Source organism: Nitrospirillum viridazoti CBAmc (assembly GCF_000730165.1).
In the GTDB taxonomy this organism is placed as follows: domain Bacteria; phylum Pseudomonadota; class Alphaproteobacteria; order Azospirillales; family Azospirillaceae; genus Nitrospirillum; species Nitrospirillum viridazoti.
Genome location: NZ_CP022113.1, coordinates 288,357 through 345,436, shown reverse-complemented (window position 1 = coordinate 345,436; position 57,080 = coordinate 288,357). Strand labels below are relative to the sequence as shown.

Sequence of the window (57,080 nt, the reverse complement as noted above, 5' to 3'; positions counted from 1 at the left end):
GGCGGGGCGAACACGGGGTTGGCTACCACCATGCCGGCGTCGGTCATCAGGCCCGCCGGGAAGGGGCGCAGCAGGCCCTGCATCGTCTGGTCCAGGGTGCGGGCATCGGGCCGGCCGAACAGCAGGCCGAAGCCCTCGTCGGAATGCATCACCCGCACCGGCGTGCCGTCGCGGTTCAGCGACAGGGCATGGAAACGCACCGCCCCTCGTCCCAGCGCGGCGGCGGTGTCGGGCACGCCCAGGGCATAGGCGTAGGCCGCCACCTCTGCCTTGGCCCGGCGTTCGGGGATGGTGACGGTGAATAGGGACGGCGCCTTGGCCCGCCACACCACCGCCATACCGGCGGCGCGCGACAACAGGGGGCGGTCGCCCGGGTCCATATAGGGATCCAGCAAGCCGCTTTTCAGCAACGCGGTGCAGGCCTCCAGCGCGGCCGGTACCAGGATGGCGTTGACGTCGTAGGCATAGAGGCCACCGCCCAGACCGTCATTACTGTCGCGCCACTGGCCCACGGGCAAACCGTGCTTCAGCCGGATCATGTTGGAATAGCGCGGCTCGCGCGCGAAGGCGGCGGCGTGCAAGACCACATAGCGCAGGTTCTGTACCAGGTCGCGCCCCACCGGGCCCACCTGGTCGGTACGGCCGTCGCCGCTGGCCAGGAAGGCCGCCGCCCGCGCCCGGCCCTGGGCATCATCCAGCAGCCAGGCCCGCGTCACCGCCGGCAGCATGAAGTCGCCATCCACCATCTTGTAATCGTAGACCGGGTCATCCGAGGCGGTGGCCTCCCGCTTCAGATGGTCCAGGACGGCGAATTCGCCCACATCCTCTTCATGCGCCACCTCGCCGATCAGGGACAGGCGCGCGAAGACGGAGCGCAGGCCCGCCTCCACCGCATCGCCCTGCAGGGCCGGCATCAGCAGCATGAGGGACATCATGGTGTCGCGGCCGAAATAGGTGTCGAAGCGCCAGGAGCCGGCCAGGAACTTCTCGCGGTAGCTCAGGAAGGCCAGGGTGTCCCGGGTCGCCACGTCATTGGCCGCCTGGGCATTCAGCAGGGCGTCGGCCGGCAGGGGGGTCAGCGGCGTCTCTCCCGTCAAGGCCGTGACGCGCAGGCCGATGGTGCCATCGGGATCGGCCTTCAGCCCGGTTTCCGTCGCCTGTCCGTGCACCACCTCCACCGTCAGGCGATAGCCGGCCTTGCCGTCCAGCCGGTCGCGCGCCCAGACGAAGCGGGCGCCATCGCGCATCAGGTCCGGGCTGATGCTGTCGGGCACCGTGTGCAGGGCATCATAGTCGCGCAGGACGCGGACGCTGGACAGCACCGCCTGGCGGATGCCGACCGTGCCCGCCGCCAGGCTGGCCTGGAAGGTGATGCCGTGCAAAGGCCGGCCCTGGCCGTCGCTCTCCGTCACCGGTATGGGCGGGGTGGTCAGGGTCCAATCACCGGCCCCCTGCCCCTGCGGAATGTCCAGCCACAGGCCAGCACCGCTGTTACCGGCGGGAAAGGCCACGATGAGGCGCGGGTCGGCGCCGGAGCGCAGCAACAGGTGGGCCGCCACGTCGCCGTCGCGCACGAAGTGGTTGATGTTGCGCCCTTCAATGCGGCCATAGGACAGCGCGCCGGTATCGGCGAACGCGGCGGGCGCCCCCACCAGGGACAGGGCCAAGGCGATGGGGGCGAACAGGCGGGCGAAACGCGGCATGGCGGGCGGCACCTTCAGGCGGCGGGAACGGCGGCGGAAGGTAGATAGGCCGGGAACCGGGTCCGTCGAGGACGCGCGCCCCGGGAGGAGAGGCCTCGGGCGACATACCCCTTGCAGGCCCCTCAGGCGGAGGAAGGGTTACCCCACCCCCAGAAATCGGCGGGAATCATTACTTTCCCGGCGTTGAAAATGCCCCGGTCGGCGCCCGGTTCGGCCAGGAAATAGGGCCCGTCCAGATCGACCACGTCACACAGTTGCGCCAGGACGAAGCCGGGTGCGGCGGCCAGGACCGATCCCGCCATGTTGCCCACCATGACGCCCAGGCCCAGGCGCCGGGCCTCCGCCGCCATGGCCAGCGCCTCGGTCAGGCCGCCGCACTTGTCCAGCTTGATGTTGACGATGTCAAAGCGGCGGTACTGTTCGCGCAGTTCCTTCAGGTCCAGGATGCTCTCGTCCGCTGCTACGGGCAGGGGCGCGTCCCATCCATCCAGCAACTGTTCGCTGCCCCGGCGCACCGGCTGTTCCAGCAGCGCCACGTCCTGGTCCACCAGCATGGCGGCCAGCGGTTCCAGATCCTTCGCGCCGAAACCCTGGTTGGCGTCGACCGACAGCCAGACGTCCGGCCGGGCGCGGCGCACGGCGCGCACCCGTTCCGTGTCCGCCGCCAGGTCGCCCTCCAGCTTCAGCTTGATGGAGGTGGCGCTGGTGAAGGCCTCCAGCCGGCGCAGGATCTCCGCCGGGTCATCGGCCGGCAGGGTGAAGGTGGTGACCTGCGGCTTCGACTCCGGCACCCCGGCCAGCCGCCACACGGGCGTAGCCTTTTTAAGGGACTCCAACTCCCACAAGGCACAGTCCAGCGCGTTGCGGGCGCCGCCGGGCGGCAGCAGGGACTGCAGGCCCTGGCGGTCCACGCCGGCCTCAAGGGCGTCGCGCACCCGCTCGATCTCCCGCTCCATATGCGGCGGGTCATCGTTCAGATAATAGACGCCCGCCGCCTCGCCCCGGCCGAAGTGGGTGCCGTCACCCACGGTGACGACCGTGGCGGGCATGGCATGCAGCAAATAGCCAGAGATACGGAACGGCTCACGCATGCGCATGGCGTCCCGGCGATAGGTGACGGACAGGCTCACCGACTGACACTCCGAGCGGTTCGGGCGGCATGGAGGAAAAGCAGAATGGCAGCCCCGGCCAGGGGGGCGATGACCAGCGTCAGCGACTGCCCGATGGCCAGGGGGTCGGCGAAGACGTGGTCGGTGACATAGCCGGTCAGGGTGGCGCCGCCACCCAGGCCCAGCATGATGTTGCCAAACGCGATGAAGGAAACGCTGAGGCCGCGCGCCCGGTTGGGCACGATCTCCTGCACCGCCGTGATGCCGATGGTGCCGGCGGCGCTGGAGAACAGGGTCCACAGGGTGACGGCGGCCAGGATCTGGTTCGGGGAGGACGCCAGCGCCACCAAGGCGAAGGGAAAGGCCAGGACGGCGCACAGGGTGGCGACCCAGATGCGGCCGGAAGGGCCGTAGCGCTTGACCGCCACATCGCTGATGACACCGCCTGCCACCGTCGCCACCACGCCGGCGACGACGACCAGGGAACCAAGCGCCAGGCCCACCGCATCCGGCGTCATAGCGTAGCGGCGGCTGAGCAGGGCGGGCGCCCAGGCGATCAGGGCGAAGTCGCCCACCGACATGAAGGCGCAGCAGACGATGACCGGGATCAGCACGGTGCGCACGGCCGCCAGTTGGGCGAAGATCTCGCGCAACGACGTCGCCTCTGTCTCACCGGCCAGCGCCTCGCTGCGGCGGGCAGGCTCGCGGATGGGCAGCAGGGCCAGCAGCAGCGGCAGGCCGGCCAGGCCCAGCAGGACCAGGACGGCGCGCCAGGCGGCCAGGCCGTCCAGCAGGGGGATGCCCTGGAAGCCGCCGGCGGCCGCCAGGCCCAGCACGGCCCCGCCGATGGCGATGGCGACACCGCCACCGATGGTCATGCCCATGACGAAGACGCCGGTGGCCAGGCCCCGGCGTTCAGCCGGGAACATGTCGGCGATCATGGACATGGCGGCGGGGGCCAGCGCTGCCTCCCCCACCCCCACGATCAGGCGGCCCGCGAACAGCACCCAGAAGGATGGGGCGTAGCCGCACAGCAGCGTGCCGATGCTCCACAGCCCCACGCCGGCGCAGATGACGGCGCGGCGCGGCAGCATGTCGGCCAGGCGGCCCAGCGGCAATCCGGCGATGGAGTAAATCAGGGCGAAGGCCACCCCCTGCAGCACCCCCACCTGGGTGTCGCTGATGCCCAGGTCAGCCCGGATGGGATCCACCAGCAGGCTGAGGATCTGCCGGTCCGTGTAGGACAGGACGGCCGCCACGCAGAACAGGGCCACCGCCGACCACGCCGCGACAGGGCGCGGCCACGGTTGAAGGTCCCTGTTCGTTATTTTCCCGCTGGGGATTTCCCCGTTGGAAATTTCGTTGTCGGGGGGTGCGATCTGCATGATGGCATCAGCATCACACAGGCCGGCGGGTGTTTCAATATCGGAAACAGTGTGTCAAACCGTTTCCTCGTCCGTGGCCGGCGACAGCTTCCACGCCTTGGCCGCGGATTGGGCCAGACGCTGGATTCCGGGCCCGGCGCAGACCGACAGCACGCGGCATGTCTCCTCGCTCACCCGCACATAGACGTGGCTCATGCCGCTGTCGAAATAGACCGAATCGCCCGCCTCCAGCCGCAGCGGCGCGTAAAGGTCGGAGTGCAGTTCCATAGCGCCGGACAGGACGTATAGGTATTCCTCGCCCGAATGGCGCACCATGCCGCCCATCTCAGCCACGCTGCGGGCCCGCACCTCGATGATGATGGGGACCATCAGCTTGCCCAGCAGGTCAGCCGCCGGATACTGGTGGGCGTGCACGTCCGAGGTGGCGCCTGGCGACCGGCCGGCGCGGGAAACGCTGCGGCGGCCGCCGGCCGCCGGCGGCTCGGCCTCCGGCCCTGGGCTGCTGACCAGGGTGCCGATGTCCACGCCCAGCCCCTGCGCCAGGCGCAGCAGCTTGTCGTAGGTCATCTCCATCTTGCCGTTCTCAAGCTTGGACAGGGTGGAGAAGGGCATGCCGATGCGGGCTGCCAGGGCGCGCAGCGTCAGTCCCTGCTTGATCCGCGCCGCCCGCAGGGCCAGCGCCGGATGCGCCCGGTCCGGTGCGGATTTGGCCATGCCTTCCCCTCCCTCATTCTCCAAGCCCGGCAGCCCAGCCCCGCGTTCCACGTTTCCCATAGGCGTTTCCGAGCGTTTCATCATCCAAGGTGCACCAGCCGCCTGGAGAAAACCAGCGTCGCGGCACAGAAGCATTCGTGTTGCAGAAACACTGTTGCCAAATCTGAAACACATGCCATCATGGGCCCAACATAACGATCAGGGAGATCGGGAAATGAAGCGGGGAACCAGGGCATTCCTCTGCGCGGGCGTGGCGGCCTTGGCCATCAGCGCCGGCGCGCGGGCGCAACAGGCACCGGACGCGGGGTCGCCAACGGCGGCGCCGGCGGACTCGGCCGACATGCTGGCGGAGATCGTCGTCACGGCGCAGAAACGGACGGAGCGCCTGATCGACGTGCCGCAGTCGGTCTCCGCCGTGTCGGCGGAGGCGCTGCAGCAAGCCCACGCAGACCGGCTGGACGACTTTTTCACCCGGGTGCCTAGCGCGGCCCTGGTGGAAACCCAGGCGGGCCAGGCGCGGCTGATCCTGCGCGGCATCAACACCGGTGGCGTGGGCGCCACCGTGGCGACGTATGTGGACGAAACGCCCTACGGCTCCGCCACCTCCCTGGCCAACGGCGCCATCCTGACCCCCGACCTGGACCCCTCGGACCTGGAGCGGGTGGAGGTGCTGCGCGGCCCCCAAGGCACGCTGTACGGTGCCAATTCCCTGGGCGGCCTGATCAAGTACGTGACGGTGGCGCCCAGCACGGACGCGGTGCACGCGGCTGCGGAGCTGAGCACCGAGGACGTGGCCCATGGCGACACCGGCTGGTCCGGTCGGGCTTCGGTCAACGTGCCGCTGGCCGATACACTGGCCGTGCGGGCCAGCGGCTTCTACCGCCGCGACCCGGGCTTCATCGACGACCAGCATGAGAAAGACATCAATGACGGCCGCACCTACGGCGGCCGCGTCTCCGCCCTGTTCAAGCCCACCGAGGCGCTGAGCCTGCGGGCCTCGGTGGTATTGCAGAACCTGGAAAGCAACGGCACCAACCAGGTCGACGTCGACCCCCTCACCCTGAAACCGGTGCTGGGCGACTACATGCAGGCCCGTGTGGTCGCCCAGCCCAGCGACATGCAGTACCGCGTCTACAACCTGACCGGCAGTTACGACTTCGGTCCGGTGCAGCTGTTGTCCTCCACCAGCTACAGCTCGCTCTATCAGAACGCGTTGGAGGACGCGAGCGGCCTGTATGGCGACGTGTTGACGGGGGCCTTCGGCGTGCCGCTGGGCGCCTCCCAGGTGCAGCAGGTGCAGCAGCGCCGCCTGACGGAGGAAGTGCGCCTGGCTTCCACCGACACCGGCTGGCTGGAATGGACGGTGGGCGGCTTCTACACACGTGAGCGCAACGCCATCAACCAGATCATCGACGGTGTGGACGGCGCCAGCGGCGCCCGCATCGCCGACTTCTCCGGCCTGGCGCTGGCCAACCTGGCTTCGCGGTACGAGGAATATGCCGGCTTCGCCAGCGGCACCGTCCACCTCAACGACCAGTTCGACCTGACCTTCGGCGGCCGCTACAGCCATAACGAACAGGACGCGGTGCAGATCAGCAGCGGCCCCCTGGCCGGCGATTCCGACTACACCGCCCATTCCTCGGACGGGGTGTTCACCTATTCCGTGGCGCCGTCGTTCAAGCCCAATGAGGACACCACGATCTATGTGCGGGTGGCCAAGGGCTATCGTCCCGGTGGCCCCAACGTGCTGCCGCCTGGGGCGCCGGACGCCGTCCCCCACCAGTTCGGCGCCGACACCACCACCAATTATGAGATCGGGGTGAAGTCGGAACTGCTGAACCGCAAGCTGTCGCTGGAACTGACCGGCTTCTACATCGACTGGGACAACATCCAGCTGTTCAGTTCGGTCGACGACTACGGCGTCAACATCAACGGCGGCACCGCCCGCAGCCAGGGTATCGAGGCCTCGGTCACGATGCGGCCGCTGACCGGCCTGACCGTGTCGCTGAACGGCGCCTTCGTCGACGCCACCCTGACCAGCGACGCGCCGCCCCTGGTGGGCGGGCTGAAGGGCGACCGCCTGCCCTACACCGCCCGCTTCTCCTCCACCCTGGCGGTGGAATACCAGCGGCCGCTGAGCGAGACGGTGGACGGCATCGCCGGTTTCAGCTGGCGCTACACCGGCGATCGGCTGTCGGCCTTCGACACCAGCTACGGCCAGCGGCACCTCAGCGCCTACAGCCAGGTGGACGCCCATGCCGGCGTCACCTTCGACGGGTACCGGATCGATGCCTTCGTGCGCAACCTGACCGACAGCCGTGGCATCCTGGATGTGGGCGCGGCCGGGTCGGCCCTGGATGGCAATGTCACCGCGGCCATCGTGCGCCCCCGTTCCTTCGGGGCCACGCTCGGCTATCGTTTCTAAGGCAAGGACAGAACACGATGTGGAAGGTTCGCCTCTTAGCGCTTCTCATGACCGCCCTGGCCCTGCCGGCCGCGGCGCAGTCGCCCGCCGATCTCAAGCCGACCCCACCCGCCCAGGTGCCGGCGGCCAGCGAGGCGCCGGCCTCGGCCCCGGCGCCCGCGTCCACGCTGACCAAGGCGGACGTGGACACCTGGCTGGACGGTTACATGCCCTACGCCCTGCAGACCGGCGACATCGCCGGCGCGGTGGTGGTGGTGGTGAAGGACGGCCAGGTGCTGACCCAGCGCGGCTTCGGCTATGCCGACGTGAAGGAGAAGAAGCCGGTGGACCCCGCCGGCACCCTGTTCCGCCCCGGCTCCATCTCCAAGCTGTTCACCTGGACGGCGGTGATGCAGCAGGTGCAGGCCGGCAAGCTGGACCTGGACCGGGACGTCAACGACTACCTGGACTACAAGATTCCGCCGGCCTTCGGCAAACCCATCACGCTGCGCCACATCATGACGCACACCCCCGGGTTCGAGGAGACGGCCAAGTACCTGCTGCTCAACGACCCCAAGCTGGCCAAGCCGCTGGGTGAGGCCATGAAGCGCTGGGTGCCCACGCGCATCTACGCCCCGGGACAAATCCCGGCCTATTCCAACTACGGCGCCTCGATGGCGGGCTATATCGTGGAGCGGGTGTCGGGCGAGCCCTTCGCCCAATACATCCAGAACCACATCTTCACGCCCCTGGGCATGCAGCATTCCACCTTCGTCCAGCCGCTGCCGGCCAACCTGGCCGCAGGGATGTCCAAGGGTTATGAGCAGGCGTCCAAAGACCCGCAGCCGTTCGAGATCATCGACATGTCGCCGGCGGGCGCCCTGTCCGCCACCGGGGCCGACATGGCGCAGTTCATGATCGCGCACCTGGCCCATGGCGGGCCGCTGCTGGACAAGGCGACGGCCGAGCAGATGTACGCCAACGCCAACACCCCCTACCCCGGCCTGCCCGCCATGGGGCTGGGCTTCTATCATGAGGACCGCAACGGCCACCGCATCGTCGGCCACGGTGGCGACACCGACGTCTTCCATTCCGACCTGCACCTGTTCATCGACGATGGCGTCGGCCTCTACATGTCCTTCAACAGCGCGGGGCGCGAGGCTGCCGCCCATGTGCTGCGCGAGCATGTCTTCGTCGACTTCGCGGACCGCTATTTCCCCCAGCCCAAGCCCGAGCTGCCCACGGCCCCCACCGCCAAGGAGCATGCCCAGGTCATGGCCGGGCACTATGTCAGCAGCCGCGGTTCCGAAACCAACTTCATGCGCCTGTTCAGCCTGCTGGGCGAGGCCCAGATCGTGGCGAACGATGACGACACCATCACCGTCTCCGCCCTGCTGGACGCCGCCCGGGTGCCGAAGCGCTGGCGCGAGATCGGCCCCTGGCTGTGGCAGGACGCCGAGGGCAAGGAGCGCCTGGCGGCCGTGGTGAAGGAGGGCAAGGTGGTCATGTTCTCCATCGGCGCCTACGCCCCCATCATCGAGTTCGTGCCGGCGCCGGGCTCGCTGAACGCCGGCTGGATCACGCCGGTGATGGCGGTGGCCCTGGGCGTGCTGGCCCTGACCGCCCTGTCCTGGCCCGTCGTCGCCCTGGTGCGCCGCCGCTACCGCTACAACCCCGGCATCACCGGCCGGGCGCTGATCCTGCACCGCGCCACGCGGGCCGCGGCCTGGCTGGTCCTGGTCTTCGTCCTGGGCTGGGGGATCATGCTGTCGGTCATCAACCACGGCGTGGACGCCCTGGACGGCCGGCTGGACATCTGGATGCGCCTGATGCAGCTGGTGTTGCTGGCCACCATCGCCGGCACCGTAGCCGCCGCCTGGAACGCCTACGACATCGCCACCCGGGGCGGCCGCCGGCCCTGGGCTACCGCCTGGGCGGTGCTGGTGGCTCTGTCGTTGGTCTTCTTCGTCTGGGCTGCCATCAACGTCAAGCTGCTGACGGCCACGCTAAACTTCTGAGTTCGTCAGGGCACTGAAGGCCGGCCGGGATCATGGTCCCGGCCGGCTTCTTTTTTCAAGGCGGGCGGCAATGGACGATCAATCGTCCTGGTTCGGGGAGTCCTGGCCTGGGTCGATCCAGACGTCCCCTGGCTCCAGCGCGCGAAAGCGGTGGGCCGCCACGCCTTCCAACGCCAGCGCCTGGGCCAGTTCCTGCGGCGGGGCCAGCCGTTCCTCATCCGATAGGGGAAAGGTGCCCCAATGCACGGCCAGCCCCTGGCGGGCGCCGCAGTCGGCCAGGATGCGCACGGCCTCCGCCGGATCGCAGTGCTGCTGCTTCATGAACCAGCGGGGGGCGTAGGCGCCGATGGGCAGGATGGCGACGGCGGGCTCGCCATGGTGCTGTCTCACCTGGCGAAAGATAGCGCCGTCGCCATAGCCGGTGTCCCCTGCCACATAGACCGGGCCCGCCGGCGTGCGCAGCACAAAGCCGCACCACAGCGCCATGCGCCGGTCGCCCAGCCGGCGCGCCGACCAGTGATAGGCGGGATGGAAGCAGGCGGTGACGGCGGGGCCCAGCGCGACCGTATCGCCCCAATCGCCCGTCTCCACCGGCAGGGCCCCCACCTCGCGCGCCACCACACGATCATTGCCCAGGGGTGCTACGATGCGGGGACGGTGGGTGGCCCACAGCCGCCGCAGGGTGCCCACGTCCAGATGGTCGTAATGGTTGTGGGTCAGTAGCACCGCATCGATAGGCGGCAGATCCTCGAAGGCGACACCCGGCCGGTTGACGCGGCGCGGCCCCAGCCATTGGAAGGGGCTGACCCGTTCCGACCAGACCGGATCCACCAGCAGGTTCAGCCCCGCCACCTGGATCAGCACGCTGGCGTGGCCGATCATGGTGACCGCCAGGCCATGCACACGCGCCGCCGGGCGCACCTGCCGCCCCGCCGCCGCCGTAGGCCACACCGGCCGCTTCCCGCCCCAGCGCCAGCGCAGAATCTCCCCCAGGCTGCGGTCGGTCGGGGCTTGGCCGGGATTGAAAAAGCGGACACCGTCGAAATGGTCCGTCACAGGACCGGCGTAATAGGGATTCCCAGGCATTCGGCGTCCGCATTGTTGCGTGGCAAGAACCTTCCCTTGTATCGGCACGGGGCGGCGCCGTTTCAAGGCGGCACCCCTTCATTATTGTGCCATGTCAACGACATCCCCGGCCGGTGACGCCCACAGTCTCGCGACCCACCCTAATTGGATGTCACCCCCGTGAGTCTCGACCCGACCGATCCGCCCCCCTTGTCGCCCGTACTGCTGGCCGGGCTGGCGGCGCGTGTCCTGCCGCCCCTGCCGCTGTTGGGCCGCCCGCTGGCCGGACCCGTGGCCGCGCGCCTGTCGCAGATGGCCTTCGACCGCCTGCGGCGGCGCCATGAACCGGTGTTCCAGCGCCTGGCGGTGCTGGGGGAGCGGGCCTTCCTGGTCGATCCCAGCGACCTGCCGGTGCGCTTCCTGCTGCGGCCGGCAGGCACGCGGCCCGGCCTGTGGCCCATCGCCGATGGCAGCACTCTACCCCCAGCGGCCGCCACGCTGCGGGCGCCCCTGGCGGCGCTGCTGGCCTTGCTGGAGGGTCGTGTCGACGGCGACTCCCTGTTCTTCAGCCGGCAGCTGATGATCGAGGGCGACATGGAGGCGGTGCTGATCCTGCGCAATGCCGTGGACGGCGCGGACATCGCGCTGGAGCGCGATCTGGCGGCCCGCCTGCCCCGGCGCGTCCTCACTATGGCGCGGCGTTGGTACGGCGATGTCGACGGCCTACTGCATCTGATGGCGCGTGCCGCGCATCAACCCGTCGCCCTGGCGGTGGCGGAGGTTCAGCCATGACGGCCTCTCCCCTCTCCCTCGTCTGCCCCGCCGGAACGCCGGCGGCATTGGACGCGGCGGTGGAGGCTGGCGCCGATGCCGTCTATTGCGGTTTCGCCGACGCCACCAACGCCCGCAACTTCCCCGGCCTGAATTTCAGCCCGGTGGAGATGCGCGCCGCCGTCGCCCGCACCCACAAGGCCGGCCGGTCGCTCTACATCGCCATCAACACCTTCCCCCGGGCGGGGGAAGAGGCCGCCTGGCACCGCGCCGTGGACAACGCGGCCGAGGCCGGGGCCGACGCGGTCATCTTGGCCGACCTGGGCTTGCTGGCCTACGCGCAGGCCACGCACCCCTCCCTCCGCCTGCACTTGTCCGTCCAGGCCGCCGCCTCCACGCCCGAGGCCATCCGCTATCTGGCCCAGACCTTCGGCGTGCAGCGCGTGGTGCTGCCCCGCGTGCTGACCCTGGCGGAGGTGACGGAACTGACGGCGGCGGTGGCGCCGGTGGAAACGGAGGTGTTCGCCTTCGGCGGCATGTGCGTGATGGCGGAGGGGCGCTGCCAGCTGTCCAGCTATGTCACCGGCCAGTCGCCCAACACCCACGGCGTCTGTTCACCCGCCGGCGCGGTGCAGTTCCGACGCGAGCCCGGTGGCGACGTCACCGCCCGGCTGGGGAATGTCACCATCGACCGCCACCCGGCGGGCGCGCCCGCCGGCTATCCCACCTTGTGCAAGGGCCGGTTCCGCGCCAACGCCACCACCGGCTACCTGTTCGAGGAACCGACGTCGCTGAACGCCGCCGACCATATTCCCGGCCTGATCAAGGCCGGGGTGCGGGCGTTGAAGATCGAGGGGCGGCAGCGGGGCCGCGCCTATGTCGCCCGTGTGGTGGGCGAGTTCCGCCGCGCCATCGACGCGGCCGTGGCCGGCGGCTTCACCGTGCCGGATTTGGCCAGCGAAATGGAAGGCGGCCGCGCCACCGCCGGCGCCTACGACCGGCGCTGGCGCTGAGCGGGGAGGATGATCATGAGCGTCGAACGTCCCAAGCTGACCCTGGGCCCCTTGCACTTCCACTGGCCGGCTGCACGGCGGCGCGACTTCTACGCTCGCATTGCCGATGAGGCGCCGGTCGACACCGTCGTCCTGGGTGAGGTGGTCTGCTCCAAGCGCGCCCCCTTCTTCGACAGCCATATCCCTGAGGTGGCGGAACGCCTGCGGCGGGCCGGCAAGGAAGTGGTGCTGGGCAGCCTGGCGCTGGTCATGCAGGCGCGGGAACGCCAGGGCGTCATGGATCTGGCCGCTAGCGAAGACTTCCTGGTGGAAGCCAACGACCTGACCGCCGTGGCAGCCTGCGCCGGTCGACCGCATGCCATCGGCCCGCTGGTGGCCGTCTACAATCCCAGCACCCTGGAACTGATGGCCCGCCAGGGCGCCACCCGGGTGTGTCTGCCGGGGGAGCTGACGGCCGACGCCATCGGGGCGTTGGCGGGGGCCGCCATGGCGACGGGCACCCAGCTTGAGGTGCAAGCCTTCGGCCGCCTGCCGCTGGCCATCTCTGCCCGCTGCTACCACGCCCGCGCCCACGGCCTGCACAAGGACGGCTGCCGCTACGTGTGTGAGAAGCACCCCGACGGCATGGACCTGGACACCCTGGACGGCGCCCCCTTTCTGGCGGTGAATGGGGTGCAGACCCTGTCGGGCAGCTATCTGGACCTGCTGGGCGACCTACACCGCCTGCGGTCGCTGGGGGTGGATCGCTTCCGCCTGTCGCCCCAAGACTGCGACATGGTGGCCGTGGCCGAGACCTTCCACGCCGTGCTGGATGGCACTCTTCCGGTGACCCCGGCCCGCGACCGCCTGCGCGACCTCTGCCCCGGCCGGCGCTTCAGCAATGGCTTCCTGCGCGGGGTGGAAGGCATGGCCTACCGGGCGGCGGTGATTTAGGACGGGACTGCGATTGTGTTCTTAACCGGCTTGTGGATTTGGTTGAACCGATTGAGCCGTGGTTTCTTTGGCGTCCTCAATTGTTCAACCAGAGAGATTTCTTACCAGCCGCCCACCGCTTCGGGATGCCCTTGCTGAAGCCGGGGGACGCATTGCAAAGGATCAGAGCATGACCAAGATTTCAACCTATCCGCTACGGCTGCCTGCATCTGTGAAAGCGGAGGTGGAACGCTTGGCGGCCGAGGACGGCACCAGCCTAAACCAGTTTGTCGCGACCGCCGTGGCGGAAAAGTTGGCGGCCCTGCGAACGGCGGCCTTTTTCACCGAACGGCGTGGACAGGGTGACCGCGCCGCGTTCAGGGCCCTAATGACGCGTGGCGGAGGTGAACCCCCGCGACCGGGCGACGAGCTTCCTGGGAAGGAATAAGTCCAGGTCTCTACCAACGCGGAGGCTGAAGAACCGTCACGGCTGCCCCAGCGCCGCCGTCCCCGCCTGGTCCGTCCCGTTCTGCCGACTGTCGGTGTGGGGGCTGGAGACGGTTTCCGGGTTGGGATGATGCATATCGGTGGGGAAGCCATCCGGTAAGGTGCGGCGGTCGGCGCCCAGGGCCTTGCGCATCTTGGTCACCGTGTCGACATCCACCGGCGCCGCCGCGTTGCCCCAGCTGTTGCGGACATAGGTGGCCACGGCGGCGATCTGTTCGTCCCTGAGTTTCCAGTTGAAGGCCGGCATGGACGTCGGTGTCGGCCGCGCGTCGGTCGGCAGGCTGCGGCTGCCCACCAGCAAGACACGGATGAGCGTGCCGGGGTTGGGTTGCTGCAGGTTCGGGCTGCCGGGCAGGCGGGGGAACATGGCCATGGAGCCCGCGCCGTCCATACGGTGGCAGGCGGCGCAGGTGTCGATATAGACGGCCTCCCCCGCCTTCATGACGGCGGGGTCCGGCTTTTCAGGGCTGTCGTCGGCCCGCGCCGGCCGGTCGCGCAGATAGGCGATGATGGCGCGCACGTCGTCGTCGGTCATGCGCGACGTGGAATAGGCGACCACTTCCCCCATGTCAGCGGCGGCATTGGCATGGACGTTGCGGCCGGTCTTCAGGTACTGGAACAGCTCCTCGTCGCTCCACCCCCCGATGCCGGTGCGCTTGTTGGGGGTGATGTCCGGCGCGTACCAGCCGTTGCCGATATCCCCACCGTGATAGTCGCGGCTGGTGCGCGGGGCGCCGAAGAGGTTCTTGGGCGTATGGCAGGCGGCGCAGTGGCCCGGCCCCTCCACCAGGTAGGCGCCGCGGTTCCAGGCCGCGGACTTGGCGGGATCGGGCTTGTACTCCCCCACATCCAAGAACAGAAGGTTCCAGCCCATCATCAGGGCGCGGATGTTGAACGGAAACGGCAGATCATTGCGCGGCGACCGGTTGGGCGATGGCGGCAGGCTGCGCAGATAGGCGAACAGCGCGTCGGAATCAGCCCGGCCGATGCGGGTGTAATAGTTGTAGGGGAAGGCCGGGTAAAGATGGCCATCCGGCGCCTTGCCCTCATGCAGGGCGCGGTAGAAGTCGTCCGCTGACCAACGCCCGATGCCGGCATCCTTGTCCGGCGTGATGTTGGCGGAATAGATGGTGCCGAAGGGTGTCACCAGGGGGCGTCCGCCGGCGAATGGCAGGCCGCCTGGCACGGTGTGGCAGCCGACGCAATCACCCTGAACCGCCACGTAATACCCTTTCGCCACATCCGGATCTTTCACTGGCGGATAGGGGCCGGACGTGGCGGACGGCGGCTGGCCGTTGGCAATACCGCTGAGGCCAATGGCCACCAGCGACAGGGTGGCCACCAGGATGCCCAGGCTCAGCAGCCCGGTCACAAGCGCGCGCTGCAGGGGGGCCCTCACGTGTGCACCAGGGGCCCGGGGGATTTCAGGTACTGTTCGCGCACCGCCTTCAGCGACCAGTAGGCCAGCGCCGCCACCGTACCGGTGGGGTTGTAGCCTGGGTTCTGGGGAAAGGCGCTGGCCCCCATGACGAACAGGTTGCTGACGTCCCAGCTTTGCAGATAGCGGTTGACCATGCTGGTCTTGGGATCGGCGCCCATGATGGCACCGCCGGTGTTGTGGGTGGTCTGGTAGGGCACCACGTCCCAGGAGCCGTCGCGATACACCACCTTGATCTCGCGCGGGCCCATGGCGCGAGCGACGTCGGCCGCGCGGTCGGTGATGTAGTGGGCCATCTTCTGTTCATTGTCGGTGTAGTCGAAGGTCATGCGCAGCAGCGGCCGGCCGTAGACGTCCCGGTATGTCGGGTCCAGGTCCAGGTAGTTGCCGCGATGGCTCATCACCCCGCCGTGGGTGGAGATGGTGGTGGTCTTGAGGTAGTTGGCGGCCACCGCTTTCTTCCAGGCCCCGCCCCAGGTGGGTGTGCCCTCCGGCACCGGGTGGGTTTCGATGGGCCGGGCGCCGGTCTGCAGCACCCCGAAATAACCCCCGCCCAGGAAACCCAGGCCGCCATGGTCGAAATTATCGCCGTTGAAGTCGTCGATGTGCATGCCGTGGGCGCCCGCCCCGATGAAGGGGTTCAGGATCTTGTCATCGAAGAAGGCGTTCACGAAGGAGGTGCGCTGGTAGGCGTAGTTACGTCCCACCACGCCCTGCCCGGTCCGCGGGTCATACGGCGTGCCGATGCCCGACAGCAGCAGCAGGCGGACATTGTTGAGGGCGTAGGTGCCCAGGAAGATCAGGTCGGCCGGCTGTTCGAACTCCCGCCCCTGGGCGTCGACATAGGTGACGCTGACCGCCCGCTTGCCCGTGCTGTCCCGGTTGATCATCAGCGCCTCCGCCTCCGTGCGCAGGGTGAAGTTGGGCTTGCGCATGAGCACGGGCAGGATGGTCGTCTGCGCCGTGGCCTTGGAATAGTTGCCGCAGCCGAACTTCTCGCAGAAACCGCAATAGGTGCAGGGCCCCAATTGCACGCCCAAAGGGTTGGTATAGGCCTCCGACAGGTTGGAGGACGGCTGCGGGAAAGGGTGGTAGCCGAGCTTGGCGGCGGCCTCCGCGAACAGCGTGGGGGCATAGGCCTGGCGCATGGCGGGGGTGGGATAGGCCCGCTTGCGGGCACCTTCGAACGGGTTGCCGCCCGCCTGGATTTGGCCGTTCAGGTTGCCCGCCGTGCCCGAGGTGCCGCAGAGGTACTCGAAGCGGTCGTAGTGCGGTTCCAGGTCGTCATAGGTGACGCCGAAGTCCTGGATGGTCATGTCGGCGGGAATGGCCTTGGCGCCATAGCGCCGCGTGACATGGCTGCGCACCTCGAGGTCGCTGGGCAGGAAGCGCCATGTCTGCCCGTTCCAGTGTACGCCGGAACCCCCCACCCCCGTCCCCGGCAGGAACGACCCCATCACGCGCATGGGCAGCGCCGTCTGGCTGGTGTTGTTGCGGATGGTCAGCGTGTTGTGCGCCAGGTTCTCGAACAACGCGTGCCGCCACATGTAGCGCAGCTCATCCTGGGCGAAGGTGGGGGCGAAGTCGGTGGGCGTGTCCCGCCACTTGCCCCGCTCCAGCGCCAGGACATTCAGGCCGGCGTCGGTCAATTCCTGGGCCACGATGGCGCCGGTCCAGCCGAACCCCACCACCAGCACGTCAACGGAGGGCAATTTCTCAGACATGGGTCCTGGTTCCCACTTCCTTGGGCTGGCCGTCCTCGTCGCGCGGGGTCCAGCCGGGGCGGCCGGTGATACCGACGGGCGGCAGGGGATAGGGTTGGTTGTGACGCTCCACGAAGGGCCCATGGTCGTAGCGGGCGCCGGGAAAGCCGATCAGGCGCCAGCCGATCATGTCCTTGTTACCGCCGTAGACAGGGTCGCTGAAAAAGCCCTCGATGGTGTTCTGCAGCAGCAGGGTGAAGAACACCTTGGTGTCCACGCCCTCGATGGTCAGCTCGTTCGATTCCAGGCCCTTCAGCACCGCGTCCTGCTGGTCGGGCGGCAGCTTGGCGAAGGACGCGCCGCCGTGCTGTTTGGCCACCACGTCGTCGATGGCACGGATGGCGGAGCGGTACACCTCCGCCGGGGTCATGCGGCTTTGATAGCCCTGGGTCTTCAACGGCGGTGCCCAGGGTCCCTGCATGTACCAGCGGCTGGCATGGCCGTATTCGCCATCCAGCTGGCGATCGATGAACAGTGGCACGGCCGCCTCGATGGCCCCACCACCCAATTCATCGGCGGGGATCAGGCGCCCCACCGCCGCCTCGACAAAGGCGGCCTCCGCCGCCGTGAAATAGATGTAGCCAGCCCGGCGATCGGCCGAAAACGGCGCATCCGCCGCCCCTTCCTGCCACGGCATGTCGCCCCGGATGTCCGGACCTGCGGCACCGCCCCGGGCGGATTGCTCCGGCGCGCCGGGTGCGGCCAACGGCAGGGCGCCGGCGGCACCGGCGGCCAGGCCGACGCCCAACAGGCCGCGCCGGCTGAGTTTGGTCTCCATAAACCCTCTCCACCATTTGGCTGGCACCATCACGTCGGGGCGCACGGCCGTCCCGCAGCCGGTCCGCAAGCCAATGCGCCAGCCCGGCATTGGTTCCCGCCGAAATGCGGGCAGGACGGAACAGGGCGGATGAGGCAGCGGTTCCCTCAATTCAAGACGGGCGGAAAACGCCCTTCGATCAGTAACCAAGGAGGAACCCCCATGGCTTCTTTCACGCCGCCGCCCCACCCCTCCCCCGAACCGCCTCGCCCGCGGCCCCGCACCAAGCTGGAGCAGCTGGCGGAGGGCGCCTATCACGGCACGGGCGAGGCCCCGCCCCCACGCAAGCAGGCCCAGCGCCCGTCGGGCACGAAGCTGACCGACCTGCTGACCAGCGCGCCCGTGGCCTATACCGCCTTTGGCGTGGTGCTGGGCTTCATCTTCGGCAGCCGCCGGCGCTGAATACGAAAGCCCCGCGGGAAGGATGTCCCTCCCGCGGGGCCTTCTTGGCTTCGGATGCCAGGCGTCGTTAGCTCTTGGCGTAATGGAACGCCGGCTGGTTCTTCAGCGCGTCCTTGTTGCCGCCGGGCAGCTCGATCTTGTCATCGGTGATCTGCAGGGCGCTGTAAGGGATGGCCACCAGACGGTCGCCCACACCCAGGAAACCGCCCACGGACAGGATGGCGTAGGGCACGCTGTCCCTGGGCGAGATGATCAGGTCGTCGACCGTGCCGACGGTATCGTTCTGGTCGTTCACCACCTTGGCGCCCACGATCTTGGACGAGCGGTGGCCGGTGGCCACGGTGGCCACGTCCACCTTGGTGGTGGCGATGCGCTGGGTGGTGCCCTGCGCCAGGGTCGGGGCGGCGGGCAGGACAACGGCGGTGCCCAGCGCCGACACACCCAAGGCGGCAGCCAGGAACAGATTGGCGCGTTTCATGGTAACTCCTCCAGTTGGGGCGGGCCGCTTTCCCAGAAGGCGCAGGGCGCCTGGGCGGGCCGCCCGGTTGTTGCAAGGCGGTTTTTGCTAACCGCTTGAACAACAATCGAAAGCGCCCGTGGTTCCCGATAGGGATCGTCCGCCCCATAAATGCCCCAGGCGTTAACGGCCCAGCATTGATGCGGCGTCAGGCCGCGGCCCGGTTCAGCCGCGTCTTGGCCAGCATGGTCAGCCACTCGTCCGTGGCCTTTTCCTCATCCAGGCTGAGGCGCAGCAGTTCGGCGCTGTCCGCCCGGCCCAGCATCTGGGCCCAAGCGACCAGGGTGCCATACCGCGCGATTTCGTAATGCTCGACCGATTGGGCAGCGGCGACCAAGGCGGCATCCAGGACACCCTTGTCCGCCACCTCCCCCACCACGTCGTCGGTCTCGTCGATGATGCCGTCGATGGAGGGACACTTCGCGGTCTCCGGTACCGCGCCATGCATCTGGAACACCTGTTCCAGCCTGGCAATCTGCTCCTGGGTTTCACGCGCGTGCGTCTCGAAACCGTGCCGCAGCTCAAGGTCTGCCGCGCGCGCGGCCATCTTGGGCAGTGCTCTCGCGATGCGACGCTCGGCGTAGTAAATGTCCTTCAACTGGTACACGAACAAATCGTGCAGCGTTTCGATGTCCTTGGTGAACATGCCCATGGCCGTATCCTCCGCATGCGGGCGGGATTCCCCGTCCACCGCCTTGAACACGGATCTGCACGTTTTTGTTCCGAAAGTTCATGTCTGCTGCAACTGAAGCAGCGTGTCCAGGCGCATGGGAATGTCGCGCAGACGCCGGCCCGTGGCATGGTAGATGGCGCTGGCGATGGCGGAGGAGGTACCGACATTGCCCAGTTCACCCAGGCCCTTCACGCCGGCTGGATTCACCTCGGTATCGGTTTCCGGCACCAGGATGACCTCCACCCCCTCCACATCCGCGTTCACGGGCAACAGGTAATCCTGCAGGTCCCGATTGACGGTGCGGGCATGGCGTGGATCGATTTCCGTCATCTCATGCAGCGCGGCGCCCAGACCCCAGATCATGCCGCCCATCAGCTGGCTGCGGGCGGTGCGCGGGTTCATGATGCGGCCAGCGGCGAAGGCGCCCACCATGCGCGGCACCCGGATCTCGCCCGTGCGGGCGTGCACCCGCACCTCCACGAACTCCGCCCCGAAGGCGTACATCAGCACCGGGCCCTTGGCCCCGCCCATGATGCCGGGATTGCCCTGCCGCAGCTGTTCAACCGCCCCGGGGGCCGAGCCTTCGGGCGCGAACTCGGCATATTCCTCCAGCTGTGTCGTGCCCAGCTTCTGAAGCAGGGCGCTCAGCGGTGCTGACCGGCCGCTGTCCAGCACGGCCATGCCATCGCGCAGGGTGAAGCTTTCCGGCGTGGCCGGAGGGCCGCTGTTGACGGTCGCGGCCCGGTAGAGCTTGTCGCGAATGGCGCCGCAGGCCTTCAGCACGGCGGAGCAGACGCTGGCCGTGCTGACCGACCCGCCGGCGACCGGGCCCGCCGGCAGGGCGCTGTCGCCCATTTCCACCGTCACGTCCTCGACGCTCAGGCCCAGCGCCTGCGCGGCGGTCTGGGCGGCGACAGTCCGCACGCCCGTGCCGATTTCGTGCGCCGACGTCTGCAGCAGGGCCTTGCCGTCGGCCGTCAGGCGCACCCGCGCGGCGCAGGGTGCCACCTGGGTTGGATAGACGGCGGTGGCGCAACCCAGGCCCACCAGCCAATCGCCCTCCCGCATCGCGCCCGTCTTCCACACGCCGGCATCCAGGCGGCGCTGCCAGCCGAAGGCGGCGGCGGCCTCATCATAACACCGCATCAGTGACCGGCTGGTGTAGCGCTTGCCGCTGACCGGGTCGGCCTGGGTATCGTTGACGCGCCGGAATTCCACCGGGTCCAGTCCCAGCTTCTCCGCCATCTCGTCCATGGCGCACTCCAGCCCGAAGACATAGGGCGTCTCCGGCGGGGAACGCATATAGCCCGGCGTGTTGCGGTCGGCCTTCACCAGTTGCACCTTGGTGTGCACGGCGCCATAGGCATACAGGCGCGCCGTGGTCTCGGTACCGCCCACGACATAGTCGTCGGGGCGTGACGTCAGCTCCCACCCCTCATGGCTGAAGGCGCGGATCTTGCCGTCGCGGCCGGCGCCCATGCGGATGCGCTGCCGCGTCTCGGCCCGGAAGGTAGCGGTGGTGTAGCCCTGGGCACGGGCGCAGACGCACCGCACCGGCCGCTTCACCAGCTTGGCGGCCAGGGCCACGGCGGCGGTGCGTGGCGTCATGGGACCCTTGGAGCCAAAGGCGCCGCCGATATATTCGCTGACCACGCGGATGTTGGCCGCGTCCATGTCCAGCTGCTTGGCCAGTTGCGCCCGCCATCCCGCCACGAACTGGCTGGGCTCGTACACCGTCAGCTGGCCATCGTTCCATTCCGCCGTGGTCGAGAACAATTCCATGGGGTTGTGATGCTGGGCGGCGGTGTTGTAGGTCGCGTCCAGCACCACCGGCGCCGCCTTGAACGCCGTGTCGAAATCGCCGGCCTTGGGGTCCTCGGGGTACATCGGGCTGGCGCCGGCGCCATCCACGATTTCCACACCGCTGGCGTCGAAGCCGGCGCTGGGCGTGTCGTGATCGTAGGTGATGGCCACCAGATCAGCCGCCTCTCGCGCGACCTCCGGCGTCTCGGCCACGACGATGGCCACCGTCTGGCCGTCGTGCCAAATCCGCTCTTCATTCAGCGGCTGGATGGACGTGCTGCCGCCGGTGCCGAACTTGGGCGCGGTCAGTTGGCCTTGGGCCTGGTCTCGCGTCAGCACCAGCAGCACACCGGGAACTGAGGCCGCCGCCGTGGTGTCCAGGCTGCGGATGCGGCCGCGCGCGATGGTGCTGGTCACCATCACCCCGTGGGCCAGGTTGTGCAGGGGGGTATCGGCCGGATAGCGGGCCTGGCCCGTCACCTTCAGCCGGCCATCGATGCGGGCGACGGGTGCGCCCATGTTTTCAGGAGATGGGTTTCCAGGGAACGGCTGCCCTGGGGGCGGCGGCACGGCGTCAGGCATGGGTCACCCCGTTTCGCGTGGTCGGCGGTGGCGGTTGAAGCGCGCCGGCCTGCAGCAACGCCTGCACCAGCACCTCCTGGCCGAGGGGCACCTTGAAGGCGTTGTGCGCACGGGTGCGGGCGCCGGCGAAAGCGGCAACGGCGGCGGCGCGGGCGGTGGTCTGGTCCAGGGGTTTGCCCACCAAAGCGACCTCCGCCGCCTCCGCCCGCCAGGGCACGGTGGCGACACCGCCCAGCGCGATGCGCGCCTGTTTCACGCGATCACCTTCCAGGTCCAGCGCCACGGCCGCCGAGGCCAAGGCGAAGGCGAAGGAGCGCCGGTCGCGCACCTTGACGTAGCGCGACCGCCAAGACCAGGGGCTGGCAGGCACCACCAAAGCGGTAATCAGCTCATCCGGGGCCAGCGTCGTTTCAAGATAGGGTGTGGCGCCCGGCTGGCGGTGGACCTTGGCCACCGGCATCAGGCGAACGCCGCCCGGGCCCGTCAGCTCCACCTGGGCATCCAGGACCAGCAGGGCCTGGGCCATGTCGCCCGGATATGTCGCGATGCAGGCGTCGCTGGTGCCCAGCACGGCGTGCTGGCGGTTCAGGCCGTCCAGCGCGGCGCAGCCGGACCCGGGCCGGCGCTTGTTGCAGGGCCAGGACGCCTCGCGGAAATACTCACAGCGGGTGCGTTGCAGAAGGTTGCCGCCCAGGCTGGCCATGGTGCGGATCTGCCGGCTGGCGGCCAGGGCCAAGCTGTCGGCCAGCACGGGATAGTGGGCGCGGATGCCAGGGTGATCCTCCGCCTCCGCCATGCGGACCAGGGCCCCGAGGCGCAGGCCCTGATGATCCAGGGTGATACGGCCCAGCGCCGCCGTCTCCCGGTTCAGGCCATTGATGTCCACCACGCGCTTGGGTGACACGACACCCAGGCGCATGTAATCGACCAGGTTGGTCCCGCCGGCGATGACGGTGGCGTCGGAAACGGCGCGCAGGGCCTCGGCCACGCTGCCGGCGCGATCGAACAGGAAAGGCTGCATGTCGCTACGCCCCCATCTCGGTCTTCGCCTGGCGGATGGCGGCGACGATGTTGGGATAGGCGGCGCAGCGGCAGATGTTGCCGCTCATGTATTCCCGTATCTGGTCGTCATCGCCGGCATGCCCCTCCTTGACGCAGGCGACGGCCGACAGGATCTGCCCCGGCGTGCAATACCCGCACTGGAAGGCGTCATGGTCGATGAAGGCCTGTTGCATGGGGTGCAGGGTGTGGGGGTCCGGCGCCAGGCCCTCGATGGTGGTCACCTGGCGCCCCTGGGCCATGACCGCCAGCCGCAGGCAAGACAGTTCCCGCCGGCCGTCGACCAGCACGGTGCAGGCGCCACACTGGCCGTGATCACAGCCCTTCTTGGTGCCCGTCAGGCCCAGCCGGTCCCGCAGCGTGTCGAGCAGGCTGGCACGGGCGTCCAGGCTCAACTGGTGGTCCTGGCCGTTGATCGTGAGGGTGACGGTGTGGGGCACACGGGGGTCACTGGATTTGGCCGCCTCAGCCGCCGGCGCGGCCGCCGCGTCCCCGGTGCCCGGCAGGGTGGTGGCGCCCCCCGCCGCGGCCCCCCCGACGGCGGCCAGGAAATGGCGGCGGTTCACGGCAGCGGATTGGGAACGGTCAGGCATGGCGCGGCATCCCGGCTCGGGTGGGAGGGCTCGGATGGGGAACGGCGTGGGCGCGACTTGGTTCCGCGGCATCCTCGGGTTCCGCGGCATCGATGCCATGGGTCTCCTAGTGCCGCGTCCATTGGGTCGTGGAGGTCGCGTCGGCACCGGCCGGCAGGGTGGTGGCGCTCAGGGCGACGACGCGATTGGGCAGACCCATCAAGCCAGCAAGCTTGGTGCGCGCCCGGTTCACGCGGCTTTTGATGGTGCCCAGGGCGCAGCCGCAGATCTCCGCCGCCTCTTCATAGCTGACGCCGGCACCGCCCACCAGGATCAGCGCCTCGCGCTGGTCCTCCGGCAGGGCGGCTAGGGCCACCTTCAGCTCACGCCCGGTAATGCCCCATTCCTGCGCCGGCTCCATCATCATGCGGCCGGTGTGAAAGCCGTCCGGATCGGCCACCTCGCGTTGGCGGCGCTTGGCGATGGAATAGTGGCGGTTACGCAGGATGGTGAACAGCCAGGCCCGCAGGTTCGTGCCGGGCGTGAACTGGTCGGCATGCGACCAGGCGCGCACCACGCAGTCCTGGACCAGGTCGTCGGTATCGGCAGCGTTGCTGGTCAGCGACCGGGCGAAGGCGCGCAGCGCGGGCAACAGGCGCAACACCTCGTCACGAAATTCCGGTTCCCGCTTGTCCGTGTTCAGCGCACCCACTGGCAGGTCGGTCGATAGTAAATCAGATGGCATAATCTGCCCCGTATCAAGATTCTCTCAAGGAAAACGGGATCCTCGAGAATCGGATGGATGAGGTCTTCGGGTTGATTTGAGATTTTCGCGGCGCTTTCTGCGGCACGCGTTGAAAGCATAGACCCATAAAACTGAGTCGTGGTCGGATTTTCCGGGAGGGGTCGGACGTCTCTATTGTGCCATGAACACGTATATGTCGTAGGCGGAAGCGCCTATACCAAACGAATTCATTATGGCATGCGCCCTAGCGCGAAAACGTGCGTCGAAAGTTTCCAGGGGCCAGGAAACTTTCACGCCGGTCGGCAGGTTCGGAAACCAGATTGCCAGATAGAGAGGAGCGACGCAGATCATGCCGGCACACAGCAGCGCCCCCGCCGACCTCATCACCGAACAGCTACCCTGCCTGCGCCGCTATGCCCGGGCATTGACTGGCAGCGCCATCAGCGGCGACGCCTACGTCCGCATGGTGTTGGAAACGCTGGTGCAGGATGGTGTGGATATCCTGGGGCCGGACGCCGACCGCAGCACGCTGTTCCGTCTGTTCCACCGCATCTATGCCGGCGGCCATCTGGAATTGGGGGACGAGGGCCCCGTGCCCGAAACCATGGGCCCAGGCGCCCTGTTGCGCACCCTGCCATGCGAACGACGCGAGGCCTTGCTGCTGACGGCGGTGGAAGGCTTCACAGCCGGTGAGACCGCCTGGATTCTGGGCCTGCCGCTGGACGAGGTGGAACACCAGATCAAGCTGGCCCGCAAGGCCTTCCGTGACGGCCTGCGGTCGGGCGTGCTGATGCTGGAGGACGACATGACCATACGGCTTCCTCAGGCGGGCAATATGCCGTCGCATGCCCACGCTTCCCTCCGTCATCCCGCCGACGCCCCTCCCGCCGGCTGGGGCGCCGGCTTGCAATAAAACACGCTTCAGGGGGTGACTGGCCGCAGGCGGCTCCATTAAGCTGGCTGCACCGGCGGCGTAGCCTTTGATCACGAAAGTTGTTCCAGCTGTCGGGGGACATGCGGGCGCCAGGGCGCGCCGGCCCAAACAAGGCCCGATCACCGGGGCCGCATCCAGGGGATCCGTCATGACCAAGCAGCCGAAGGCCCCGAACGGCAAGCGATCGCTGCTGACGGCCAGCACCCGTCCGATGCCGCCCGGCCCGCAGACCGTGCTTGACCGGGGACTGCGCGAGATGTTCGAGGATGAGGCGGCGGAGCCCGTGCCCCAACATCTGTTGGACCTGGTGGACAAGCTGCATCAGAAAAACCGCAAGCACTGAGGCGGCGGCCAGGCCAGGCCGCGTTTCGCGCCTTGACTCATTTATAACCGATCAGCTATGAATTGATTCATAACTGATCGGTTATGATTCTATGCCCCAAAACCCCGACCTCCTGTTCCGGACACTGGCCGACCCGACCCGCCGGGGAATTTTTGAGCAATTGTGCCGCCGGGGGGAACAGACCGTGGCGGCGTTGACGGCACATGCCGGCGTTTCCCAACCCGCCGTCTCCAAGCATCTGGCCGCTCTGAAACAGGCCGGCCTGGTGCGTGACCGGCCGGAAGGCCGCCAAACCCATTACAGCGCGCAACCCAAGGCCCTGGCCCCGCTGGCCGACTGGACCCAGCAGATGGCCAGCTTCTGGGACGGCCGCTTCGACGCCCTGGAAGATTTGCTGAAAAGGATGGATCAATGACCGCCCCTGCGACCGCCCCCCAAACACGTTCCGTCGTCATCGAGCGCGAGGTGCCTTATCCGCCGGAGAAAATCTGGCGTGCCCTGACCCAGCCGCACCTGCTGGCGGAATGGCTGATGAAGAACGATTTCCAGGCCGCGGTGGGCCACCGCTTCGACTTCCGGGGCGACTGGGGTTCCGTGGAGTGCATGGTGCTGGAGGTCGAGCCGCACCGGACCCTGTCCTACAGCTGGGTGGCCATGGGGCTGGACAGCGTCGTCACCTGGACACTGACGCCGTCGGCCACGGGCACCCGCCTGCGCATGGAACAGGCCGGTTTCCGTCCGGACCAAGAACAGGCCTATCGCGGCGCCCAGTACGGCTGGACCCAGTTCCTGGCCAAGCTGGAGCAAATCCTGGCCGGTATCCCCGTCTGAAATCCAAGCCCGACAGGAACAAGGGAGGTTTTTCCAATGAACTGGGCCAAAAGCATCCGTCAGCTTCACCGCTGGCTTTCCATCGCCTTCACCGGCGGTGTCATCACCTATATGGCGGTCATGGGCGGGGGCCAGCAACCGGCCGCCTGGGTCGGGTTGCTGGCCCTGGTCCCGCTGATCCTGCTGCTGGCCTCCGGCCTCTACCTGTTCGCGCTGCCCTATGTCGGCCGGGGCCGCGCGGATGTGCAGCGCGTGAGCGGCTAGGCGCCTCACGCGGGCACCGGCGCGACGTTCCGCTGGGGGAAACGATGGCGGCGCATGGCCTCGACGAACAGGGTCAACGTGTCCTCCAGTGTCTCGCCGGTGATGACCCCCTCTTCCTTCAGCGCGGTGGGCAGGTTGGCGGCTGCCAGCACCTGTTCGCCCGTGCCGATGGCGGCGATGGGCTTGCCATGCAGGAAGGCCTCGTTGAGGAAATGGCGGATCAGGCCGCTGGCCTGTAGGGCGCTGGTGTCCGCCCCACCCGGCACCATCACCGCGTCATAAACCACCGACGGGGCGTTGGGCGCGGCGCGCGTGACAGGCACCAGGACGCCGTCGCCGCCCTGCACCGTGCCGGCGGTGGGAGCCACCACCTCCACGATCGCCTCCTCATCCATCAGCGTCTCCTGGATGATGGTCAGCTGTTCGGCGCTGACGCCCTTGTCCACCAGCACCGCCACCTTGCGGCCGCGGATGTCTTCCGCCACCCGGTCCATGCTGAGCGCCGGTGAGCGGCCGACCCTAAGACCGGCGTCAGGAAGATCGGCGTTGGGCCGGCCCGCTGCCGCCGGATGCACCCGGGCCTCCGGCAACGGAATGCCTGTCCGGGCGGCCACGCCCTGCGCCAATTCCAGCGCGATGTTGCTCAGGATCGCATCCATCACCCGCTGGCGCACCACCACGTCGGTGCACTGGTTCAGCTCGAAGGAGAAGGCGGCGACGATGTGGTCCTTCTCCCAACCCGCCATGCTGTTCCAGAACAAGGTGGCCTGGCTGAAATGGTCCCCGAAGCTGTCGCTGCGCACGCGGATCTTCGCGCCGTCCACCTTCTCAGCATAGCTGCGGAAGGCATCGGCGGCCTCGGGTGAATGCATGGGGCAGCCGTGGGCCAGGCCGTTGGGGAAATAGGCCACGCGGCCCCGGTTGATCTGCCGGCGGCCCATGCCGTCGCGCTGGTTGTTGTCCACCCGCTGCAGCGGCCGGTTGATGGGCAGCTCGGCGAAGTTCGGGCCCACGCGGCGCAGCTGGGTATCAAGATAGGAGAACAGGCGCCCCTGCAGCAGCGGATCATTGGTGAAGTCGATGCCGGGCACGACGTGGCCGACGTGAAAGGCCACCTGTTCGGTTTCGGCGAAGAAGTTGCCGGGGTTGGCCGTCAGGGTCATCAGGCCCACCCGGCGCACCGGCACCATCTCTTCCGGGATGATCTTGGTGGGGTCCAGGATGTCGACGCCGTATTTGAACTCGTCCTCCTCCTCGATGACCTGCAGGCCCAGTTCCCATTGCGGGAAATCGCCGCGCTCGATGGCGTCGAACAAGTCGCGGCGGTGGAAGTCGGGATCCTTGCCAGCGGTCTTCTGCGCCTCGTCCCACACCTGGCTGAAAATGCCCTTCAGCGGCTTCCAATGGAACTTGACGAAACGCGCCTTCCCCTCGGCATTCACCAGGCGGAAGGTGTGGACGCCGAATCCTTCCATGGTGGCGTAGCTGCGGGGGATCGCCCGGTCGCTCATCACCCACATCAGCATGTGGGCGGACTCCGGGGTCAGCGACACGAAATCCCAGAAGGTATCATGCGCCGACTGGGCCTGCGGGATCTCGTTATGCGGCTCCGGCTTCACCGCATGGATCAGGTCGGGGAACTTGACGGCGTCCTGGATGAAGAAGACGGGCATGTTGTTGCCCACCAGATCCCAGACGCCTTCCTCCGTATAGAACTTGACGGCGAAGCCGCGCACGTCGCGGACCGTGTCGGCCGACCCGCGCGACCCCGCCACGGTGGAAAAGCGCACGAACACCGGCGTCTCCTTGGCCGGGTCCTGGAAGGGCGCGGCGGTGGTGAGGTCGGTCAGCGGCTCATACACCTGGAAGATGCCGTGGGCGGCGGCACCCCGGGCGTGCACCACCCGCTCCGGGATGCGTTCGTGGTCGAAGTGGGTGATCTTCTCCCGCAGATGGAAATCTTCCATCAGCGTCGGCCCCCGGGGCCCGGCGCGCAACGAATTCTGGTCGTCGCTGACCTTCAGACCCTGGTTGGTGGTCAGCGCCGACCCCGCCTCCTGGCTATCCGAGGCCAGGTCCCGCTGCTTGGCCGTGTCACCGCCGACGAAGGGCACGCTGGGCATCGCGGGCTTGGCCGCCGGCTGGGCCAGCGCATCCGGGATGGGGCTGGGCGTGGGCGGCACCGGGCGCACGGGCGTGTCGTCGTAACGGGTGTCGGACATGGGCTTCCTCTTCGGCAGGCTGGCTTTGGGGGGACGGCTTTGGCGGGAGGGCGTCCACGGCTCCAACCGCCCGGCTCAGCTCAAGTTCCCCGCGTCCCGGCGCTTTTCCGCCCGGCGCAGCACGGTCAGCACCGCGGCCTCCGCCGGGGACAGCCCCGCCGGCCCATCCTGGCGCAGGCGCAACCGGAAACGGCCCGCCAGGTAATCGTCCATGATCACCGGGTGGACATAGCATTGGCGGCAGACGGTGACGGTGTTGCCCAAGCGGGCCGCCACCTGTTTCAACGCGGCGGTGACCATGCGCCGGCCATGGGTGGGGCTGGTGGGCGGCGGGCTGTCGTTCAACGCCAGGGCCATCATGACCGTGCCGGCCCAGGTACGGAAATCCTTGGCCGTCACCCCGTCCTCACGCTTGGCCCCCTTCCCCTCTGCCGCCTCGCGCAGATAGGCGTTCACGTCGGCGGAACTGACTTCCCGCCGGTTACCGTCACCGTCCAGATATTGGAAAAGGGGCTGGCCGGGCAGTTCCTGGCAGGCCTTCACGATCCGGGCCACCCGCCGGTCGGTCACCTTCAGCCGCCAAAGCTTGCCGCTCTTGCCCTTGAAGTCGAAGCGCAGGGACGACTTCTCCACGCTGACGTGGGCGGCGCGCAGGGTGGTCAGGCCGTAGCTCTGGTTGTCGCGGGCGTAATCGGCGTTGCCCACGCGGATCAGCGTCGTGCCCAGCAGGTGAACGATGGTGGCCAGCACCTTGTCGCGGGGCAAGCCGGGCAAGGCCAGATCCCTGGCTACCCGGTCGCGGATTTGCGGCAGGCGGCGGGCGAAATCGATCAGGTGGTGGAACTTGGCCCCTTCCCGCGCCTGGCGGAAAGCGGGGTGGTACATGTACTGCTTGCGCCCTTTGGCGTCGCGGCCGGTAACCTGGAGGTGGCCATGGGCATCGGCGCAGATCCATACATCCGTCCAGGCCGGCGGGATGACCAGGGCCCTGATGCGGGCCCGCAACACGGGGTCGCGCACCGTGGCGCCGTCCGGCAGGCAATAGCGAAAGCCCGATCCGGACTTTCGCCGCCGGATGCCGGGATCGCTGTCGCTGACATAGACCAGGCCCGCCTCATCGCTCATTCGGCGGCCTCAGGCGCCTTCCTGCGGCGCTGGCTGAGATATAGTCCCTGGCCCACGACGGCCGTGGCCAGGATCAGGGCGTTGGTGGTGACGAACACCCAATTGCCCAGCAGCCAGGAATAGGTGACGAAGCCGATGGAGGTGGCGATCTGCCCCGTGAACAGCCAGGGCGACACCCCCTTGGTCGAGCGCTCGCGCCATTGCGTCCAAATCTGGCAGGCCAGGGTCAGGAACAGCAGCAACGCCGCCAGCCAGCCGATGAGGTCCGCGAAGCCGGGCGCGATCATCCGTTGTAGGCCCCCGCGCCGACCTTCACCCCCAGCACGCGGCAGGCTGCGGCGCCCAGATCCTGCTCCAGCTCAAAATAGCGGGCCCAGGGATCAACGCGGCGCATCAGGGCCGGGGCATCGGCGGTGGTGTGGAAGTCCGCCCGTTCCACCTTGGCCAATTCCTCCCAGCTGACCGGGCAGGCGATGGGGGTGCCACCGCCACCGCGCGCGGGCTTGGCCCGGGTCGAGTAGGGGGCGACGGCCGAGGAACCCCGCGTATTGCAGAAATGATCGATGAAAATGCGACCCTGGCGCCGGGCCTTGTTCATAGTGGCGACGTAGGCGTCGGGATTCGCCTCCACCAGTTGTTCCGCCACGGCCTTGGCGAAGGCGGCCACCACCGGCCACTGGCGACGACCACCGGCAGCGCCGGGACCCAGCGGGGCCACGACATGCACGCCCTTGCCGCCCGTCAGCAGGGGGAAGCTGGCAAGGTCCAGCGCCGCCAGCACATCGCGCATGGCCACCGCCGCCGCCTTGACCTTGGCGAAGGGAAGACCGGCGTCGGGGTCCAGGTCGAACACCAGCCGGTCGGGCGATTCAAGCTTGCGCACCGGGCTGCCCCACAGGTGCAGTTCCAGCACGCCCATCTGGGCCGCCGCCCGCAGCCCCGCCGCGTCCGTCAGGTAGAAATAGTCGATCTGCCTGCCGTCCTTCTCCTTCACCGCCTTGCGCCGCCATGGCGAGGGCGTGCCGGCCCCCGCATGGCGTTGGAAGAAGCAGGCCTGTTCCGTCCCTTCTGGACAGCGCAGCAGGCTCAACAGCCGGCCAGCAGCATAGGGCAGCATGCGCGGCGCCACCGTTTCCAGATAGTCGGCCAAGCCCTGCTTGGTCAGGCCGGAGACGGGGTCCAACACCCGTTCCGGATGGGTCAGAGCGACACCGCCCATGGGCGATCCCCCTTCCTTCACCGCTTGCCCCACGGGTTGCCCCACCGCTTGCCCCACATGTTCCGCCCTTTCCAGCACCACGGCCCCGGCTGGCTTGTCGGCGCGCAGGCCCATGAAACGGCCCTGGCGCACCAGCCGGTCGCCGGTAAACCCCGCAAAGGCGATTTCCGCCACCAGCTCAGGCTTCACCCAGCGCGCCTCCCGGGCGATGGCGGGGGGCACGCTGTCCACCGCCACCGTCGGGGCCTTGCGCGCCAGCGCATGCAGCCTCGCCTCCAACCCTGCCTGGGTGTCGGCGTCGAAGCCGCTACCCACCCGGCCGGCATAGCGCAGGGCGCCATCCTCGCGCAGGCCCAGCAGCAGGGAGGCGAAGGCCCGCCCGTGGGTGGAGGGCGACCAGCCGACGATGACAAACTCCTGACGGTTGCCGCACTTCACCTTCAGCCAGTCGTGGCACCGCCCTGGTTGGTATGGCCCGTTGGCCCGCTTCGCGATGATGCCCTCGAATCCCTGTTCGCACAGGGTGGCCAACAGGCCGGCGCCGCCGCCCATCACATGGTCGGTGTAAAAGACCGGGCCGGTTTTGCCCGCCTCCCCCAACAGGGCGGCCAGCCGCGCCTTGCGCGCCACCAGCGGCCGGGGTCCCCAGTCGCGCCCAGCCTCCGCCAGCAGGTCGAAGACGTAGTAGCTGAGGGCAGCCTGGTCGTCCTTCATGGCGCGCTGCAGGGTGCTGAAGTTGCTGAGCCCGCGAGAATCCAGGGCCACGATCTCGCCATCCAGCAACACCGGCGGCAGGTCAAGAGCCACCAGGGCCCGTACGATGGTGGGGAAACGATCGGTCCAATCCAGGCCGGAGCGGGTGTGGATGCGTACCTCCTGGCCTGACACCGCCACCACGGCGCGATAGCCGTCGAACTTGGCCTCGAACAGCCAGTCCGGTCCCTCCGGCGGGCTGTCGACCAAGGTGGCCAGCGCCGGCTCGACGAAAGCGGGGGGCGGAATGTGCGCGCGAGACGGCGGCGTCTTGGCCGGTGCGTCGGACGGCGCCTCGGGCAGATGGTCCAGCACCTCGTCATCGGTGGTGTCGCGGCCCACGGTATCCATCCATCAATGGGTCAGCCGACCGACCAGGGCGCGGGCATCGTCGGGCGCCCGCAGCTTGTCGGTGTTGTCGAAATAGAGGTAGACGTCGCGCGGCGCCGGCTGCGGATCGCGGGGCGGCTCGATATAGTCGTCGCGCCCATAATCGCCGGCGTCCAGCGGCCGTCCCCCGGCCCAGGCGGCCACCCGCCGCGCCCAGCGGTCCAGTTCGTCGGTGCCATAACCGCTACGGTACAGTTCGCTGGAACCGTGCAGGCGGCAGTAGACGAAGTCCGACGTCAAATCCATCAGGCGCGGCCATTCGACCGTGTCGGCGCAGACCAGCGCCACGCCGTGCTGGCGCAGCAGGTCGGTGAAGGCCGGAGCGCGAAAACTCTCGTGGCGGATTTCCACGGCGTGACGCAAACGGCGGTGGGGGCCGGGCCGCATCCAGGCGTGGGCCTTGAGGTTGTCGTCGTGGCGGTGGGCCAGGTCGGCCGCATGTTCGGTGTCGTGGGGCAACAGCGCCAGGAAGTCGCCCAACAGTTGCGCATCGAATTTGAAGCTGGGCGGGAATTGCCACAGCAGGGGGCCCAGCTTATTCCCCAGCCGCAACAGGCCGGAGGCCAGGAAGTTGGCCAGCGGCGCCACGGGATCCTTCAACCGGCGGATATGGGTGATGTAGCGCGGCGCCTTCACCGCGAAGACGAAGCCGTCCGGCGTCTCCTCATTCCACCGGGCGAACACGTCCGGCGTCTGCAGCCCATAAAAGGTGCCGTTGATCTCGATGCTGCGGAAGACGCCGCTGGCATATTCCAGCGCGCGGCGCTGGGGCAGGCCTTCCGGATAAAAGGCCCCACGCCAGGGGGCGTAGGTCCAGCCGGAGATGCCGATGCGGACGTCCGCCTGGGGCGCCATGATGCCGCCGGTCCTTCCTTACCACCACTTGCCCAACCACCAGGCCAGCGCGAAGGCCACGATCACCAAGGCCAGGCTGACCAGCAGGACGGCCAACACCGGCCGGCCCAGGGTGGCCCCCCGCGCCTCCCGCGCGGTCAGGACGACATGGTCTTTCTTGCGTTCCATCTTCGGGCCCTCGCTCGCTCAGGTCACAGCCAAAGCAACCGCCGGATGCCGCGCAGGGTTCCGTGGCGGGCGGGAAAGGGGGCGGTGGCAGGCGCCAGCGGTGCCGCCGTTGTAGACACCATTGATTTCCGCGGGGGCCGCGATATGTCACTGGCTGAGGTCCGGCAAGGAAGAAGGAGCGGGCGTGACGCTACTGAGATCAGTGCTGCGCATGGGCACGGCAGCCTGCCACGCCACCCTGGACAGGCAATTCGCCGCGCTGGATGTCGGCCACCTGCCGGATTACATCCATCTGCTGAAAGCCCAGCACCCAGCGTTGCGCGCCGTTGAATTGAGCCTGGAGGCGGCAGGGGTGGAGCTGATCCTGCCCGACTGGCAACAGCGCCGCCGCCGCCACGCGCTGGAGGCGGATCTGGCGGCGCTGAATGCCAACAACCGCCTATCAGCCGTGCTGGTGGAAGCACCACTCATCCGCAGCCGGGCCCAGGCCCTGGGTCATCTGTATGTGCTGGAAGGGTCACGGCTGGGCGCCGAGGTGCTGTTGCGCCGGGCGCTGGCCTCAGGGGATCCCCTCATTTCCCAGGCCACCCGCTTCCTGGCGCATGGCCGGGGCCGCCCCTTCTGGCGCGGCTTCGTGGCCCTGCTCAACAAGGAAGCCGCCGACAGCACTTTCCGAGCCGAGGCTGTGGCGGCCGCGGTGGCCTCCTTCGGCCTATTCCAAAAGGCGGCCGAACAGGTCTTGGGCCACTATCAGGCTAGCCACGGCCGTGGGCAGGTGTCAGAAAAATGAGCCGCGGCCCCATATTCGCCTTAAATTTCCGGCAAATGGCTGGTTCACGGTTCCTTGGACAAATGGGTCTGCCCCGTGGTCACGTCACATAGCCCAGGAAACACCGATATCGCCCCGGACGTGCCGTCCGTGCCCCACGACCTGCTGGACCAGTGCGCGCGGGAACCCATCCGCATTCCCGGCGGCATCCAGCCTCACGGCGCGGTGGCGGTGTTGCGGCCAGAGGATCTGGTTGTGATCCAGGCCAGCGCGAACCTGGGCGCCATCCTGGACCGCCCTGTCGCCTTCGACGGCAGCCAGACGCTGGGTGACCTGGTGGGCCCGCGCACCGCGTTGGAGAATGACGTCCGCCTCTGGGCCGGCGGCACGGATACCGCCTTTCTGGAGCAGTACCAGATCGACGGACGTACCTTCCATGTCAGCGGCCAGCGCACTTCCCAAGGCCTGATCCTGGAATTCGAGTCATTCGACGAGGCCGAGCGCGGGCGCAGCGCCAGCCTCTACCAGCTGCTGCGCGACTTCCTGGACAATTCCGATGGGCTGAAGACCGTGGCGGATCTCAGCGCCGGCGTTGCGGCAGAGGTGCAGACCCTGACCGGCTTCAACCGCGTCCTGATCTATCGCTTTGATGAGGACTGGAACGGCACCGTCATCGCAGAAAAGGGGGACGGCACCCTGCCCTCCTACCTCGATCTGCGCTTCCCCGCCTCCGACATCCCGGCCCAGGCGCGGGAATTGTATCGCACGAACCGCCTGCGCCTGATCCCGACCGCCACGTACACGCCCGCGCCGCTGATACCCGCCCTGTGTCCCACCGACGGGGCGCCGCTGGACATGAGTTTCGTGGCGTTGCGCAGCGTCTCGCCCGTGCACCTGGAATATATGCGCAACATGGGCACCGCGGCCTCGCTGTCCATCTCCATCGTCATCGACGGGCAGTTGTGGGGCCTGATCTCGTGCCATCATGCCCAGCCGCGCTACGTCGGCCCCCAGATCCGCGCCGCCTGTGACTTCCTGGGCCGCATCGTGGCGCAGCAGATCGCCGCCCGCGAGCGCGCGGCCGAGATCGACGAACGGCTGCAGCTGAAAAACATAGAGACGGAACTGGTGGCCCATCTGGCGCGGGCGCCCGGCTTCCAGGCGGGCTTGGTCGACTGCGCCAGCCAGTGGCTGGCCCTCACCAACAGCGCCGGGGCGGCCGTCGTCACCAACGGTATCGTCCTGGCCGCCGGCAAGGCGCCGCCCATCGACAGCATCCTGGCCCTGGTCGAATGGCTGCGGACCCGCAACGTCGACCAAATCTACGCCACCCGCTCCCTGAGCGCAGACTGGCCGCCGGGCAAGAACATCGCCGGTGTCGCCAGCGGCGTCATCGCCGTTCCCATCTCGCGCCTCCATGCCAGCTTCATCCTATGGTTCCGGCCGGAAGTGGTGCAGACCGTACGCTGGGGTGGCGATCCCCGCGCGGCCAAGGCCACGGACACCGCGGGCCGCCTGCACCCGCGCCTGTCGTTCGAAGCCTGGAAGCAGGAGGTGCGCGAGCGTGCCCAGCCCTGGCGGTCGGCCGAACTGCTGAGCGCCGCCGACTTCCGCGGCGCCATCATCAACTTCGTCCTGCAACGAGCGGAGGAACGCGCCCAGCTGACGGAGGAACTGCAGCGCTCGAACAAAGAGCTGGAGGCCTTCTCCTACTCCATCTCCCATGACCTGCGGGCGCCTTTCCGCCACATCGCGGGCTATGCCGAACTGCTGGGCGAGGAGGAGCCTGATCTGAAAGCCCTGTCGCGCCACTACTTGGACGGCATCATCGCCGCGGCCCTGTCGGCCGGTGAGCTGGTGGATGACCTACTGCACTTCTCGCAACTGGGCCGCACCAATCTGAAGATGTCCCGCATCGACATGACCAAGGTGATGGCGGAAATCCGTCGGAGCCTGGCCATCACCGAAGGACAGCGACCGGTGGAATGGGAAATCGGCGTCCTGCCCCCCGCCTGGGGCGACACCACCCTGGTGCGCCAGGCCCTGTTCAACCTGGTGGACAACGCCTTGAAATACAGCCGGGACGCCACCCCGCCCCGCATCAAGGTCTGGGGCCAGGACCGGCCCGACGAGGTGCTGTACTGCGTGGAGGACAACGGCGTCGGCTTCGACATGAACTATGCCGGCAAGCTGTTCCAGGTGTTCCAGCGCCTGCACCGGCAAGAGGATTTCGAGGGCACGGGCATCGGCCTGGCATTGACGAAACGCATCATCGACCGGCACGGCGGCACGCTGGAAGCCAAAGGTGCCGTCGGCCAGGGCGCCGCCTTCAGCTTCACCCTACCTAAGCGACAGACAGGAGGAAACCGTGGCCACGCTTAGACCCATCCTTCTCGTCGAGGACAATCCCGCCGACGTGGAACTGACCCTGGCAGCCCTGAGGAAAACCCAGCTGGCCAACGAAATCGTGGTCGTCCGCGACGGTGTGGAAGCGCTGGAGTACATTTTCAGCGAGGGCCAATTCGCGAACCGTGAGCCGGGCGCCCCAGCCGTCGTGCTGCTGGACCTGAAGCTGCCCAAGGTGGATGGGCTGGAAGTGCTGGAAAAGGTGAAATCCCACCCCCGGCATCGCGCCACCCCCATCGTCATGCTGACGTCCTCCCGCGAGGAGAGCGACGTGGTGCGCAGCTATCACTACGGGGTCAACTCCTTCGTGGTGAAGCCGGTGGACTTCAAGGCCTTTTTCGAGGCCATCCGCGACCTAGGTATCTTTTGGGCGGTGCTGAACGAGCCCGTGCCTGGAGATTTTTAGTGTCGCCACCCGCGGAAAAGCCTGTCGCCCTGCTGTTGGTGGAGGACAGCGACATCGATGCGGAACTGATCGCCCACCAGTTCCGCAAGATCGATCAGCCCTTGATCCTGACGCGCGTGGCCGTGCGGGCGGAATATGAGGCCGCGCTGGCCGGGGGCGATTTCGACATCATCCTGTCCGATTATTCCCTGCCCGGCTTCAACGGCCTGGCAGCGCTGGAACTGGCCCGCGCCCGCGACCCGGCCGTGCCCTTCATCTTCATCTCCGGCGTCATTGGTGAGGAGTTCGCGACCGAAGCGCTGCGCGCCGGCGCCACCGACTATGTGACCAAGCGCAACCTGGCCCGCATTCCCATGGTGGTGACCCGCGCCCTGCGCGAAGCGGAAGACCGCCGCCAGGCGCGGCGATCGGCCCAGGCGCTGCGGGAAAGCGAGCAGCGCTTCCGGTCCATGGCGGACAACACGCCGGCCCTGATCTGGTCGTCCGACGCCGAAGGCCGCATCATCTTCGCCAACCGCCGCTTTGAAACGGAATTCGGGATTCCGCCGGCGCGCATGGAAGCGGAGGGTTGGGCCGCCCTAATCCATGAAGACGACTGGCCCACGCTGAGCGCCGTACGCCGGGCGCTGTTCGTCGGGCGCACCCCCTTCCTGGACGACATGCGCGTGCGCAAGGCGACGGGCGAGGTGCGCTGGCTGCGGTGTGAAAGCAGCCCACGTTTCGACGACGCCGGCACCTTCCTGGGCTTTCTGGGCTGCGCCATCGACATCACCGAGACCAAGCTGGCCCGCGACGCGCTGGAGGCGGAGGTGGTGGCGCGCACGGAGGAGCTGCGCGTCAAGGAAGAGGCGTTGCGCCAATCACACAAGATGGAGGCCATCGGCCAGCTGACCGGTGGCATCGCCCATGATTTCAACAACATGCTGGCCGGTATCGTCGGTGCCGCCGACCTGATCCAGACGCGGGTGCGCGACGCCCGTTTCGACAGCATCGGCCGCTATGTCGACAACATACTGTCCTCCGCGCACCGGGCGGCCGGCCTGACCCACCGCTTGCTGGCCTTTGCCCGGCGCCAGACGCTGGATCTGAAGCCCGCCGACATCAACCAGCTGGTGAGCTCGCTGGACGACCTGTTGCGCCGGACCCTGGGCCAGGGCATCGACCTGCAGATCTCCCTGGCACCCGAGGTGTGGCCGGCCATCACGGACGCCAACCAGTTCGAGAGCGCCATCCTGAACCTGGCTATCAACGCCCGCGACGCCATGACGGCGGGCGGGCGACTCACCATCCAGACCAGCAACGTCACCATCGGCGACGGGGACGAGCGTGCGTCCGCCGACCTGCAGCCCGGCGACTATGTCCTGACCTGCGTCACCGACACCGGCACCGGCATGCCACCGGAGGTGCTGGAGAAGGCGTTCGACCCCTTCTTCACCACCAAGCCCATCGGCCACGGCACGGGCCTGGGCCTCTCCATGATCTATGGTTTCGCCCGCCAGGTCGGGGGGCATGTCACGCTGGCGTCCACCCCGGGCAAGGGAACCACCATCTGCCTGTACATGCCCCGCGACCGTAGCGCTTCAGCCACGGCGGAGGCGCCCAAGCCCACCCCGCATGAGACCCCGCCCAAGGGACGGGGCACCGTGCTGGTGGTGGAAGACGAGCTGGTGGTGCGCATGGTGGTGGTCGACATCCTGGAGGAGCATGGCTATGGCGTCATCGAGGCCGAAACGGCGGCCGACGCCCTGCCCCACCTGGAAGGGAGCGGCGCCATCGATCTGCTGCTGACCGACGTCGGCCTGCCCGGCATGAACGGACGCGCGCTGGCGCACGAAGCCCGCCGCCTGAGGCCCGGCCTCAAGATCCTGTTCGCCACCGGCTATGCCGAGGGCGCCAGCCAGCGCTCGGCCTTCGTCGGCGAGGGCATGGACTATATCGCCAAGCCCTTCGATCTGGACGAGCTGGGGCGGAAGATCCGGGCGCTGACGGAGGCGTGATCTATCGGTCGGACTTCCCACGTCACCTGTGCTTCGGCCACATTCCCAACGCCGGTATCGCTGAGGTGAACCCCGGTTCAGAGATCGTGACGCTTTATTACTATATTCCGACTGGTTAGCTGTCTGGTGGCTGGCAAGTCATCACCGGGGGCCAATGTTATGTGAGTGTGCCCTTCCCGGGGCCCCTTTTTGCTTCCGGACTTTCGATCGAGGGTGGCCGCCAGTGGATACGTCAGCAAGGAGCGCCCCATGAAACCATCACGCGCCGTCGCCATCACCGCTCTTATCATGATTGCGGCGCCCGCGTTGGGCGCTCAGGCCCTGGAGACACCCCTGGCCAAGTCCGCCGAAGCTACCCGCCAGGACGGCGGCGCCACACCTATCGGAGAAGCCGCGGCCATGATGAGCAGGCGCCTGCCCTACACCTATCTGGCGGATTACGGCGTGGTGTGCGATGGCGCCAAGGACAACGCCGCCGCCATCGCCGCGGCCATCGCCGCTCGGCCGGGAACAGCGATGATCTGGCCGGCCGGCCATTGCCGGTGGAGCGGAACGATCAAGCTCAAGGGCACCGGCACACAATGGATCGGCCAAGGCCGAATGATCACCTTCCTGGAACCCACGTCGGAAACGGGGGACGAGGTTTTTGTCGGTGATGACGCCAAGCCCGGATCGGTGGTCAGCACGTACACCTACGTCTTCCGGGATTTCACCATTTTTCCCGCGGTAACCAAGACCAGCGGCTACACCTTCCACTTAAAGAACGCCATGGATGTATTCTTCCTGAACGTGGATACCAACAACGACCTGCTGGCCGCTTATGGTGGCGGCAATCGGCACTACAGCGGCATCTTCGCCGACTACTCTGGCGGCCTGCATCTGGAGAACGTCCAGGTACGTGCGCAACAGGATGGCCTGCGGCTGGCCCATAGCGTCGATACGCTGATCCACCTGACCAATCTGCGATTCAACCACATAGCCTTGCATTTCACGGGTGGAGCTGAGGGCTTCACCTGTTCCCAGTCCACCATGTCGGAAAGCTTCCACGACTTCTACGTGGACAACAGCGACGACCCAAACACCCCCAACAAAGGAGCCACGTTCGGAGAAGGCTGCTTCTTCGACACCAGCAAGTCCGACAACATCGTCATCAACACGCCGTTGGGGGGCCTGACCCAGTGGCAATGGGTGGGATCAAGCATCGCCACCCAAGGCGGCAACGGCGTGCATGTCGTCTCCGCCCCCAACAGTTCAGCATTGGTCTTCACCAACACCTTCATCGGCAGCACCTCATCCGGCACCCATTCCGGCATTCGCACAGAGGATCCCAGCACACAGATTATCCTAAATGGGCATTCGACCCTCACCGCCAACACCGCCTACGGCATAGAACAGGCTTATCCCCGTATCTTGCCGAACCCCGTCATCATCTCTAATGACGTGTTGTGGGCCATAGGGCCGGGCCACGGCAACCAGATCGCAAACACCAACTTCCCCTACAACAAGGTGATGACCCTGGTGGGAAAAAGCGTGGACGGCGGTACGGTGACCCTGACCACGGACGGCTCCGGCGCCGCGAAGCCGACCAACATGATTTGGCTGCCGGACAACGCCGCCTTGTCCTATGACGTCCAAATGAACTGCCGATCGGCAACGACGCCCGATTATGCCTATTGGCGTTTCGGCGGCTACGCCACCCGGGCCGACGGTCCGTCGACCTTCGCCATTCGCTACACGACGAAAAAAGAGGCGGACAGCGGACCGGCCGGACAATTGTCCGCCAGCGACGCCGGAAAAAAGTGGCGTCTGGGCATCGGCAACGACACCAAGAATGGGGGTATCGCCTTCAGCTTCGCAGGCTCCCGGAACCTAACCGTCTCTTGCATGGCTTTGGTCACGACAATAGAGAATTAGGGTTCTTACTTAAATCCAGTCATCAGAAAGACTCTAAGCTTTTGGCTTGTCGTGTGATCGGTTCAGGTGGCATCACCTGAACCGATCACACGCAATTATCATCACGTAAGAAATGAGCAGTAGATAAGGTGACGAGTGCGGAAATTGCAGACCCGTTCCGAAGCAGCGACTTGCCTTCTCGATCGATCTGCCTTCTCTTTGCTAAGTCTTACCCAGCATAACTTCAATTGAGGCCCGGATGTTCACCCTGTACCGGCTGGAGAATGGCACCCTGACGCGGCGCGACCCCGCCGCCGATTGCCTGGCCGACGACCTGTGGATCGACATGATCGCCCCCACCAAGGAGGAGGAAGCGGCGGTCGAAGCGGCGCTGGGGGTGGAGATCCCCACCCGGGAAGAGATGCGGGAGATCGAGACCAGCGCCCAGGTGTACAAATCCGGCGACGCCCTGGTCATGACCGTGCGGGTGCTGACCCGCCAAGCGCCCCTGGGCCCGGCCCTGGCCGACGCTACCTTCATCCTGACGCCCCAGCATCTGGTGACGGTGCGGTATCTGGACAGCACGCCCTTCCGCACCTTCTCCACCCGGGTGGACCAGGGCAACGACGTACCCACCGACCCAGAAGCCATCCTGCTGGGTATCCTGACCGCCATCGTCGGTCGGGTCGCCGATGTGCTGGAGGAAGTGAAGGACGGGCTGGACACCCTGTCCCGCTCCGTCTTCAGCCAGGGCGGGGAACAATCACCCAGCATCGTCGACGCCGACCTGCAGAACGCGCTGAAGCGCATCGGCCGCAGCGGCGACCTGGCATCCCGCGTGCGGGAGAGTCTGCACAGTCTGGCCCGCACCGTGTCCTTCCTTAAGGCGGCGGAGAAGGCCACGCCCATCGCCCCGGAAATCAAGCTGATCCTGAACACGCTGAACGGCGACATCCAGTCCTTGCTGGACTACAACCTCTACCTGGCGCAGACGACGCAATTCCTGCTGGATTCTACCCTGGGCCTGATCAACATCCAGCAGAACGCCATCATCAAGATCTTCAGCGTGGCGGCCGTCATCTTCCTGCCGCCAACGCTGATCGCCTCCATCTACGGCATGAACTTCAAGCACATGCCGGAACTGAACCTGGTGTTCGGCTACCCCGGCGCGCTGTGCTTGATGGTTGTCTCCGCCATCCTGCCCTACTGGTATTTCCGCCGCCGGGGCTGGCTGTGAGAATCAGCCGGCCTTAATGGGCGTTTCCGGCACAGGTGTGGGCACCGGCCGCCCTTCGGCCCAGGCGACCAGATTGTCCACCACCAGTTGGCCCATCGCCTGACGGGTATGGGTGGTGGCGGATCCGACGTGGGGCAGCAGAACCACATTGTCCAGGTCCAGCAGGGCCTGGGGCACGGCCGGTTCCTGGGCGAACACGTCCAGGCCGGCGCCCAGGATGGTGCCATCCCGCAGGGCGGCGACCAGCGCCTGCTCGTCCACCACCGTGCCCCGGGCGATGTTGACGAGGATGCCATCGGGGCCCAGGGCTTTCAGCACCGCCGCGTCCACCAGGTTGCGCGTCTCCGAGCCGCCCGGGGTCACCACCACCAGGACGTCCACAGCCCGGGCGAGATCGACAGGCGTCGCATGGTAGGGCAGGTCGACATCCGCCTGCCGGTGACGGCCGTGATAGTGCACCGGCACGCCGCAAGCGGCAAAACGCCGGGCAATGGCCTTGCCGATGCGGCCCAGGCCCAGGACGCCGGCCGTGCGGCCGCGCAGAGAAGGTGTTAAGGGGAAGGGCTTTTCCAGCCAGTGGCCGGCACGCAGATAACGTTCGGCCTGGGGCAGGCGCCGAACCGCCATCAACGTCAGAGCCAATGCAGTATCCGCCACCTCCTCCGTCAGCACATCGGGCGTGTTGGTGACCGTGATGCCGTGGGTTCCGGCCCATTGGGCGTCGATGCTGTCGTAACCCACGCCGAAGCCGGAGACACATTCCAGCCTGGGAAGCCGTCTCATCAGGTCGGCGGTGATGGCCGCCCCGCCAGCGGCGGCGATGGCGCGGACGCTGGGGGCGACCTCCGCCAGGAGGGCATCGGCATCCGCCGCCAGCCAGAGCTTGTGCACATGGAAGGCCTGGTCCAGCCGCTCCATGATGAAGGGCATCATGGGGGCGGGCATGAGCAGGTCGATATCGAAGCGAGGTGCCATTCTGCCAAGGTCCTCTTGCCGTTCCGGGGACGGGCCCCCAATTTGCTGGGGTGGGTTGCGGCCAGCATAAGCCGCCTCTCGGGCGCTTGTCTGCCGTTGCCTGCCACCGCAGACCAGCCAAGAACCGCCGACAGGCATGGCCGTGTGATGGCGGAGGGGTGTAGGGTGATGCGGGCGGAGCCGGTGACGGTCGACCCAGCAGCCTGTGACGCCGCTCTTTGCCATTGGCGCGGACATGGGTTATGATTTGAGAATGATTTGCATCTACGGCGCTTAGCCTCCCCGGCGTTGGGGTGGAAGTGGCCGGGGGACTAATGATGTCGTTGATGGATGCCATTGCCGGAACGATGGACCACACGCCGGAATTCGGCCCCGGCGAGCATTTGCTGGTTTGGGCCTTGCGCCGCATGGTCAAGGGTAAGGACTACGGCCCCCTGGTGGGACAGGAGTTCGCCGACACCTGTGGCGAGGACGGGCGCGAGGTGCTGGCCACCCTGCACACTTTCCTGCTGGCCCTGATTCACACCTGCCGTCGGGAATTGTCCATTGGCCATCCCGGCTGCCCCAGCCTGACGGCAGATGAACGGCAAGTGTTGCAGCTGGTCGCGGCCGCCCAGAATGGCAAGGAGGCGCAGTTCGACGCTCAGCTCCGTTGGCTGGCCACGGATGATGACCGCCCCGCCCTGGCAATGACGGCGCGGGCCTTGGCCTTCGCCTTAGGGCACAACCACCTGACCCTGACGCCGCCAGCCTCGCAATTGCCGACCACCTGCGAGCGGGAAGCCTTGAGCGCCTGAGTCCGTCCTATCCCTGAACGACTGCGCCGTCCTTCGGATCATTGGCATCCGCCTGACGCCGATGGCAGAGTGTTCTGCTGTCGCGACACAGGGTCCTGCGACGGGTATTGAATCTTCCGGGGGCCTGGATGGCGGGGACGGAGGCATGCGCATACTGACCAAGGTGGCTTACGCCGCCCCGACTGTGGGGTTGGCGGCCTTAGGCTTGCCGCTGCTGATTTATCTTCCCGACTATTACGGAACCGTGGTCGGGCTTCCCCTGGGACTCGTCGGCACGGCCTTTCTGGTGGCGCGTTTGGCCGACATTGCCGTTGACCCTGTTGTGGGGATCCTGACGGACAGGACACGCTGCCGCTTCGGCCGGTTCCGCCTGTGGCTGGCGATTGGCACGCCCCTATTGATGCTGTCGGTCCAGTATCTGTACATGCCGCCACCCGACGCCGGCTTCCTCCACTTGGCGCTGGGCTTGGCCGGAACCTACACCGCGTGGTCGCTATGTTTCGTCTCCCATCTGGGTTGGGGCGGCACACTGTCGGGGGACTACGACGAACGGAACAGCGTCTTCGCCTGGTGGCAAACACTTTTTCTGGTTGGGGGACTGGTTGTCACCGCCCTGCCCCTGTTGCCCGCCTTGCGCTCGGCACCGCAGCAGGTTCTGCCCGCCATGGGCTGGTTCGTGCTGCTGAGCCTGCCTTTGGGGGTCGGCGCGGCCCTGATTCTGGTGCCGGAGCACGCGGGAAGCCGCCGACGGACACCGGGGCGACGTGATTATCTCAGTCTGCTTGGCCAAGCCGGCGTCATCCGCCTGCTCGCCGCCGATTTCCTCTCCAGTGCGGCCATCTACGCCGGTGGCGCCATGTTCTTTTTCTATTATGGAACCTTCCATGGTCTGGATCGGGTGCAGACGGCAACGTTGCTGTTCGCGGTCAAGGTGGGCGCCATGCTGGGAACGTACGTCTGGAGCCGGATGGGCAGCCGACTGGAAAAGCACCGCGCCATGACGCTTGCCTTCGGCGGCTTGGCCTTAATGTACCTGGTCGTGCATCTGGTTCCGTGGACCACTCTGCCCACAGGCATGGTCATCCTGGGGGGCTTCGGCCTCTTCCTCTCCGCCGATCCTATCCTTGTGCGTTCCATGATGGCGGATTTGGCTGACGAACGCCGCCTGGCCACCGGCGCAGACCAGATGGGTACCCTGGCCTCCCTACTCTCCGTTTCCGACAAGCTGGCCGCGGCCGTGGGGCCGGCGCTGGCGTTGACCGCTTTAAGCGCGGCAGGCTTTGACGCTCGGGCCGCAAGCGTGCCGCAAACACCCCAGGCCCTCTTGGTGCTGGCCATTGCCGCCATCTGGGTACCCATGGCGGCGCATATGACATCGGCATTCCTGGTCTGGCTGCACCCACTGACCGCCGCTCGCCAACAGTCGGTTCAGTCCGAACTGGCCGTACTTGAGTGAAAGGTGGATGCCCATGCTAAAAGGCGGTCAACTGCCACGCGGCGCACAAGCACGTCGACGTTGCGGCGACGATAGTCCGATGCGACACTACGATATGATCGGTTCTACGTTACAGATAGTGCGCGTCTGTTTTACTCTTGGTGGATGATCCGCCTGTTTGTTTATCGATGCCGAGGATATGGCTTTGAGTGATCCGATCTCATTAATCGTCAGAAGTCTTGAATCCATTATCGATGGAAATGGCCTGTCCTCCCTTGAAGGAGCTGGAATCAAACACTTCGACCAGTTATCTCCCAGGGGAAGCTATTCACGGCGTCCTATGGCGCTAGTAGACGATTTTCATATTAACGCCGAAGTTCGGGGCATTTTTGATCATTACAGAAATATTTCTGAACAATTCTACCCACAGATAAATGCAACGACGTTAGTGGATGCTTATGTTGCCGGGCAAGGAACGGTGGTCACGCGCAACGGCTTGCTTATCGAAGAAAGCGCCATTGAATATCTGGCCCACCGACAGGTCCCCGATGGCTTCTGTCACGGTCAGGCGGATCAAACTTTTGCATTCGCGCACCCCCCGAGTACGCCAGTGGAGGCACCCTGCATTCTAGTAAAGCGGCCCTGGTATCGGAATTACGGCCACTGGCTTGTAGATAATGCTACAATTCTTGCGTATTTCGCACAGCAGATCGAAACTAAACAGTTAACCATCATGGTCGGCGCAAATGAAAGTGAAATCCAAAGAAATATTGTCCAGGAGACCATAAGAAAAATTTGCCCGGGCGCCAGCGTCATCGAGATGCCAGACAATGTCACATGGCGATTCTCCAATCTCCTTTATGTCACCCCTCTGCATCGCCCTCCCATGATCAAGTGGCCCCCGGCCATGACCAAGCTTAAGGATGCCTTTGTCGAAAGCCGAGTTCAAATGAACCACGGTGAGCGTTTGTATCTTTCACGGGCAGATGTGAAGACGCGCACTTTGGCCAATGAGGATGCCCTCAAGGACCTGTTTGATCAATTTGGCTTCAGAACGGTCTTCACCAGCGGAATGTCGCTGGCTGAACAGGCACAACTGTTCAGTTCCGCTGAAGTCATCATGGGCGTCAAGGGCGCGGCATTGGCCAATCTTGTGTTCTGCCAACCCGAAGCGACCGCGATTTGCCTATCTCCCGGCGACTTCATTGACCCTTTTTTCTGGGATGTGGCTGGGCAGATAGGAATGACCTACGCCGAGATCTTTGGCCGAGTTGTTACAAACCACCCTGTAGGCCGCAATGACTTCGTGATCGAACCAGAGCGCCTGGAGAGGGCACTGACCACGTTGTTGGGATAGCGTGGCAGGCGGTGGTCAAGCAGTGGTTCACTCGGGTAAGGCAACCCGTGAACTATCGCCAAGACCTTGGAGCAACGGCGCGCTTCGCATGGTCGATCTGGGCTGTTGCCGGATTGGATAACACCGGCGCAAGGCGCTGATTCAGCCTCACGCGCGCATGAAGATCGCACCCAGGCATTGCGACCTGGAGGCCACCAGCTCTATGTCCCCCCACGGCCAAGTAGAGGGCATGACCATGGCCGACCGCATCGTCGCCCTGAACGGCGGCGCCACCCAACAGAGGGCACGCCGGCGGTCAGCCTGCGTTACCCTGTATACGCTTCGCTATACGCGTGGTGGACTGGTCGGGCACCAATTGCACTAGCGCGACGCGGCCGCCGTTCCGCTGCACGAAATCGCCGCCCACGACTTGGTCGATAGTGTAGTCCGCCCCCTTGATCAAAACCTGGGGCTGGACCTGCTGAATCAGCTCCAGCGGCGTATCCTTTTCGAACAGCACCACGGCATCGACGGAAGCCAGCGCCGCAAGGACGATGGCCCGGGACCGCTCCTCTTGAATAGGACGCTGCGGGCCCTTCAACCGTCGTACGGACGCGTCTGAATTCAGGCCCACGATCAGCCTGTCGCATTCGCGCCGCGCGGCCGCCAACAGTTGCACATGTCCAGGATGGACCAGATCGAAGCAGCCGTTGGTGAAACCGACCTTAAGGCCCAACCGCTTCCACAAGGCGATGCGTTCCTGCAATTCCGAAAGCGTCAGCACCTTGTCGGAATTGGCCCGGTCGTCCTGCTCGGCCAGGGCATGCAAGATTTCTGCGGGCGTGACGACGGCCGTTCCTAGCTTCGCCACTACCAAACTGGCCGCCACGTTGGCCAGTTGTACGGCGTCCGACAGATTGGTGCCTGTGGCCAGACAGGCTGCCATGACCGCGACCACCGTGTCGCCAGCCCCCGACACGTCGAAGACCTCCTTGGCCTCAGCCTGGACGTTGACGGACAGGCCGTCGCCGCAAACCAAGGTCATGCCCTCCTCGCTGCGGGTGACCAGCAAGGATTGGATATCATGGTCACGCATCAGCCCTTCGGCTGCCGCGACGATATCCTCCGTCGTCGCGGGCCGGTACCCCACGGCAATCGCCAGCTCCGCGCGGTTCGGAGTGACCAGGGTGGCCCCGCGATACAGGGCGTAGTCGGCGCTCTTGGGATCGACGATCACCGGCTTGCTTGCATTCCGGGCCATGTCAATCAGGCGACGCAACACCGGCGGCGTCAGGACACCCTTGGCATAGTCGGACAGGATGACGGCGGAAACGGTATCGATGTGGTCAGCAGCGGCGGCCAGTAGCCGCTCATGGACCTCCTCGGCCACCGGCGCCTCGCTGTCCCAGTCCGAGCGCAGCAGATGGTGACCATCCGCCACAAACCGGCTTTTCTCAGACGTGACACGCGCCGGATCCACCTGCAGTATGGAGGTTATCTGCCCATCCTCAGCCACCAGCCGCTTGACGTGGCGGCCGGCGTCGTCGTTACCCAGCACGCCAGCCAGGACGACATGCCCCCCCAACGCGGTGATGTTGCGGACGACGTTGCCAGCGCCTCCGAGCATGACCTCTTGATGCGCGTTGCGCAACACGGGGACCGGCGCCTCCGGCGAGATACGCGCCACCTTGCCGCGGACAAACCGGTCGAGCATGACATCGCCAACGACCATAACACGAGCACCGCCAAGGCACTCCACCGAGGATGTCAGTCCGGCGTGACGTTGCATGATGATCCAATTCAGGAACATAAGGGCGGCAAGCAATATCGCGATCCGGCAACCTCATCAACGGTTTTGCACACGGCATACGCAAACCTCCACGGCGGGTCACACCACTCACCAAGGCTTGGCGTCCCTGGATCGGGTCTGTATTAATGGGGGAATGATCGCGGCCGGCGCCCATGGCCGTCACAGTCCATTCCTTAATTCGCGAGAAGTTGAAAGCCATGATCGTTGTTACGGGTGGGGCCGGATTCATTGGTTCCAATTTGGTCGCCGGCCTGGAAGCTAGGGGTATCGGCCCGATTGTCGTGGTCGACCGGCTCCGCCAAGGGGGAAAGTGGCTCAACTTGGCCAAGCGCGGCCTGCACGATATGATCACCCCCGAGCAGCTTCCGGAATTCCTGGAACGTCATGAGGACGACATCAGCGCCATCTTCCATATGGGCGCGATTTCCGCGACGACCGAAACGGACGCGGACCGTATCTTCGAGAACAACTTCCGCCTGACCCTTGACCTGTGGTCATGGTGCGCCAGCCGTGGCGTCCGGCTGATTTACGCGTCTTCGGCGGCGACTTACGGGGACGGCACGCAAGGTTTCGAAGACGACTTTACTGCTAAGGGCCTGGCGGCCCTACGGCCGCTGAACCCATATGGCTGGTCCAAGCATCTGTTCGATCGCCGGGCGCGGGCGGCGTTGGACCGGGGGGAAGTGACGCCGCCACAGTTCGCCGGACTGAAGTTCTTCAACGTATATGGCCCCAACGAGTATCATAAGGGGGACATGCGTTCGGTTCCCGCCAAGCTCTATCCCCAAATCATGGCTGGAGAAGCCGCCCGGCTGTTCGCATCCGACCGTCCAGATTATCCCGATGGCGGCCAAGTGCGCGACTTCATCTGGGTGGGCGACGTCGTCAACGTTATGCTTTGGTTATATGACACCCCGAGTGTCAGCGGCGTGTTCAACCTCGGTACCGGCCGTGCCCGCAGTTGGAACGATCTAGTGACCTCACTCTTCACCGCAGCCGGGTTGCCCCCTCGTATCGACTACATACCCATGCCGGCCCATCTCAAAGGCAAATATCAATACTACACACAGGCGTCGATGGGGCGGCTGCGCGCGGCCGGCTATTCAGCCCCTTTCACGGAACTCGAGGATGGCATTTGCCGTTACGTCCAGGCTTATTTGGCGACGCCCACCCCCTACGTTTAAGAGGCTGTTTGGGAAATCGTTGGTATGGCTTGCGGTGGTGGTGGCGGCGTGATTCAAGCTGTTGATGTGGACGAAGCAGAGCCGTAGTCGGATGACCGAAATCGCCAAGAAGACGAAGCGCTATCCGTCTGACCTGACGGACGAGGAGTGGGAACGGATGGCGCCGCTGATGCCGAAGCCGGGCCGCCGCTGGCTGCGCGAGGTTGACTTTCGGGAGGTGATCAATGCAGTTTGCTATCTTGTCCGATCGGGCTGCGGACGGCGGATGCTGCCGACCAATTTCGGGCCCTGGCAAACGGTCTACGGTTGGTTCCGCGAATTGGCGCGCCGGTTTCTGTTCCAGACCATTCACGATATCGCGCTAATGGTTGATGGAGAGCGGGCAGGTCGGGAGGCGAGCCCCACGGCCGGGGTGATTGACAGCCAATCGGTCAAAGCACCGCACGCGGAAACAAGGGGTTACGACGCGGGGAAGAAAGTCGTCGGTCGCAAGCGGCATATCGCCGTCGATACCGATGGGCGACTGCTGATGGTCAAACTGACGCCAGCCGATATCTCCGACGTGCCGGCGCCCAGGCGATCCTGGAAGCGATCCGCAAACGCTGGCCTTGGATAAAACACCTATTCGCCGATGGTGCCTACGATCGCTTGAAGCTCATGAATAAAGCCGCCTACCTGGATTTCGTCGTCGAGGTCATACGCCGTTGCGATGATCAGAAAGGCTTCCAGGTGCTGCCCCGACGCTGGGTCGTCGAGCGCACCTTCGGCTGGATGATCCGCTGGCGACGTCTCGTTCGTGATTATGAAAAGCGAACCGATGTCTCTCAGGCCATGATCTACGTCGCCATGGGCGGCAATCTGCTAAGACGAAACGCCAATCCGTGATTTCTAAAACGGACTCTAAGCGCCCTGTGAAACGCGCGCCGTTGGTATTGGAATATACACCCTTGATTGCTTCGCCGGTATTTGAAACGATGTTAGATATAAATCCTAATATTCTTGACTTCATTGCAAAAATGCAAATTTTTATAATAATAATCTTTGGCTGCACTCCACTTCCTTGTGCATTCGCCTATTAGAGCTTGCGGTGAATTGATCGCGGGGTTTATAAGGTGCGACAATATGACCGGAGCCGTGGGGCAAGCCCTAAGTCCGCTTGCTTAACCCTGAGGTCGCCGAATCGTGCCGTGCAAATCCCCTGCGGATTTTTTTTGATGGGAATAGGTGTTAATGCTGAACGGTTGTGTTGATCGGGTTACCCGATCGCTGGTTTCCGGGTGGGCGACGGACACCGATTTCCCCGATCAACCGATCGAGGTGGTCATCAAATTGAATGGATACGATTTGGGGACCGCCATCGCCAACCGTGAACGTGACGACTTGAAGGGCCGGGAGGGTTTTGGCGGTGCTGGCCAACATGGCTTCATTTATCGCTTCGACTATCCGATCCCCCTGAATCTCATCGCGGAAATTACAGTCGAGTTCCTAGCAAGTCGGGCCGTTTTACCGCCTGGCCCACTCAAGATCGCAGCGGTGGCTGAACCCAAGTCGCGTCGGGGGGCCGGCACAAACCTGCCCAGCCCGGCCCCCGTGCTCATGACCACCATGGGACGCTCAGGCGGCACCATGGTGATGGAAAAGATGGGCGCCAACCCAGACATCATCTTGGCTGACGTCTATCCTTATGAGACCCGAATACTTGGTTATTATGCGGCGGCTTACCGCGCTCTGATTTCACCGGCAGACCATGCCAACTCCTGGCACCCGGACGATTTGGTGAACTCCAGCCTACGGCTGGGTTTCAACCCCTATTTCCATGCGGAGCAGGAGTGGCGGTACGATACACCGGAGTTCATGTACGAGTTCTTCGAGGTGGCGGCTCCGCGTCATCTTGCCCGGGCATTCCGCAAACTGGTTTCCGACTATTATGAACGCCGCGCGGCTATTGCCGGAAAAAAGAAGCCCCACTACTTCATCGAAAAATGCGGGGTGGACGATCCGGTGCGCTATGTCAGCCGGACCCTTTTCCCCGACACACGGGAATTGGTCCTGCTGCGCCATCCGCGGGATGTGATCTGTTCGCAAATGTCCTTCTGGGGCAATGACTTCCATGCGTCGCTGATGGGCATGGCCACGGCCGCCGAGGCCATGATGCTCATCAAGCAATCCAACCGTCAGGACACATTGTTCGTGCGGTATGAGGATATCATCGATACTCCCGGCACCTGCGGCGACGCGATCGCCGGTTTCCTGGGATTGGCTTCCCCCATCAATTTCACGTCGGAAGGCCGCGAAGCGATCCGGGCAGTCCATGCGACCACCAAATCAGCGACAGCCTCCAAAGAACGGTGGAGGCAGGATCTCAGCGAAGCGCAGAAGTCGGAATGTAAACGCGTCCTTGGAAAATATGAGGAGTTTTTCGGTTACAGTAGTTCCTGACGCCCCCTATCCGCTGACCGATTTACCCACCACTCCCGATTCTTTTTCCGCGAAAGCTCCATGACCAAGATTCCCCCATCGATTGTCGCCGTTGAGGAAGCTCTCAATTCCATTCACGTCAATGGCCGGATCCGGGTTTCCATTAGCCAGGAACAATTGCGTTTGCTTCTGGGTCAATTGCTGGATTTCGTCATGGTTGATGAAGCCTGGTACTTGAACCAGTATCCGCAGGCCAGGGAAAGTGTGGCGCGGGGTGAGTACCCATCCGCCAAAGAGCACTTTCATGCCGACGGATATTTTAAAGGATACCTGCCATACCCGGTGGCGGTGGATGAGGAGTGGTACAAAAGCCAGTATCGTGACATCCAGATGGCGGTGGAGGCTGGAAACCTAGCCTCTCTCCAGCAACATTTCGCGAGCCACGGTTACAGGGAAGGTCGCTTCCCCAACAGCACCGTCGCGGCCAGGCTCTCGGCTCTCCTGAAAGGCCCCGCACAGCAGACTTCGGGCAAAATCAATATCGCCCTTATATCGTCGCCGTCCGTGGAGTCGCCTGCGCCAGCCACCACGCGCCCGGCCCGAAAAGCGACAGGGGAATAGTTTTCGCCCGAACTGGATCATCGAAGCGGTACCGAAACGATAGCCACGCCGCCACCGACAGCGTGGCACTGTCAGTCACTATCGTACCATCAGTCCAATCCAAATATCCGAGCCCGCAAGCCGGTGCAATGCAACTCCGCCTCAGCGTGGCGCTGCACCGACAGGCCCAACTCCTTGGCCGTCCGGTAACTGCAGGCCGGACACGAACACGCTCCCACAGGCAGGAGAAGCTGATAGGCTTGAGATAAAACACCCAAAAATATCCCGATCCCAAGCAGTATATACCCTATCAATGCTTGGTTCAGGATCGTGCACGCCAAAGCAGAAACGACGAAGACCGCAGAAAGAAACATGGCCGGACGCCATTTTTTTTCGAAATTATGCAGAATCCTCATCATTCACCTAGCCGAGAGCCTTTGTATCACACGATGCCCAGCAGCGACGGCACCGCGAATGGAATAAAGAACTATCCGTGTTTCACCTCGGCATGGTGAAATTCCCGAATCATCGGCAGCAAGACATCTATCGCCGCCTCGGTCTGAACGGTAACAAGACTGGCCGTCTGGTCGGTATCCAAGCGCGGAAGACGGCGGATGAAGGTCCTCACGGCCGGCATCCCTGAATCAATGTCCTGCGCCAGTATTTCCCCTGCCACCTTGGCCATCGCATAGTCCGTCATTCCTGCGGGACGTTCCGCCACCGCAACTGAAGAAGGATAGAACACCGAAAGGGGTGATTTCACCTTATTGAAATGATCACAAATATTATAGAAAGAATTTACATAATAATTGAAGAATTCCGCATGCGCGTCGACCGAGTGAATCGCCGATCCGGTACGAAAAATCTTGGGCGTGGCGAAGTAATACACGTGGGTCGGAACAAGCGTCAGCGCACCCAACTGCGCATCGACGTCTCCCCTGACGTCGTAATGAAGAACGTCGCATGATGCCCCGGCGGGGACCAGTTCACTTTGAACCCGCTCGGCATCGGTCTTGCCGACCGCGTAGGTCAGAATGACCTTGCCTCCACCCGCCGCGACAATCTTGGCCGTCAGTTCACCCAAACCCCGGGAACCGCCGATGATCAACGCGACCGCACCGGTGAATTCGTCCGGCCGCACCAGGGCGGCAACCGCATTCAACGAGGGTTGAACGGTGGGCGGATGCCGGCAGCTGGACTTGACCATGCCGGCGATGGCGGAGGAATCAACCGTGCAACTGACCAGACGGAAACGTTCGTCCACGGTGGTGTTCTTGAAGCGAACGCCGGCCTGAGGGGTTTGCGCGCCGATGTCCTTGAAGGAGATCGTGAGTTGCTGGAAGATCGAATGCAATCCAGGCGATACCTGCCCGACCAACCGGGACAGGGTCGCCAGGCCCCCTACGGCAACGGCCCCAATGTTCCCGGACAAATGAGGATACGCAGCCTCATAAGCATCAGGACCAGCCGCTTCGACAATACTGCCCGACAACCCGATCAGCTGTTCAAGGCTATGCTCCCGGACAGCAATATCGCCAGATTCCACTATCTGAGTATTGTCTACGTCCAATAGCACATATTGAGATACCGGCGCCTTCTTCAGCAGGATGATGGTCGCCACGCTGCCATCGACCGCCAGTTCCATGCGCAACGATGTGGCCGTGCTGGCGACGAGGCGCAGTTGCACAGGGCTATTCAGACCGATGAAACGCTCAAACTTTACCGTGAGACTATTGAATCCGCCGAGGGGTTGGATGGCGCTCAGCGTCTCCAGCGCCCACAACACCCCATGGACGCCATGTATCGCCTGCGCCCCCGCCTGCGTGCGCCGGGCAGCGATCGCGTCCATGTGCATGGGGTTCCAATCGCCCGATAGCGCGGCAAACCAGCGCTGGTCGTCGTCATTGAAGATACGTCGACCAATGACGTCAGCACCCGTCATACCCCGTACCCCGTTCAGCCCTTGGCGGAATTTTTTTCCCGAACAACCCGGACCAGGTCGCCAACGTTCCGGAGGGTGTCAAGCTCACGGGTGTGGAATTTGAAGCCGAACTGAGACTCAACAGCGATAATGATTTCAATCTGTTTGAAGGAATCCCAGCCGGCGACATCCTTCGCCGACAGTTCCGGCGTGAGGACGATGTCGTCACGCATGAACACATCCTCGAATATGGGCGCCAGCGCGGTGTAAATCGCTTCGTCTTGCATCGTCTACTCCGAAACCATGGTGATCGCCGTCGGCCTCAGCGAGAAGCCCTCGATGTCCAGCTCACTGCGGCTACCTAGTTCATCGCTGTGAACGACGGTGAAGCCCAGGTTCTGATAGTGCTCCCTTACCATGCCGTTCTTAGCGGTGGCAATGTACTCGCCCACCAGACGGCGCGCGCCCAGGGCGCGGGCGCGTTCGGCGATCACGTTCAAGGTGGTGACCTCCACCTGGCGCCCCAGCACCCGGCAGCTCATCAGCCAGGTGTCGATGATGAAATCAGTCTCCTCAAGGCGGCCGATGACAATGCCGATGATGCCGTTGTCACCGAACCGGTCGGTGAGACGGAGTTGCAACCCAACGGCATTGCCATCTTCCATGACGCCCTGCACCTGGGCGTCCGTGTAACGGCGGGTGGTCAGATTGAACTGGTTCGTCTTGTTGATCAGTTGCACGATGCGCTGCAGGCCGATCCGGTCGAAATCGCGGCTGATCAGGCGCATTTCGAGGCCGGCCAGATACGACGCCATGTCCGTGGCCTGCGACCGGAACGATTCGCGCTGCTGATTGCCCGCGTACTGGGTGGTGCGGGCTAGGTCGTCCTCGGTCACCGCCAGCCCTTCGAAATAGCCGGCGGCCGCCAGTATCCTAGGGAAGAAGGTCGGGTCATCCGAGACCTCGGGTACCGCCACCATGGGCAGTTCCTGCCGCACGAGGTTGCGTTCGAACGGGTTATCGTCAACGAACACGATGCTGTCGATGCCGATGTTGAGTTCCTTGGCGATGTGCCTCAGGTTCGTGGCCTTGTCCGTCCAGTTCGCGACGAAGCAGGAGATGTCCTGCGATCGCAGGATCATGTCGGGATGACGCTCGAACGGCTCCCTCGCGTTCTTCTCATCGTTCTTGGAGCACACGGCGAGGATGACACCCCGGCGCGAAAGATCACGGGCATACGCCTGGAAAGCGACGTAAGCCTCCCCCAAGGCGCTGCCCTGGCCCAGGGTGATGCCCTCAAGCCCATCGTCACCGATGACACCGCCCCAAAGGGTATTATCCAGATCCAGGGCCAGGCACTTGAACGAGCGGCCTTGCTTGGCCGCCACCAGACGCGCGACCAGGTCTCCGTACAATGGGGCGGCGGTAAGCGCCACCTCCTGCTTCGAGCGATGCCAGAGAGCCTCACTGTGCCAGGCACCCAGCCCATGCTCGGCGACGTGGGCATCCACGGCCAGGATTTCCACGCCCTCCTCATCCGCGATGGCGCGCAGACGATCATTCAGGTAGGTGACCGCCCAGGCGCGGGACCCGGTCAGGCGGTGCTCATTGTTACCCAGCAGGGAGGGGAATACCGGCAGGCAGGCCTGCTGGATCACCATGCCACCGAACGCCCGGCGCGCCAGGCGCCAGCAGTGCCGGACCTCTTCCAGGGTGGCGTCCAGGGGTCCGCGCGCGTCCGCCTGGCTCTGGCCGATGCGCAGGCCGCTGGTCAGCGTCACCGCGTCCAGGGCGAACAGCACCACCGTTGGGCGGAAGGCGTACAGGGCAGACCCCTCGTCCTCCAACTCCTGGCGATATTGGCCATAGTCGTTCTCGTAGACCGCGACGTGTAGGCCGCGGCGCAAACCGCCGACCCTGATGCTGGGCTGCAGATGCGCCAGTGTGGAACTGCCGAGGACGGCGATCCTGACGGGCTTGCCGGTTATCCCGTCCGGGACGGTCTCACCCCACCGACGGCGGGCGATCTCATCCAACGCGTTCGTCTGGGAAAAGTCCAGGCAGGCATTGGCCAGCGACACGGCCTGCGCCCACGTTGGATCAGGAGACTTGGCGAAAGCTTTTAAGGTATCGCGCCAGCCATCGACTTTCGGGAGCCACATCAGATTAGTCACAATACGCCCCCAATCCATATTTTAAGGATATTTAATTATAAAGAAACATTCCCGCGCCGGCGAAGACTCGACACTCAAGATTTCCTTATTTTCCTATAGGCTTCTTTGCATAGGGACAGCCAATCATTTTTCAAAATGCTGGTGCTTTGCTCACCACGGGCCAGAAATTTCGTGACATATCCATTCCACAACCTATCATGCACTAAATTTACGTCTCCTGCAGAATGATTCTCATCCGCCAAACGGACTACAAGAAGAGTGTTATTGCCATATCTCTGTAAAAGCTCATACAGTTTCTCAACCAAATGATCTGGAACATGATCTGCCATCTTGTAAACGTAAATCTTCTCTCCGACCGAAAGATCGTCTTTTAATTTATTAGCAAGGAACTTCAAATATCGGCCCTGCTTTCTAAGCAAAATACTCTCATCAACTTGGCCAATGAATGTGAACGTGTGATATCGGAAATTATACTTACTTTCCATTATACAGATTTCATTATCATTAGCGCTGGTGTCGATCCGAATATCGTCACCAATGTCCGTGAGTTCACCCTCCAATATGTTACACACGTCATGAAAACGGATGCCCGCAAAACGGAGCAGGCCCAACGGCTCAATTCCCATCATTCTCTGGAAAAGGCCAA

51 protein-coding genes and 1 pseudogene (2 of these 52 cut by a window edge) are annotated in these 57,080 nt (G+C 65.4%); 25 read left to right on the top strand and 27 right to left on the bottom strand.

Annotated features, from left to right (window positions below; translation table 11 throughout):
* The 4 genes from Y958_RS29605 to Y958_RS29590 form a co-directional block, all read right to left on the bottom strand.
* Positions 1–1,703, bottom strand: partial view of a hypothetical protein gene (locus tag Y958_RS29605; protein WP_088875508.1) — the 5' portion only. The gene continues 337 nt to the left of window position 1, outside the view; 1,703 of the gene's 2,040 nt are visible here — the first part of the coding sequence; its start codon is at positions 1,701–1,703; its stop codon lies beyond the left edge, outside the window.
* 122 nt (positions 1,704–1,825) lie between these two features.
* On the bottom strand, positions 1,826–2,833 hold the full coding sequence (locus Y958_RS29600; RefSeq protein ID WP_088875507.1) for a dipeptide epimerase: 1,008 nt from the start codon (positions 2,831–2,833) through the stop codon (positions 1,826–1,828).
* Positions 2,830–4,086 carry an MFS transporter gene (locus Y958_RS29595; RefSeq protein ID WP_186291669.1) on the bottom strand — a complete coding sequence of 419 codons (1,257 nt, stop codon included), beginning with the start codon at positions 4,084–4,086 and terminating at the stop codon, positions 2,830–2,832. The genes Y958_RS29600 and Y958_RS29595 overlap by 4 nt, the downstream gene beginning before the upstream one ends.
* A 165-nt stretch (positions 4,087–4,251) precedes the next feature.
* Positions 4,252–4,911 carry a helix-turn-helix domain-containing protein gene (locus Y958_RS29590; RefSeq protein WP_211098837.1) on the bottom strand — a complete coding sequence of 220 codons (660 nt, stop codon included), beginning with the start codon at positions 4,909–4,911 and terminating at the stop codon, positions 4,252–4,254.
* A 214-nt stretch (positions 4,912–5,125) separates the two neighbouring features.
* Here Y958_RS29590 and Y958_RS29585 point away from each other — a divergent pair, with 214 nt between their 5' ends.
* Entirely contained in the window at positions 5,126–7,336 is a 2,211-nt protein-coding gene (locus Y958_RS29585; RefSeq protein WP_186291668.1) for a TonB-dependent receptor, read from the top strand.
* A 17-nt stretch (positions 7,337–7,353) separates the two neighbouring features.
* Positions 7,354–9,333 carry a serine hydrolase domain-containing protein gene (locus Y958_RS29580; RefSeq protein WP_244909752.1) on the top strand — a complete coding sequence of 660 codons (1,980 nt, stop codon included), beginning with the start codon at positions 7,354–7,356 and terminating at the stop codon, positions 9,331–9,333.
* 78 nt (positions 9,334–9,411) lie between these two features.
* On the opposite strand, the gene Y958_RS29575 is transcribed toward Y958_RS29580, so the two are convergent.
* Complete coding sequence (locus Y958_RS29575) at positions 9,412–10,419, bottom strand: MBL fold metallo-hydrolase (protein WP_088875504.1); 1,008 nt, start codon at positions 10,417–10,419, stop codon at positions 9,412–9,414.
* Positions 10,420–10,578: 159 nt separating this feature from the next.
* Here Y958_RS29575 and ubiT point away from each other — a divergent pair, with 159 nt between their 5' ends.
* The 4 genes from ubiT (at position 10,579) to Y958_RS29555 (ending at position 13,542) form a co-directional block, all read left to right on the top strand.
* Entirely contained in the window at positions 10,579–11,190 is a 612-nt protein-coding gene (gene ubiT, locus Y958_RS29570; RefSeq protein WP_088875503.1) for a ubiquinone anaerobic biosynthesis accessory factor UbiT, read from the top strand.
* Positions 11,187–12,182, top strand: a complete 996-nt coding sequence (ubiU, locus tag Y958_RS29565) for a ubiquinone anaerobic biosynthesis protein UbiU (protein ID WP_088875502.1) — start codon at positions 11,187–11,189, stop codon at positions 12,180–12,182. The genes ubiT and ubiU overlap by 4 nt, the downstream gene beginning before the upstream one ends.
* A gap of 15 nt (positions 12,183–12,197) precedes the next feature.
* Entirely contained in the window at positions 12,198–13,115 is a 918-nt protein-coding gene (gene ubiV / locus Y958_RS29560; protein ID WP_088875782.1) for a ubiquinone anaerobic biosynthesis protein UbiV, read from the top strand.
* A gap of 169 nt (positions 13,116–13,284) precedes the next feature.
* On the top strand, positions 13,285–13,542 hold the full coding sequence (locus Y958_RS29555; protein WP_088875501.1) for a YlcI/YnfO family protein: 258 nt from the start codon (positions 13,285–13,287) through the stop codon (positions 13,540–13,542).
* 36 nt (positions 13,543–13,578) lie between these two features.
* Here Y958_RS29555 and Y958_RS29550 read toward each other — a convergent pair whose 3' ends face one another.
* The 3 genes from Y958_RS29550 to Y958_RS29540 are packed head-to-tail and all read right to left on the bottom strand — an operon-like array spanning position 13,579 to position 17,580.
* A complete protein-coding gene (locus tag Y958_RS29550; protein ID WP_088875500.1) occupies positions 13,579–15,000 on the bottom strand; it encodes a c-type cytochrome in 1,422 nt (473 codons plus the stop codon).
* Positions 14,997–16,763, bottom strand: a complete 1,767-nt coding sequence (locus Y958_RS29545) for a GMC family oxidoreductase (RefSeq protein ID WP_088875499.1) — start codon at positions 16,761–16,763, stop codon at positions 14,997–14,999. Before Y958_RS29545 ends, Y958_RS29550 begins: the two co-directional genes overlap by 4 nt.
* The gene (locus Y958_RS29540; RefSeq protein ID WP_088875498.1) at positions 16,756–17,580 is read right to left on the bottom strand and encodes a gluconate 2-dehydrogenase subunit 3 family protein; all 825 of its coding nucleotides are present in this window, start codon (positions 17,578–17,580) and stop codon (positions 16,756–16,758) included. The genes Y958_RS29545 and Y958_RS29540 overlap by 8 nt, the downstream gene beginning before the upstream one ends.
* A 201-nt stretch (positions 17,581–17,781) precedes the next feature.
* Here Y958_RS29540 and Y958_RS29535 point away from each other — a divergent pair, with 201 nt between their 5' ends.
* On the top strand, positions 17,782–18,021 hold the full coding sequence (locus Y958_RS29535; protein WP_088875497.1) for a hypothetical protein: 240 nt from the start codon (positions 17,782–17,784) through the stop codon (positions 18,019–18,021).
* A gap of 67 nt (positions 18,022–18,088) precedes the next feature.
* Here the strand turns inward: Y958_RS29535 and Y958_RS29530 are convergent, their stop codons facing one another.
* The 6 genes from Y958_RS29530 to Y958_RS29505 form a co-directional block, all read right to left on the bottom strand.
* The gene (locus Y958_RS29530; protein ID WP_088875496.1) at positions 18,089–18,499 is read right to left on the bottom strand and encodes a PRC-barrel domain-containing protein; all 411 of its coding nucleotides are present in this window, start codon (positions 18,497–18,499) and stop codon (positions 18,089–18,091) included.
* A 187-nt stretch (positions 18,500–18,686) separates the two neighbouring features.
* Positions 18,687–19,190 carry a YciE/YciF ferroxidase family protein gene (locus Y958_RS29525; protein ID WP_088875781.1) on the bottom strand — a complete coding sequence of 168 codons (504 nt, stop codon included), beginning with the start codon at positions 19,188–19,190 and terminating at the stop codon, positions 18,687–18,689.
* A gap of 78 nt (positions 19,191–19,268) precedes the next feature.
* Complete coding sequence (locus Y958_RS29520) at positions 19,269–21,533, bottom strand: xanthine dehydrogenase family protein molybdopterin-binding subunit (RefSeq protein WP_244909751.1); 2,265 nt, start codon at positions 21,531–21,533, stop codon at positions 19,269–19,271.
* A gap of 55 nt (positions 21,534–21,588) precedes the next feature.
* Positions 21,589–22,617 carry an FAD binding domain-containing protein gene (locus Y958_RS29515; protein WP_088875494.1) on the bottom strand — a complete coding sequence of 343 codons (1,029 nt, stop codon included), beginning with the start codon at positions 22,615–22,617 and terminating at the stop codon, positions 21,589–21,591.
* Positions 22,618–22,621: 4 nt separating this feature from the next.
* The gene (locus tag Y958_RS29510) at positions 22,622–23,248 is read right to left on the bottom strand and encodes a (2Fe-2S)-binding protein (RefSeq protein ID WP_186291667.1); all 627 of its coding nucleotides are present in this window, start codon (positions 23,246–23,248) and stop codon (positions 22,622–22,624) included.
* Positions 23,249–23,354: 106 nt separating this feature from the next.
* A complete protein-coding gene (locus Y958_RS29505; RefSeq protein ID WP_088875493.1) occupies positions 23,355–23,972 on the bottom strand; it encodes a sigma-70 family RNA polymerase sigma factor in 618 nt (205 codons plus the stop codon).
* 349 nt (positions 23,973–24,321) lie between these two features.
* Here Y958_RS29505 and Y958_RS29500 point away from each other — a divergent pair, with 349 nt between their 5' ends.
* The 5 genes from Y958_RS29500 (at position 24,322) to Y958_RS29480 (ending at position 26,344) form a co-directional block, all read left to right on the top strand.
* Positions 24,322–24,885 (top strand): sigma factor-like helix-turn-helix DNA-binding protein, encoded by a 564-nt coding sequence (locus Y958_RS29500; RefSeq protein WP_088875492.1) that lies wholly within the window; start codon positions 24,322–24,324, stop codon positions 24,883–24,885.
* A 169-nt stretch (positions 24,886–25,054) separates the two neighbouring features.
* Positions 25,055–25,249, top strand: a complete 195-nt coding sequence (locus tag Y958_RS29495) for a NepR family anti-sigma factor (RefSeq protein WP_088875491.1) — start codon at positions 25,055–25,057, stop codon at positions 25,247–25,249.
* A gap of 91 nt (positions 25,250–25,340) precedes the next feature.
* On the top strand, positions 25,341–25,664 hold the full coding sequence (locus tag Y958_RS29490) for an ArsR/SmtB family transcription factor (RefSeq protein WP_088875490.1): 324 nt from the start codon (positions 25,341–25,343) through the stop codon (positions 25,662–25,664).
* Positions 25,661–26,080, top strand: a complete 420-nt coding sequence (locus Y958_RS29485) for an SRPBCC family protein (protein ID WP_088875489.1) — start codon at positions 25,661–25,663, stop codon at positions 26,078–26,080. Before Y958_RS29490 ends, Y958_RS29485 begins: the two co-directional genes overlap by 4 nt.
* 36 nt (positions 26,081–26,116) lie before the next feature.
* A complete protein-coding gene (locus Y958_RS29480) occupies positions 26,117–26,344 on the top strand; it encodes a hypothetical protein (RefSeq protein WP_088875488.1) in 228 nt (75 codons plus the stop codon).
* Positions 26,345–26,349: 5 nt separating this feature from the next.
* Here the strand turns inward: Y958_RS29480 and Y958_RS29475 are convergent, their stop codons facing one another.
* The 6 genes from Y958_RS29475 to Y958_RS32090 form a co-directional block, all read right to left on the bottom strand.
* The gene (locus Y958_RS29475; protein WP_244909750.1) at positions 26,350–28,566 is read right to left on the bottom strand and encodes a catalase; all 2,217 of its coding nucleotides are present in this window, start codon (positions 28,564–28,566) and stop codon (positions 26,350–26,352) included.
* A gap of 75 nt (positions 28,567–28,641) precedes the next feature.
* Positions 28,642–29,691, bottom strand: a complete 1,050-nt coding sequence (locus tag Y958_RS29470) for a DNA topoisomerase IB (RefSeq protein WP_088875487.1) — start codon at positions 29,689–29,691, stop codon at positions 28,642–28,644.
* Positions 29,688–29,978 (bottom strand): PQ-loop domain-containing transporter, encoded by a 291-nt coding sequence (locus Y958_RS29465; RefSeq protein WP_088875486.1) that lies wholly within the window; start codon positions 29,976–29,978, stop codon positions 29,688–29,690. The genes Y958_RS29470 and Y958_RS29465 overlap by 4 nt, the downstream gene beginning before the upstream one ends.
* On the bottom strand, positions 29,975–32,005 hold the full coding sequence (gene ligD / locus Y958_RS29460) for a DNA ligase D (protein ID WP_439650917.1): 2,031 nt from the start codon (positions 32,003–32,005) through the stop codon (positions 29,975–29,977). The genes Y958_RS29465 and ligD overlap by 4 nt, the downstream gene beginning before the upstream one ends.
* A gap of 12 nt (positions 32,006–32,017) precedes the next feature.
* A complete protein-coding gene (locus Y958_RS29455) occupies positions 32,018–32,908 on the bottom strand; it encodes a DUF72 domain-containing protein (RefSeq protein WP_088875484.1) in 891 nt (296 codons plus the stop codon).
* Positions 32,909–32,926: 18 nt separating this feature from the next.
* Entirely contained in the window at positions 32,927–33,076 is a 150-nt protein-coding gene (locus tag Y958_RS32090) for a hypothetical protein (protein WP_157999499.1), read from the bottom strand.
* Positions 33,077–33,260: 184 nt separating this feature from the next.
* Here Y958_RS32090 and Y958_RS29450 point away from each other — a divergent pair, with 184 nt between their 5' ends.
* The 6 genes from Y958_RS29450 to Y958_RS29425 all read left to right on the top strand — a co-directional run bounded on the left by Y958_RS29450 (position 33,261) and on the right by Y958_RS29425 (position 41,784).
* A complete protein-coding gene (locus tag Y958_RS29450) occupies positions 33,261–33,866 on the top strand; it encodes a biliverdin-producing heme oxygenase (protein ID WP_145727964.1) in 606 nt (201 codons plus the stop codon).
* Positions 33,867–33,941: 75 nt separating this feature from the next.
* On the top strand, positions 33,942–36,227 hold the full coding sequence (locus tag Y958_RS29445) for an ATP-binding protein (protein ID WP_244909749.1): 2,286 nt from the start codon (positions 33,942–33,944) through the stop codon (positions 36,225–36,227).
* Positions 36,214–36,657 carry a response regulator gene (locus Y958_RS29440; protein WP_004273032.1) on the top strand — a complete coding sequence of 148 codons (444 nt, stop codon included), beginning with the start codon at positions 36,214–36,216 and terminating at the stop codon, positions 36,655–36,657. Before Y958_RS29445 ends, Y958_RS29440 begins: the two co-directional genes overlap by 14 nt.
* Positions 36,657–38,654: a response regulator gene (locus tag Y958_RS29435; RefSeq protein ID WP_186291666.1), complete on the top strand. Its 1,998-nt coding sequence runs from the start codon at positions 36,657–36,659 to the stop codon at positions 38,652–38,654. Before Y958_RS29440 ends, Y958_RS29435 begins: the two co-directional genes overlap by 1 nt.
* A 249-nt stretch (positions 38,655–38,903) precedes the next feature.
* Positions 38,904–40,568, top strand: coding sequence for a glycosyl hydrolase family 28-related protein (locus Y958_RS29430; RefSeq protein WP_088875480.1), 1,665 nt, complete (start codon positions 38,904–38,906; stop codon positions 40,566–40,568).
* Positions 40,569–40,806: 238 nt separating this feature from the next.
* Complete coding sequence (locus Y958_RS29425; protein ID WP_088875479.1) at positions 40,807–41,784, top strand: magnesium transporter CorA family protein; 978 nt, start codon at positions 40,807–40,809, stop codon at positions 41,782–41,784.
* 3 nt (positions 41,785–41,787) lie between these two features.
* Here Y958_RS29425 and Y958_RS29420 read toward each other — a convergent pair whose 3' ends face one another.
* A complete protein-coding gene (locus Y958_RS29420; RefSeq protein ID WP_211098836.1) occupies positions 41,788–42,759 on the bottom strand; it encodes a 2-hydroxyacid dehydrogenase in 972 nt (323 codons plus the stop codon).
* Positions 42,760–43,085: 326 nt separating this feature from the next.
* Between Y958_RS29420 and Y958_RS29415 the strand changes: the two genes are divergently transcribed.
* The 3 genes from Y958_RS29415 (at position 43,086) to Y958_RS29405 (ending at position 46,348) form a co-directional block, all read left to right on the top strand.
* A complete protein-coding gene (locus Y958_RS29415) occupies positions 43,086–43,556 on the top strand; it encodes a hypothetical protein (protein WP_088875478.1) in 471 nt (156 codons plus the stop codon).
* A gap of 145 nt (positions 43,557–43,701) precedes the next feature.
* Entirely contained in the window at positions 43,702–45,012 is a 1,311-nt protein-coding gene (locus Y958_RS29410; RefSeq protein WP_186291665.1) for an MFS transporter, read from the top strand.
* A gap of 184 nt (positions 45,013–45,196) precedes the next feature.
* Entirely contained in the window at positions 45,197–46,348 is a 1,152-nt protein-coding gene (locus Y958_RS29405) for a glycosyltransferase family 61 protein (RefSeq protein ID WP_186291664.1), read from the top strand.
* Between the two features lie 295 nt (positions 46,349–46,643).
* On the opposite strand, the gene rfaE1 is transcribed toward Y958_RS29405, so the two are convergent.
* The gene (gene rfaE1 / locus Y958_RS29400; protein ID WP_088875777.1) at positions 46,644–48,116 is read right to left on the bottom strand and encodes a D-glycero-beta-D-manno-heptose-7-phosphate kinase; all 1,473 of its coding nucleotides are present in this window, start codon (positions 48,114–48,116) and stop codon (positions 46,644–46,646) included.
* A 218-nt stretch (positions 48,117–48,334) separates the two neighbouring features.
* Here rfaE1 and rfaD point away from each other — a divergent pair, with 218 nt between their 5' ends.
* From rfaD to Y958_RS29380, 4 genes and pseudogenes are all read left to right on the top strand, one after another.
* Positions 48,335–49,321 (top strand): ADP-glyceromanno-heptose 6-epimerase, encoded by a 987-nt coding sequence (gene rfaD, locus Y958_RS29395; RefSeq protein WP_088875776.1) that lies wholly within the window; start codon positions 48,335–48,337, stop codon positions 49,319–49,321.
* Between the two features lie 64 nt (positions 49,322–49,385).
* Positions 49,386–50,206 (top strand): annotated as a pseudogene (locus Y958_RS29390) (IS5 family transposase).
* A gap of 345 nt (positions 50,207–50,551) precedes the next feature.
* Entirely contained in the window at positions 50,552–51,760 is a 1,209-nt protein-coding gene (locus Y958_RS29385; protein WP_088875475.1) for a sulfotransferase, read from the top strand.
* A gap of 60 nt (positions 51,761–51,820) precedes the next feature.
* Positions 51,821–52,360, top strand: coding sequence for a hypothetical protein (locus tag Y958_RS29380; protein WP_145727963.1), 540 nt, complete (start codon positions 51,821–51,823; stop codon positions 52,358–52,360).
* Positions 52,361–52,449: 89 nt separating this feature from the next.
* Here the strand turns inward: Y958_RS29380 and Y958_RS29375 are convergent, their stop codons facing one another.
* From Y958_RS29375 to Y958_RS31730, 5 genes are all read right to left on the bottom strand, one after another.
* Positions 52,450–52,758, bottom strand: coding sequence for a hypothetical protein (locus Y958_RS29375; protein WP_145727962.1), 309 nt, complete (start codon positions 52,756–52,758; stop codon positions 52,450–52,452).
* A 68-nt stretch (positions 52,759–52,826) separates the two neighbouring features.
* Complete coding sequence (locus Y958_RS29370) at positions 52,827–54,281, bottom strand: MaoC/PaaZ C-terminal domain-containing protein (RefSeq protein WP_088875472.1); 1,455 nt, start codon at positions 54,279–54,281, stop codon at positions 52,827–52,829.
* A 14-nt stretch (positions 54,282–54,295) separates the two neighbouring features.
* Positions 54,296–54,547, bottom strand: a complete 252-nt coding sequence (locus tag Y958_RS29365; protein WP_088875471.1) for an acyl carrier protein — start codon at positions 54,545–54,547, stop codon at positions 54,296–54,298.
* A 3-nt stretch (positions 54,548–54,550) separates the two neighbouring features.
* Positions 54,551–56,341: an HAD-IIIC family phosphatase gene (locus tag Y958_RS29360; protein WP_186291663.1), complete on the bottom strand. Its 1,791-nt coding sequence runs from the start codon at positions 56,339–56,341 to the stop codon at positions 54,551–54,553.
* Between the two features lie 167 nt (positions 56,342–56,508).
* Positions 56,509–57,080, bottom strand: partial view of a hypothetical protein gene (locus tag Y958_RS31730; RefSeq protein WP_145727961.1) — the end only. The gene runs 574 nt beyond the window's last position; the window shows 572 of its 1,146 coding nt (coding positions 575–1,146); its start codon lies off the right edge, out of view — the gene reads right to left on this strand; it ends in the stop codon at positions 56,509–56,511.

Bases quoted from the DNA above. Each gene is read 5' to 3' on its own strand.
- Y958_RS29585 (WP_186291668.1), top strand. From the start codon at position 5,126: ATGAAGCGGGGAACCAGGGCATTCCTCTGCGCGGGCGTGGCGGCCTTG.
- Y958_RS29540 (WP_088875498.1), bottom strand. From the start codon at position 17,580: ATGGAGACCAAACTCAGCCGGCGCGGCCTGTTGGGCGTCGGCCTGGCC.
- Y958_RS29385 (WP_088875475.1), top strand. From the start codon at position 50,552: ATGCTGAACGGTTGTGTTGATCGGGTTACCCGATCGCTGGTTTCCGGG.
- Y958_RS29525 (WP_088875781.1), bottom strand. From the start codon at position 19,190: ATGGGCATGTTCACCAAGGACATCGAAACGCTGCACGATTTGTTCGTG.
- ubiU (WP_088875502.1), top strand. From the start codon at position 11,187: ATGACGGCCTCTCCCCTCTCCCTCGTCTGCCCCGCCGGAACGCCGGCG.
- Y958_RS29470 (WP_088875487.1), bottom strand. From the start codon at position 29,691: ATGAGCGATGAGGCGGGCCTGGTCTATGTCAGCGACAGCGATCCCGGC.
- Y958_RS29555 (WP_088875501.1), top strand. From the start codon at position 13,285: ATGACCAAGATTTCAACCTATCCGCTACGGCTGCCTGCATCTGTGAAA.
- Y958_RS29545 (WP_088875499.1), bottom strand. From the start codon at position 16,763: ATGTCTGAGAAATTGCCCTCCGTTGACGTGCTGGTGGTGGGGTTCGGC.
- rfaE1 (WP_088875777.1), bottom strand. From the start codon at position 48,116: ATGCAACGTCACGCCGGACTGACATCCTCGGTGGAGTGCCTTGGCGGT.
- Y958_RS29500 (WP_088875492.1), top strand. From the start codon at position 24,322: ATGCCGGCACACAGCAGCGCCCCCGCCGACCTCATCACCGAACAGCTA.
- Y958_RS32090 (WP_157999499.1), bottom strand. From the start codon at position 33,076: ATGGAACGCAAGAAAGACCATGTCGTCCTGACCGCGCGGGAGGCGCGG.
- Y958_RS29410 (WP_186291665.1), top strand. From the start codon at position 43,702: ATGCGCATACTGACCAAGGTGGCTTACGCCGCCCCGACTGTGGGGTTG.
- Y958_RS29485 (WP_088875489.1), top strand. From the start codon at position 25,661: ATGACCGCCCCTGCGACCGCCCCCCAAACACGTTCCGTCGTCATCGAG.
- Y958_RS29520 (WP_244909751.1), bottom strand. From the start codon at position 21,533: ATGGGCGCACCCGTCGCCCGCATCGATGGCCGGCTGAAGGTGACGGGC.
- Y958_RS29465 (WP_088875486.1), bottom strand. From the start codon at position 29,978: ATGATCGCGCCCGGCTTCGCGGACCTCATCGGCTGGCTGGCGGCGTTG.
- Y958_RS29365 (WP_088875471.1), bottom strand. From the start codon at position 54,547: ATGCAAGACGAAGCGATTTACACCGCGCTGGCGCCCATATTCGAGGAT.
- Y958_RS29420 (WP_211098836.1), bottom strand. From the start codon at position 42,759: ATGGCACCTCGCTTCGATATCGACCTGCTCATGCCCGCCCCCATGATG.
- Y958_RS29380 (WP_145727963.1), top strand. From the start codon at position 51,821: ATGACCAAGATTCCCCCATCGATTGTCGCCGTTGAGGAAGCTCTCAAT.
- ubiV (WP_088875782.1), top strand. From the start codon at position 12,198: ATGAGCGTCGAACGTCCCAAGCTGACCCTGGGCCCCTTGCACTTCCAC.
- Y958_RS29375 (WP_145727962.1), bottom strand. From the start codon at position 52,758: ATGATGAGGATTCTGCATAATTTCGAAAAAAAATGGCGTCCGGCCATG.
- Y958_RS29490 (WP_088875490.1), top strand. From the start codon at position 25,341: ATGCCCCAAAACCCCGACCTCCTGTTCCGGACACTGGCCGACCCGACC.
- Y958_RS29575 (WP_088875504.1), bottom strand. From the start codon at position 10,419: ATGCCTGGGAATCCCTATTACGCCGGTCCTGTGACGGACCATTTCGAC.
- rfaD (WP_088875776.1), top strand. From the start codon at position 48,335: ATGATCGTTGTTACGGGTGGGGCCGGATTCATTGGTTCCAATTTGGTC.
- Y958_RS29535 (WP_088875497.1), top strand. From the start codon at position 17,782: ATGGCTTCTTTCACGCCGCCGCCCCACCCCTCCCCCGAACCGCCTCGC.
- Y958_RS29510 (WP_186291667.1), bottom strand. From the start codon at position 23,248: ATGCCTGACCGTTCCCAATCCGCTGCCGTGAACCGCCGCCATTTCCTG.
- Y958_RS29590 (WP_211098837.1), bottom strand. From the start codon at position 4,911: ATGGCCAAATCCGCACCGGACCGGGCGCATCCGGCGCTGGCCCTGCGG.
- Y958_RS29580 (WP_244909752.1), top strand. From the start codon at position 7,354: ATGTGGAAGGTTCGCCTCTTAGCGCTTCTCATGACCGCCCTGGCCCTG.
- Y958_RS29425 (WP_088875479.1), top strand. From the start codon at position 40,807: ATGTTCACCCTGTACCGGCTGGAGAATGGCACCCTGACGCGGCGCGAC.
- Y958_RS29455 (WP_088875484.1), bottom strand. From the start codon at position 32,908: ATGGCGCCCCAGGCGGACGTCCGCATCGGCATCTCCGGCTGGACCTAC.
- Y958_RS29515 (WP_088875494.1), bottom strand. From the start codon at position 22,617: ATGCAGCCTTTCCTGTTCGATCGCGCCGGCAGCGTGGCCGAGGCCCTG.
- Y958_RS29370 (WP_088875472.1), bottom strand. From the start codon at position 54,281: ATGACGGGTGCTGACGTCATTGGTCGACGTATCTTCAATGACGACGAC.
- Y958_RS29430 (WP_088875480.1), top strand. From the start codon at position 38,904: ATGAAACCATCACGCGCCGTCGCCATCACCGCTCTTATCATGATTGCG.
- Y958_RS29495 (WP_088875491.1), top strand. From the start codon at position 25,055: ATGACCAAGCAGCCGAAGGCCCCGAACGGCAAGCGATCGCTGCTGACG.
- Y958_RS29475 (WP_244909750.1), bottom strand. From the start codon at position 28,566: ATGTCCGACACCCGTTACGACGACACGCCCGTGCGCCCGGTGCCGCCC.
- Y958_RS29480 (WP_088875488.1), top strand. From the start codon at position 26,117: ATGAACTGGGCCAAAAGCATCCGTCAGCTTCACCGCTGGCTTTCCATC.
- Y958_RS29415 (WP_088875478.1), top strand. From the start codon at position 43,086: ATGGATGCCATTGCCGGAACGATGGACCACACGCCGGAATTCGGCCCC.
- Y958_RS29530 (WP_088875496.1), bottom strand. From the start codon at position 18,499: ATGAAACGCGCCAATCTGTTCCTGGCTGCCGCCTTGGGTGTGTCGGCG.
- Y958_RS29505 (WP_088875493.1), bottom strand. From the start codon at position 23,972: ATGCCATCTGATTTACTATCGACCGACCTGCCAGTGGGTGCGCTGAAC.